This is a genomic window from Kitasatospora sp. NPDC058032 (genome assembly GCF_042885845.1).
Classification (GTDB): Bacteria; Actinomycetota; Actinomycetes; order Streptomycetales; family Streptomycetaceae; genus Kitasatospora.
Genome location: NZ_JBHVRK010000014.1, coordinates 81,868 through 129,069 on the forward strand (window position 1 = coordinate 81,868; position 47,202 = coordinate 129,069).

Annotated in this window: 44 protein-coding genes; 26 read left to right on the top strand and 18 right to left on the bottom strand. The window is 74.6% G+C overall.

Going from position 1 to position 47,202, the window contains the following annotated elements:
- Positions 1-232: 232 nt before the first annotated feature.
- A complete protein-coding gene (locus ACFVUH_RS22540) occupies positions 233-2,455 on the bottom strand; it encodes an NADP-dependent isocitrate dehydrogenase (RefSeq protein ID WP_355373973.1) in 2,223 nt (740 codons plus the stop codon).
- Between the two features lie 310 nt (positions 2,456-2,765).
- Here ACFVUH_RS22540 and ACFVUH_RS22545 point away from each other — a divergent pair, with 310 nt between their 5' ends.
- The 3 genes from ACFVUH_RS22545 to ACFVUH_RS22555 all read left to right on the top strand — a co-directional run bounded on the left by ACFVUH_RS22545 (position 2,766) and on the right by ACFVUH_RS22555 (position 5,387).
- Positions 2,766-3,095 (top strand): SAV_915 family protein, encoded by a 330-nt coding sequence (locus ACFVUH_RS22545; protein ID WP_355373976.1) that lies wholly within the window; start codon positions 2,766-2,768, stop codon positions 3,093-3,095.
- The gene (locus tag ACFVUH_RS22550; protein WP_355373979.1) at positions 3,092-3,403 is read left to right on the top strand and encodes a hypothetical protein; all 312 of its coding nucleotides are present in this window, start codon (positions 3,092-3,094) and stop codon (positions 3,401-3,403) included. Before ACFVUH_RS22545 ends, ACFVUH_RS22550 begins: the two co-directional genes overlap by 4 nt.
- Before the next feature lie 319 nt (positions 3,404-3,722).
- Entirely contained in the window at positions 3,723-5,387 is a 1,665-nt protein-coding gene (locus tag ACFVUH_RS22555) for an APC family permease (protein WP_387915082.1), read from the top strand.
- Between the two features lie 61 nt (positions 5,388-5,448).
- Here ACFVUH_RS22555 and ACFVUH_RS22560 read toward each other — a convergent pair whose 3' ends face one another.
- Positions 5,449-7,074, bottom strand: a complete 1,626-nt coding sequence (locus ACFVUH_RS22560) for an FAD-dependent oxidoreductase (RefSeq protein ID WP_387915083.1) — start codon at positions 7,072-7,074, stop codon at positions 5,449-5,451.
- A 304-nt stretch (positions 7,075-7,378) separates the two neighbouring features.
- Between ACFVUH_RS22560 and ACFVUH_RS22565 the strand changes: the two genes are divergently transcribed.
- From ACFVUH_RS22565 to ACFVUH_RS22595, 7 genes are all read left to right on the top strand, one after another.
- Positions 7,379-8,545 (top strand): SchA/CurD-like domain-containing protein, encoded by a 1,167-nt coding sequence (locus ACFVUH_RS22565; protein ID WP_355373988.1) that lies wholly within the window; start codon positions 7,379-7,381, stop codon positions 8,543-8,545.
- 62 nt (positions 8,546-8,607) lie between these two features.
- A complete protein-coding gene (locus tag ACFVUH_RS22570) occupies positions 8,608-9,042 on the top strand; it encodes a cupin domain-containing protein (RefSeq protein ID WP_355373990.1) in 435 nt (144 codons plus the stop codon).
- Complete coding sequence (locus tag ACFVUH_RS22575; protein WP_387915084.1) at positions 9,039-10,298, top strand: beta-ketoacyl-[acyl-carrier-protein] synthase family protein; 1,260 nt, start codon at positions 9,039-9,041, stop codon at positions 10,296-10,298. Before ACFVUH_RS22570 ends, ACFVUH_RS22575 begins: the two co-directional genes overlap by 4 nt.
- 5 nt (positions 10,299-10,303) lie before the next feature.
- Positions 10,304-11,545, top strand: a complete 1,242-nt coding sequence (locus ACFVUH_RS22580) for a beta-ketoacyl synthase N-terminal-like domain-containing protein (RefSeq protein WP_355373995.1) — start codon at positions 10,304-10,306, stop codon at positions 11,543-11,545.
- A 69-nt stretch (positions 11,546-11,614) separates the two neighbouring features.
- A complete protein-coding gene (locus tag ACFVUH_RS22585; RefSeq protein WP_355373998.1) occupies positions 11,615-11,878 on the top strand; it encodes an acyl carrier protein in 264 nt (87 codons plus the stop codon).
- Position 11,879: 1 nt separating this feature from the next.
- Positions 11,880-12,335, top strand: coding sequence for an SRPBCC family protein (locus ACFVUH_RS22590; protein WP_355374001.1), 456 nt, complete (start codon positions 11,880-11,882; stop codon positions 12,333-12,335).
- A 14-nt stretch (positions 12,336-12,349) separates the two neighbouring features.
- Positions 12,350-12,715 (top strand): TcmI family type II polyketide cyclase, encoded by a 366-nt coding sequence (locus ACFVUH_RS22595; protein WP_355374003.1) that lies wholly within the window; start codon positions 12,350-12,352, stop codon positions 12,713-12,715.
- 72 nt (positions 12,716-12,787) lie between these two features.
- On the opposite strand, the gene ACFVUH_RS22600 is transcribed toward ACFVUH_RS22595, so the two are convergent.
- From ACFVUH_RS22600 to ACFVUH_RS22610, 3 genes are all read right to left on the bottom strand, one after another.
- The gene (locus ACFVUH_RS22600; RefSeq protein ID WP_387915085.1) at positions 12,788-14,428 is read right to left on the bottom strand and encodes an amino acid adenylation domain-containing protein; all 1,641 of its coding nucleotides are present in this window, start codon (positions 14,426-14,428) and stop codon (positions 12,788-12,790) included.
- A 555-nt stretch (positions 14,429-14,983) separates the two neighbouring features.
- Entirely contained in the window at positions 14,984-15,934 is a 951-nt protein-coding gene (locus tag ACFVUH_RS22605) for a hypothetical protein (RefSeq protein WP_387915086.1), read from the bottom strand.
- A gap of 90 nt (positions 15,935-16,024) precedes the next feature.
- Entirely contained in the window at positions 16,025-16,477 is a 453-nt protein-coding gene (locus tag ACFVUH_RS22610; protein ID WP_355374014.1) for a PPOX class F420-dependent oxidoreductase, read from the bottom strand.
- A gap of 252 nt (positions 16,478-16,729) precedes the next feature.
- On the opposite strand from ACFVUH_RS22610, the gene ACFVUH_RS22615 reads away from it, so the two are divergent.
- Complete coding sequence (locus ACFVUH_RS22615; protein WP_387915087.1) at positions 16,730-17,167, top strand: hypothetical protein; 438 nt, start codon at positions 16,730-16,732, stop codon at positions 17,165-17,167.
- 138 nt (positions 17,168-17,305) lie between these two features.
- The gene (locus tag ACFVUH_RS22620; protein ID WP_387915088.1) at positions 17,306-17,992 is read left to right on the top strand and encodes a class F sortase; all 687 of its coding nucleotides are present in this window, start codon (positions 17,306-17,308) and stop codon (positions 17,990-17,992) included.
- Positions 17,993-18,076: 84 nt separating this feature from the next.
- On the opposite strand, the gene ACFVUH_RS22625 is transcribed toward ACFVUH_RS22620, so the two are convergent.
- Both ACFVUH_RS22625 and ACFVUH_RS22630 read right to left on the bottom strand, forming a co-directional pair.
- Positions 18,077-19,108 carry a methyltransferase gene (locus ACFVUH_RS22625; protein ID WP_380683620.1) on the bottom strand — a complete coding sequence of 344 codons (1,032 nt, stop codon included), beginning with the start codon at positions 19,106-19,108 and terminating at the stop codon, positions 18,077-18,079.
- 83 nt (positions 19,109-19,191) lie between these two features.
- Positions 19,192-20,358: a right-handed parallel beta-helix repeat-containing protein gene (locus ACFVUH_RS22630; protein WP_387915089.1), complete on the bottom strand. Its 1,167-nt coding sequence runs from the start codon at positions 20,356-20,358 to the stop codon at positions 19,192-19,194.
- A 291-nt stretch (positions 20,359-20,649) separates the two neighbouring features.
- Between ACFVUH_RS22630 and ACFVUH_RS22635 the strand changes: the two genes are divergently transcribed.
- From ACFVUH_RS22635 to sph, 3 genes are all read left to right on the top strand, one after another.
- Entirely contained in the window at positions 20,650-21,624 is a 975-nt protein-coding gene (locus ACFVUH_RS22635) for a deoxyribonuclease IV (protein ID WP_355374028.1), read from the top strand.
- A 136-nt stretch (positions 21,625-21,760) separates the two neighbouring features.
- Positions 21,761-23,857: an MMPL family transporter gene (locus tag ACFVUH_RS22640; protein ID WP_387915090.1), complete on the top strand. Its 2,097-nt coding sequence runs from the start codon at positions 21,761-21,763 to the stop codon at positions 23,855-23,857.
- Positions 23,858-23,929: 72 nt separating this feature from the next.
- Positions 23,930-24,913, top strand: coding sequence for a sphingomyelin phosphodiesterase (gene sph, locus ACFVUH_RS22645; RefSeq protein WP_387915091.1), 984 nt, complete (start codon positions 23,930-23,932; stop codon positions 24,911-24,913).
- Positions 24,914-24,970: 57 nt separating this feature from the next.
- Here the strand turns inward: sph and ACFVUH_RS22650 are convergent, their stop codons facing one another.
- From ACFVUH_RS22650 to ACFVUH_RS22660, 3 genes are all read right to left on the bottom strand, one after another.
- Positions 24,971-25,198, bottom strand: coding sequence for a hypothetical protein (locus tag ACFVUH_RS22650; protein WP_387915092.1), 228 nt, complete (start codon positions 25,196-25,198; stop codon positions 24,971-24,973).
- A 3-nt stretch (positions 25,199-25,201) separates the two neighbouring features.
- On the bottom strand, positions 25,202-28,342 hold the full coding sequence (locus tag ACFVUH_RS22655; protein ID WP_387915093.1) for a DEAD/DEAH box helicase: 3,141 nt from the start codon (positions 28,340-28,342) through the stop codon (positions 25,202-25,204).
- A 152-nt stretch (positions 28,343-28,494) separates the two neighbouring features.
- Positions 28,495-28,821 carry a putative quinol monooxygenase gene (locus ACFVUH_RS22660; protein WP_355374042.1) on the bottom strand — a complete coding sequence of 109 codons (327 nt, stop codon included), beginning with the start codon at positions 28,819-28,821 and terminating at the stop codon, positions 28,495-28,497.
- Between the two features lie 232 nt (positions 28,822-29,053).
- On the opposite strand from ACFVUH_RS22660, the gene ACFVUH_RS22665 reads away from it, so the two are divergent.
- The 6 genes from ACFVUH_RS22665 (at position 29,054) to ACFVUH_RS22690 (ending at position 35,123) form a co-directional block, all read left to right on the top strand.
- Positions 29,054-29,245, top strand: a complete 192-nt coding sequence (locus ACFVUH_RS22665; protein ID WP_355374045.1) for a DUF1508 domain-containing protein — start codon at positions 29,054-29,056, stop codon at positions 29,243-29,245.
- Between the two features lie 123 nt (positions 29,246-29,368).
- Positions 29,369-30,634, top strand: a complete 1,266-nt coding sequence (locus tag ACFVUH_RS22670; RefSeq protein WP_387915094.1) for a glycosyltransferase family 4 protein — start codon at positions 29,369-29,371, stop codon at positions 30,632-30,634.
- Positions 30,631-31,779 carry a glycosyltransferase gene (locus ACFVUH_RS22675; protein ID WP_387915095.1) on the top strand — a complete coding sequence of 383 codons (1,149 nt, stop codon included), beginning with the start codon at positions 30,631-30,633 and terminating at the stop codon, positions 31,777-31,779. The genes ACFVUH_RS22670 and ACFVUH_RS22675 overlap by 4 nt, the downstream gene beginning before the upstream one ends.
- A 69-nt stretch (positions 31,780-31,848) precedes the next feature.
- Complete coding sequence (locus tag ACFVUH_RS22680; RefSeq protein WP_387915096.1) at positions 31,849-32,778, top strand: SGNH/GDSL hydrolase family protein; 930 nt, start codon at positions 31,849-31,851, stop codon at positions 32,776-32,778.
- Positions 32,779-33,454: 676 nt separating this feature from the next.
- On the top strand, positions 33,455-34,564 hold the full coding sequence (locus ACFVUH_RS22685) for an NUDIX domain-containing protein (RefSeq protein WP_387915097.1): 1,110 nt from the start codon (positions 33,455-33,457) through the stop codon (positions 34,562-34,564).
- A gap of 91 nt (positions 34,565-34,655) precedes the next feature.
- Complete coding sequence (locus ACFVUH_RS22690) at positions 34,656-35,123, top strand: DUF6188 family protein (protein ID WP_355374057.1); 468 nt, start codon at positions 34,656-34,658, stop codon at positions 35,121-35,123.
- Here ACFVUH_RS22690 and ACFVUH_RS22695 read toward each other — a convergent pair.
- The 5 genes from ACFVUH_RS22695 to ACFVUH_RS22715 form a co-directional block, all read right to left on the bottom strand.
- On the bottom strand, positions 35,092-35,466 hold the full coding sequence (locus ACFVUH_RS22695; RefSeq protein WP_355374060.1) for a hypothetical protein: 375 nt from the start codon (positions 35,464-35,466) through the stop codon (positions 35,092-35,094). The genes ACFVUH_RS22690 and ACFVUH_RS22695 overlap by 32 nt on opposite strands.
- Positions 35,467-35,576: 110 nt before the next feature.
- Positions 35,577-35,969 (bottom strand): roadblock/LC7 domain-containing protein, encoded by a 393-nt coding sequence (locus tag ACFVUH_RS22700; RefSeq protein WP_387915098.1) that lies wholly within the window; start codon positions 35,967-35,969, stop codon positions 35,577-35,579.
- A gap of 82 nt (positions 35,970-36,051) precedes the next feature.
- Complete coding sequence (locus ACFVUH_RS22705) at positions 36,052-37,143, bottom strand: hypothetical protein (RefSeq protein WP_387915099.1); 1,092 nt, start codon at positions 37,141-37,143, stop codon at positions 36,052-36,054.
- Complete coding sequence (locus ACFVUH_RS22710; RefSeq protein ID WP_355374066.1) at positions 37,140-37,523, bottom strand: hypothetical protein; 384 nt, start codon at positions 37,521-37,523, stop codon at positions 37,140-37,142. The genes ACFVUH_RS22705 and ACFVUH_RS22710 overlap by 4 nt, the downstream gene beginning before the upstream one ends.
- A 565-nt stretch (positions 37,524-38,088) precedes the next feature.
- Complete coding sequence (locus tag ACFVUH_RS22715; protein WP_387915100.1) at positions 38,089-38,748, bottom strand: TetR/AcrR family transcriptional regulator; 660 nt, start codon at positions 38,746-38,748, stop codon at positions 38,089-38,091.
- Positions 38,749-38,985: 237 nt separating this feature from the next.
- On the opposite strand from ACFVUH_RS22715, the gene ACFVUH_RS22720 reads away from it, so the two are divergent.
- The 5 genes from ACFVUH_RS22720 to ACFVUH_RS22740 all read left to right on the top strand — a co-directional run bounded on the left by ACFVUH_RS22720 (position 38,986) and on the right by ACFVUH_RS22740 (position 44,800).
- The gene (locus tag ACFVUH_RS22720) at positions 38,986-40,605 is read left to right on the top strand and encodes an amidohydrolase (RefSeq protein ID WP_387915101.1); all 1,620 of its coding nucleotides are present in this window, start codon (positions 38,986-38,988) and stop codon (positions 40,603-40,605) included.
- Positions 40,606-40,745: 140 nt separating this feature from the next.
- Complete coding sequence (locus ACFVUH_RS22725) at positions 40,746-42,266, top strand: APC family permease (RefSeq protein ID WP_387915102.1); 1,521 nt, start codon at positions 40,746-40,748, stop codon at positions 42,264-42,266.
- A gap of 244 nt (positions 42,267-42,510) precedes the next feature.
- A complete protein-coding gene (locus ACFVUH_RS22730) occupies positions 42,511-43,332 on the top strand; it encodes a YncE family protein (RefSeq protein ID WP_387915103.1) in 822 nt (273 codons plus the stop codon).
- A gap of 43 nt (positions 43,333-43,375) precedes the next feature.
- Positions 43,376-44,020: an alpha-ketoglutarate-dependent dioxygenase AlkB gene (locus tag ACFVUH_RS22735; protein WP_387915104.1), complete on the top strand. Its 645-nt coding sequence runs from the start codon at positions 43,376-43,378 to the stop codon at positions 44,018-44,020.
- Positions 44,021-44,053: 33 nt separating this feature from the next.
- Positions 44,054-44,800, top strand: coding sequence for a VOC family protein (locus ACFVUH_RS22740; RefSeq protein WP_355374079.1), 747 nt, complete (start codon positions 44,054-44,056; stop codon positions 44,798-44,800).
- Here the strand turns inward: ACFVUH_RS22740 and ACFVUH_RS22745 are convergent.
- The 3 genes from ACFVUH_RS22745 to ACFVUH_RS22755 all read right to left on the bottom strand — a co-directional run.
- Entirely contained in the window at positions 44,754-45,314 is a 561-nt protein-coding gene (locus tag ACFVUH_RS22745; RefSeq protein WP_387915105.1) for a nucleotidyltransferase domain-containing protein, read from the bottom strand. The two genes, ACFVUH_RS22740 and ACFVUH_RS22745, sit on opposite strands and share 47 nt — an antisense overlap.
- A gap of 76 nt (positions 45,315-45,390) precedes the next feature.
- Positions 45,391-46,239 (bottom strand): carbohydrate ABC transporter permease, encoded by an 849-nt coding sequence (locus tag ACFVUH_RS22750; protein WP_355374084.1) that lies wholly within the window; start codon positions 46,237-46,239, stop codon positions 45,391-45,393.
- The coding region (locus ACFVUH_RS22755; RefSeq protein WP_387915106.1) for a carbohydrate ABC transporter permease at positions 46,236-47,202 on the bottom strand (967 nt) is incomplete at its 5' end. The genes ACFVUH_RS22755 and ACFVUH_RS22750, both read right to left, overlap by 4 nt.

The following is a 47,202-nucleotide window of genomic DNA, read 5'->3' on the forward strand; positions in this document are numbered from 1 at the left end:
ACAACGGCGCGGGCGCCAAACACCCCCGCCGCCACAAACCCCCCCCCCCCCGCCGTGGGCGCCCCCCGGTGCGGCCCCCCCGGGCCCCGCGCCCCCCCGCGGGGGGGGGCGGGGCGCGCCGCCCCCGCAGGGGGCGGGGGCCCGCGGCCCCCGCTTGTAACGGGGGGGGGCCCGCGTCGGGCGCCGGTCGCACCGCCGGGGCCTCCCGGGTTCAACCCCTGTGCCCCCGGGCTCAGCCGAGGTTGGCGAGCGCCTCGTTGAGGGTCTTCGACGGGCGCATCACGGCCGCGGCCTTGGCCGGGTCCGGCTGGTAGTAACCGCCCAGGTCGACCGGGGAGCCCTGCACCGCGATGAGCTCCTCGACGATCGCCTGCTCCTGCTCGGTGAGCGTCTTGGCCAGGCCTTCGAAGGCCTGGGCGAGCGCGGCGTCCTCGGTCTGGCCGGCCAGCTCCTGGGCCCAGTACATGGCCAGGTAGAAGTGGCTGCCGCGGTTGTCGATGCCGCCGAGGCGGCGGCTCGGCGACTTGTCCTCGTTGAGGAAGGTGCCGGTGGCGCGGTCCAGCGTGTCGGCCAGCACCTGGGCGCGGGCGTTCTCGGTGGTGCGGGCCAGGTGCTCGAAGCTGGCGGCCAGCGCGAAGAACTCGCCCAGGCTGTCCCAGCGCAGGTAGTTCTCCTTGACCAGCTGCTGGACGTGCTTCGGGGCGGAGCCGCCGGCGCCGGTCTCGAACAGGCCGCCGCCGTTGATCAGCGGGACGACCGACAGCATCTTGGCGCTGGTGCCCAGCTCCAGGATCGGGAACAGGTCGGTCAGGTAGTCGCGCAGCACGTTGCCGGTGACCGAGATGGTGTCCTCGCCGCGGCGGATGCGCTCCAGCGAGAACGTGGTGGCCTCGACCGGGGACTTGATCTCGATCTGCAGGCCGTCGGTGTCGTGCTCCGCGAGGTAGGTCTTCACCTTCTCGATCAGCACGGCGTCGTGGGCGCGGGTCTCGTCCAGCCAGAAGACGGCCGGGGTGCCGGAGACGCGGGCGCGGGTGACGGCCAGCTTCACCCAGTCGCGGATCGGCAGGTCCTTGGTCTGGCAGGAGCGGAAGATGTCGCCCGGCTGCACGGCCTGCTCCAGGACGACGTTGCCCTCGGTGTCGACCAGGCGGACGGTGCCGGCCGCGGCGATCTCGAAGGTCTTGTCGTGGCTGCCGTACTCCTCGGCGGCCTGGGCCATCAGGCCGACGTTCGGGACCGAGCCGATGGTGGCCGGGTCCAGGGCGCCGTGGGCGCGGCAGTCGTCGATGACGGCCTGGTAGACGCCCGCGTAGCTGCTGTCCGGCAGCACGGCGAGGGTGTCGGCCTCCTGGCCGTCCGGGCCCCACATGTGGCCGGAGGTGCGGATCATGGCCGGCATCGAGGCGTCGACGATGACGTCGCTCGGCACGTGCAGGTTGGTGATGCCCTTGTCGGAGTCGACCATGGCCAGGGCCGGGCCCTCGGCCAGCTCGGCCTCGAACGAGGCCTTGATCTCGGCGCCCAGGTGCGGGACGTTCTCCAGGCCGGCCAGGATGCCGCCGAGGCCGTTGTTCGGGTTCAGGCCCGCGGCGACGAGCACCTCGCCGTACTTGGCGAAGGTCTGCGGGAAGAAGGCGCGGACCACGTGGCCGAAGATGATCGGGTCGGAGACCTTCATCATGGTGGCCTTCAGGTGGACCGAGAACAGCACGCCCTCGGCCTTGGCCCGGGCGACCTGCGCGGCCAGGAACTCGTTCAGCTCGGCGGCGCGCATGACCGAGGCGTCCACGACCTCGCCGGCCAGCACCGGGACGGACTCGCGCAGCACGGTGGTGGCGCCGTCCGCGGCGACCAGCTCGATGCGCAGCGCGCCGTCCGCGGCGATGACGGCCGACTTCTCGGTGGAGCGGAAGTCGTTCTCGCCCATGGTGGCGACATTGGTCCTGGAGTCGGCCGACCAGGCACCCATGCGGTGCGGGTGGGTCTTGGCGTAGTTCTTGACCGACGCGGGGGCGCGGCGGTCCGAGTTGCCCTCGCGCAGGACCGGGTTGACGGCGCTGCCCTTGACCTTGTCGTAACGGGCGCGGACGTCCTTGTCCTCGTCGGTCTGCGGGTCGTCCGGGTAGTCCGGCAGCGCGTAGCCCTGCGCCTGCAGCTCGGCGATGGCCGCCTTGAGCTGGGGGATCGAGGCCGAGATGTTCGGCAGCTTGATGATGTTGGCACCCGGGGTCTTGGCGAGCGCACCCAGCTCGGCGAGGGCGTCGCCGATCCGCTGCTCCTCGGTCAGACGCTCCGGGAAGCTCGCGATGATCCGCCCGGCGAGGGAGATGTCGCGAGTCTCCACCTTCACGCCGGCCGTCGAGGCATACGCCTGGACGACGGGCAGGAACGAGTAGGTGGCCAGGGCCGGCGCCTCGTCGGTGTGCGTATAGATGATGGTCGAGTCAGTCATCGGTACTCCGCTTCACGTCTCCAACGTCTTGACGTCAAGATATCTCGTGACCGCCCCTTCGCTCCACCTCCCCCCGGACACGGATCAGCTCCACCGTCGTCCCGGCGCGGACGCGGGGCAACCGGAGCGGGCCGCCGGGCGCCGTCCGGTGAGCGGTGCACCCCACCGTCAGGACTCCGTCAACACCGTGCGGCATTCGGTCAACGCTGCGTCAGGACGGTTCTCCGTGCGCCCGGGCCCGCCCTAGCGTCGTGTGGAGCAGTACCGAGCAGTCCCGGCAGGCCCCACTCCACCACTCGGGAGCACCCGCATGGCCCGCGTCGTCGTCTGGCACGTCCCGGTCACCGTCACCGGACGCACCACCTCCCTCCGCCTCTTCCGTCTGCGCGACGGCCGCCGCTGCGCCGTCGGCTTCGGCTCGGCGGAGGCGCTCGCCGAACTGCTCGGCCCGGAGCAGGCCGCCGTCGAACTCGGCGAACCCGCGCTGCGCGCGCTCACCGCGCCGCTCGGCATCGACGAACTGGTGCTGGATCCGCGCCTGGTCGCCCCACCGGTGAACGGCCCGGCCGGCCCCGACGCCGCCCGCCCGGCCACCGGGCACCCCGCCGCCCGCTCCGGCGCCCGCCTCCAGCGCCGGTGAGCGCACTCCACCTGGTCCCGGACGCGCCGCAGCCCGAGCCGGCCCGCCCGCTGCAGGCGCTGGCCCGGGTGAGCTACGGCCCGGTGCCGCTCGACTTCGAGCGGCTGGCCGCCGAGATCCCGGCGGTGCAGAGCGGGCTGGCCCTGGCCGGCGGCGCCGACCTCGAGCTGCGGCTCGCCTGCACCGGCCCGGAGGAGTTACGGGCCGTCTCCGCCGCCCTGCTCCGCGCCGGCGCCGCCCACGTCCACGTCGACCTGGTCCTGCGCGCCCTGGTCCCCGCCCGGCCGGCCCTGCGCCCGGTGCCCTGACACCGGGGGGCGGGCCGGCGCGCGGAAGCATCCCGAGGACGACTGCATCTCTATACGAACAGTCCCATTTCCATGCCCGGATCCCCCGTCCATCCTGCACAAGTGCAAACCCATGCTCAAATCGGGCTCAAATACCGGAACTACTCATGAGTCACGTAACGGGCACATGGCCAGATGGCCGCCTACCTGCGGAAATATCCTGCGAAGTAGGTAAACATTCAGTAATGAAATCTGTGCAGATGTCCCTGCATACGCCTACCGTGTGGCAACTCTCCGCGCTCCGTACGACCGGAGCCCCCACAGCACAGAGAGATTGCGCATGGCCTCCCTCAACCAGCTCACCCCGCCCGGCACGGGCACCGGTTCCGGCACCGGAACCACCACCCACCGGTCGCTCCGCCGCGAAGTCGGCCTCATCGGCCTCATGTGGGCCTCGGTCGGTTCGATCATCGGCTCGGGCTGGCTCTACGGCGCCAAGAACGCCGTCGTCGTCGCCGGACCGGCGGCGCTCGTCTCCTGGGGCATCGGCGCGGTCGCCATCGTCCTGCTCGCCTTCGTGCACGCCGAGCTCGGCGGCATGTTCCCGGTCGCCGGCGGCACCGCCCGCTACCCGCACTACGCCTTCGGCGGGCTGGCCGGCATGTCCTTCGGCTGGTTCTCCTGGCTGCAGGCCGCCACCGTCGCGCCCATCGAGGTCGAGGCGATGATCGGCTACGCCGGGCACTGGGAGTTCGCGCAGGGCTTCCTCAACGCCAACGGCACCCTCACCCCGAGCGGCATGGTGGTCGCCGTCCTGCTGATGGGCCTGTTCGTCGCGGTCAACTTCCTCGGCGTCCGGGTGCTCGCCCGCACCAACAGCGCCGCCACCTGGCTGAAGATCTTCGTCCCGCTGTTCGCGATCTTCGTGCTGTCCGTGACCAACTTCCACGGCTCCAACTTCAGCTCGCACGGCTTCGCCCCGTTCGGCATCAAGGGCGTGCTGACCGCGGTCAGCGCCAGCGGCATCATCTTCGCCCTGCTCGGCTTCGAGCAGGCGATCCAGCTGGCCGGCGAGAGCCGGAACCCCAAGCGTGACATCCCCCGCGCCGTGCTCGGCTCGGTCGCCATCGGCACCGCGATCTACGTGCTGCTGCAGGTCGTCTTCATCGCCGCGCTGCCCGCCGCCTCCTTCGCCAACGGCTGGGACAAGCTCGACTTCCCCGGCATCGACGGCCCGTTCGCCGGCCTCGCCACCGTGGTCGGCCTGGGCTGGCTGGCCTGGGTGCTGTACTTCGACGCCATCGTCTCCCCCGGCGGCACCGGCCTCATCTACACCACCTCCACCTCGCGCATCGCGTACGGCCTCAGCAAGAACGGCTACGCGCCGCAGCTCTTCGAGCGGGTCGACAAGCGCGGCGCGCCGTGGTTCGGCCTCATCATGTCCTTCGTCACCGGCGTCATCTGCTTCATGCCCTTCCCGAGCTGGCAGGAGCTGGTCGGCTTCATCACCTCGGCCAGCGTGCTGATGTACGCCGGCGCCCCGCTCGCCTTCGGCGCCCTGCGCCGCCGGCTGCCGGAGCGCGAGCGCTCCTACCGCCTGCCCGGTGGCGCGGCCATCGCCCCGGCCTCCTTCATCGTCTCCAGCCTCATCATCTACTGGTCCGGCTGGCACACCCTGTCCCGCCTGGGCATCGCCATCGTCATCGGCTACCTGCTGCTCGGCAGCTACGCCACCTACGCCATCCGCAAGGGCCTGCCGAACGCCCCGCACATGGACTGGCGGGCCGCCCAGTGGCTTCCGGCCTACCTGCTGGGCCTCGGCCTGATCTCCTGGCAGGGCGGATTCGGCGACGGCACCGGCCGGATCCCGATGTGGTGGGACATTGCGGCGGTCGCCGTCTTCTCCCTGGTCATCTACTACTGGGCGATCCGGGTCGCGCTGCCGGCCGACATCATCGAGCGGAACATCGAGGACGTCGAGGTGGTCGACGAGGGCGGCCACTGACCCCGCGACAGGCATGAGGAAGGGCCCGCCGTGCACCGGCGGGCCCTTCCTCATGCCTCCACTACAGCGACAGCACCGTGCGCAGCGCGTGCTCGACGGCGGCCTCCGGGTCGTCGGTCGGGTGCTCGGAGCGCCAGGCGACGAAGCCGTCGGGGCGCACCAGCAGGGCGCCGTCGGGGCGGATGCCGTGCAGGGCGGCGAAGTCGGCGCCCGGCTCGGGGGCCAGGTCGTCGTCCGCGCCGCCGCCGATCCGGTAGGCGTCCAGCGGGACGGCCAACCGGTCCGCCGCCCGGCGGGCGGCGTCCTGCCAGGCGGTGCCCGCCGAGCCGGTCAGCAGCACCATCGCCTGCTCGTACAGGTCGAGGGTGGACAGCCGCACGCCCGCCCGCAGCAGCCACTGGTGCGGCGCCCGGCTGCCCGGCTCGCCCGCGGACTCGAAGGACTCCGGGACCACCGGGCCGGAAGGGTCGGCGCCGAGCACCGCGCCCTCCCGGTAGCGGTAGCCGAGCGCCACCGCCAGCACCCCGGCCTGCCGGCCGACGCCCGGGACGACGGCGTACCCGGGGTGGCTGTGCTCGGCGGAGCGGGCCGAGGCGCGCTCGCTCGTCACCTGCGCCACCGGCCGGCGCTCGCGGCCGTAGGTCTCCAGCAGGCCCGGACCGGCCCAGCCGCAGAGCACCGCGGCGAGCTTCCAGGCCAGGTTGTGCGCGTCCTGGATGCCGGTGTTGGAGCCGAACGCGCCGGTCGGCGACATCTCGTGCGCGGAGTCCCCGGCCAGGAACACCCGCCCGCCCGAGTAGCGCTCGGCGACGCGCTCGGCGGCGTGCCACGGGGCCTTGCCGGTCACCTCGACGTCGAGCTCGGGCATCCCGACGGCGGCCCGGATGTGCCGGGCGCAGCGCTCGTCGGTGAACGCCTCCAGCGGCTCGCCCTGCTCCGGGTGCCAGGGCGCGTGGAAGACCCACTCCTCCCGGTTGTCGACCGGCAGCAGGGCGCCGTCGGCCTCCGGGTTGGTCAGGTAGCAGGCGATGAAGTGGCGGTCGCCGACGGCCTCGGCCAGCCGCTTGGCCCGGAAGGTGATGCTGACGTTGTGGAACAGCTCGCCCTTGCCGCTCCGGCCGATGCCCAGCCGGTCGCGGGCCGGGCTGCGCGGGCCGTCCGCCGCGACCAGGTACTGCGCCCGGACGACCCGCTCCTCGCCGGTCTCCCGGCTGCGCAGCAACGCGGTGACGCCGTCGGTGTCCTGCTCGAAGGAGACCAGCTCGGTGCCGAAGCGGATCTCCGCGCCCAGCTCGCGGGCGGTCCGGCGCAGCACCGGTTCCAGGTCGTTCTGGCTGCACAGGCACCACGAGCTGGGGCTGAAGCGGGCCAGCCGCCCGCCCGGGTCGATCTCCCGGAACAGCCACTCCTGTTCCTCGCCGGTCAGCGAGGGGGCCTGCAGGATGCCGTGGTTCGGGGCCAGGACGGACGCCGCCTCGCGGATCGCCGCCTCGATCCCGGCCACCCGGTACAGCTCCATCGTCCGCACGTTGTTGCCTCGGCCACGCGGGTGATGCGAGGTGTCGGCGTGCTTCTCGACGAGCAGGTGCCTGACACCCAGTCGGCCCAGGAAGAGCGAGGCCGACAGCCCGACCAGCGAGCCGCCGACGATCAGGACCGGCACCCGGTCGTCCACCTTCGGATTCATCAATTGCTCCAGCCTGTACGGGAGTTCGGGGCCTGGTGCGAGGCTCGGCGGGGCCCTCTCGGGGGCCCGCGGACGCGGTGGCCCGCTCCTACCGTCCCCCGCGCCGGGCGCGTTGTGCCGTCTCTTCGCCCGGATGGCCCGCATATCTCGCGCCGCCCGGAAGCGCCGCGCACGATCGACCTCAGGCCTGGTGGCCGACGGCCACCGCCGCACCCCTCCCGCCGGGGGCCGCCCGGCCTCCTCCGGCACCGGCGCCGCCGCACGCGGCCCCCGACGCGCGCGGCCCAGAAGCAGAAAGTGGATCATGACGACTCTGTCCGAACCGCCCGCCCGGCAGCACTCCCCCTCCGAGACGCGCCTGCGGGTGGTGCTGATGCTGGAGATCCAGGACGGCGCCCAGCAGCGCTTCATGGACGTGTACGAGCAGCTGCGCCACCAGGTCGCGACCGTGCCCGGCCACGTCAGCGACCAGCTCTGCCAGTCGATCAACGACCCCCGCCAGTGGCTCATCACCAGTGAGTGGGAGGACCAGGAGACCTTCCTGCAGTGGGTGGACAGCCCCGCCCACCGGGAGATGGTCAAGCCGATGCACGGCTGCGTCAGCGACACCTTCCGCTCCCTGCGCTACGCGATCCTCCGGGAGACCTCCGCCGCCGGCGCCACCGGCAGCCGGCCCCCGCGGGAGGTGCCGGCCGACCTGCCGCGTTCCGCCCCCGCCGGGCAGGCCGGGCCGCCCAAGGCCGACCCGGGCCCGGACGGCGTCGTGCGCCACGCGCTCACCTTCACCGTCAAGCCCGGCAGCGAGCCGGAGGTGGCCCGGATCCTGTCCGGCTACGCCTCCCCGCGCGCGGAGGTGGACGAGACCACCCGGCTGCGCCGCACCTCGCTGTTCATGCACGGCAACCGGGTGGTCCGCGCGGTCGAGGTGATCGGCAGCCTGGGCGAGGCGCTGCGGCACGTCGCCATGCAGCCGGAGGTGCGGGCCGTCGAGGAGGCGATCAATCCGCACCTGGAGGAGGCCCGTCAGCTGGGCGACCCGCAGGCGGCGCGCGCCTTCTTCGCCCGGGCCGCGCTGCCGGCCGCCAACCAGGCCGTCGCCGGCTCCCCCGCCTCCGGGCGGCTGCACCGGCACGCCGTGCTGTACCCGGTGAAGCCCGGCAAGGGGAAGGCGGTCACCGACGTGCTGGCCGAGTACGACGACCTCGCCACCGCCGACCCGACCGGCCCGGTCGCCGCGAGCACCGTCTTCCACCGCGGGGACGTCGTGGTGCGGCTGGTGGACCTGCGGCTGCCGCCGGAGGCGGACCCGGCGGCGGCGCTCGGCGTGGCCGGCGAGCGCGAGGCCACCGTGCTGGGCCGGCTGCTCGACCTCGGCCCGGAGGGGGACCTGCGGACCGAGGCGGGACTGCGCGCCTTCCTCGCCGCCCGCAGCATGAACCCGGTCACCGACCGGACGTCCCAGGACTCCTGACCACCACCGTCCCCGGCAAGTTCCGGCAAGCCCCGGCAAGACTCGGCAAGAAGGAAGAAACCATGTCCACGCAGTACCCACGGATCGTGAACGTCTCCGAGGCGCCGGAGAACCGCCGGCGCGGCGGCGACCTGCGCGCCATGCTCACCCCGACCACCTGCGGCGCCACCAGCGGGTTCATGGGCCTGGCCATCGTGCAGCCCGGCGAGCGGATCGGCGAGCACTACCACCCGTACTCCGAGGAGTTCGTGTTCGTCGTCACCGGCGACCTGGAGGTGGACCTGGACGGCGAGACCCGCGTGCTCAAGCCCGAGCAGGGCCTGATGATCCCGATCGACATGCGCCACCGGTTCCGCAACGTCGGCGACACCGTGGCCAAGATGGTCTTCCACCTCGGCCCGCTGGCGCCGCGCCCCGAACTCGGCCACGTCGACACCGAGGAGACCGGGCCGGTGGTCAACTCCGGCCCGCCGGAACACGCCAAGGTGAGCTCGTGAGCCGCCGTCGGGTCGCCGTCACCGGAATCGGCGTGGTCGCGCCCGGAGGGGTCGGGGTCCCGGCGTTCTGGGACCTCCTCACCGCCGGGCGGACGGCGACCCGGGGCATCACGCTCTTCGACCCCGCCGGATTCCGCTCCCGGATCGCCGCCGAGTGCGACTTCGACCCCGCGGCCCACGGGCTCGGCCCGGACGACGTCCGACGGGCCGACCGCTACGTGCAGTTCGCGATGGTCGCGGCCGACGAGGCGATCGCCGACGCCGGACTCGACCTGGCCGCCGAGGACCCGTGGCGGATCGCCGTCTCGCTGGGCACCGCCGTCGGCGGCACCACCCGGCTGGAGCACGACTACGCCCTGGTCAGCGCCGGCGGCGCCCGCTGGGACGTCGACCACCGGCTCGCCGAGCCGCAGCTGCACCGGGCGTTCGCGCCCAGCACGCTCGCCTCGGCGGTCGCCGAACGGACCGGCGCGCACGGCCCGGTGCAGACCGTCTCCACCGGCTGCACCTCCGGCCTGGACGCCATCGGGTACGGCTTCCAGGCGGTCGAGGACGGACGCGCCGACATCTGCGTCGCCGGAGCCTCCGACTCGCCGATCTCGCCGATCACCGTCGCCTGCTTCGACGCCATCAAGGCGACCAGCGAACGCAACGACGACCCGGCGCACGCCTCCCGCCCGTTCGACGCCCACCGGGACGGCTTCGTGCTCGGCGAGGGCGGCGCCGTCCTGGTCCTGGAGGAGCTGGAGCACGCCCGCCGGCGCGGCGCGCGGATCTACGGCGAGATCGGCGGGTTCGCGACCTTCGGCAACGCCTACCACATGACCGGCCTCACCCAGGAGGGGCTGGAGATGTCGCGGGCGATCGACCACGCGCTCGACCACGCCCGGACCGACCGCACCGACGTCGACTACGTCAACGCGCACGGCTCGGGCACCAAGCAGAACGACCGGCACGAGACGGCGGCCGTCAAGCGCTCGCTCGGCGAGCACGCCTACCGGACGCCGATGAGCTCGATCAAGTCGATGGTCGGGCACTCGCTCGGCGCGATCGGCGCCATCGAGGTGGTCGCCTGCACCCTCGCGCTGGACCGCGGTGTGGTGCCGCCGACCGCCAACTACGAGACGCCCGACCCGGAGTGCGACCTCGACTACGTGCCGCGCGCCGCCCGGGAGCTGCCGCTGCGCAACATCCTGTCGGTCGGCAGCGGATTCGGCGGATTCCAGTCCGCCGTCGTGCTCACGAGAACGGGGTGAGATCCATGACGTCACGTCAACAGGAGCGCCGGGCGGTGATCACCGGCCTGGGCGTGGTGGCGCCCAACGGGGTCGGGGCCGACGCCTTCTGGAAGGCCACCCGGCAGGGCGTGAGCGTCCTGGACCGGATATCCCGCGAGGGCTGCGCCGACCTCCCGCTGCGCATCGCGGGCCAGGTGCGGGACTTCGACCCGCGGGCCGTCGTCGACAACCGCTACCTGGTGCAGACCGACCGGTTCACGCACTACGCGATGGCCGCCGCCGACCAGGCGGTGGCGGACGCCGGATTCACCGCCGACCCCGAACAGCCCTACGCGGTCGGCGTGGTGACCGCGGCCGGCTCCGGCGGCGGCGAGTTCGGCCAGGGCGAGCTCCAGCAACTGTGGGGCAAGGGCCCGCAGTTCGTCGGCCCCTACCAGTCCATCGCGTGGTTCTACGCCGCCAGCACCGGCCAGATCTCCATCCGCGGCGGCTACAAGGGCCCGTGCGCGGTGGTGGCCAGCGACGAGGCCGGCGGCCTGGACGCCGTCGCGCACGCCGCCCGGGCCGTCGAGCAGGGCACCGACGCGGTGGTGGTCGGCGCCGCCGAGGCCCCGCTCGCGCCCTACTCGATGGTCTGCCAGCTCGGCTACCCCGAGCTGAGCCTCGCCGACCGGCCGGACCGGGCCTACCTGCCGTTCTCCCCCGACGCGGCCGGCTTCGCCCCCGCCGAGGGCGGCGCGATGCTGCTGCTGGAGGACGAGGCGACCGCCCGCCGGCGCGGGGCCGCCGTCCGGGCGCACATCGCCGGCCACGGTGCGACCTTCACCGGCGCCTCCCGCTGGGCGGAGTCCCGGGAGGGCCTGGCCGCGGCGATCCGGATCGCCCTGGACCGGGCCAGGATCGCGGCGGAGGAGATCGACGTGGTCTTCGCCGACGCCCTCGGCGTCCCGGCCGCCGACCGCGCCGAGGCGCTCGCGCTGGCCGACGCGCTCGGCCCCTACGCCGAGCGGGTCCCGGTCACCGCCCCCAAGTCCGGTACCGGGCGGGCCTACTGCGGCGCGCCCGCGCTGGACACCGCCGCCGCCGTGCTCGCCATGGAGGACGGCGTGCTGCCGCCCACCCCCAACGTCACCGAGGTCGCCCACGACCTCGCCCTGGTGACCGGCCGTGCCCGCCCGGCCGAACTGCGCACCGCGCTGGTGCTCAGCCGCGGGCTGATGGGCTCCAACGCGGCGCTGGTGCTCCGGCGCGGCGAGCCGTCCTGAGCTCTCCGCACCGCCCTGCTCCACCCCTCACCACTCGCTCACCACTCGCTCGTTACGAAGGGAAACCCCGTGAGCAACACCCTCAGTTATCCCGAACTCGCGGCGCTCATCCAGGCCCGGGCCGGCGTCGTCATCGACCCGGCCGCGCTGGAGCGCCCCGGCGCCGCCTTCGACGAGTTCGGCGTGGACTCCCTCGGCCTGCTCGGCGTGGTCGGCGAGCTGGAGAACCGGCACGGCGTGAAGGTCACCAACGGCGCGGAGGCGGCCAAGACCCCGGCCGAGTTCCTGGAGCTGGTCAACTCCGCGGTCGCCACCGCGAAGGCGGGTGCCTGAGATGCCCGGACACACCGACAACGAGATCGTCATCGCGGCCCCGCTCGACCTGGTCTGGGAGATCACCAACGACCTGGAGAACTGGCCGCAGCTGTTCAGCGAGTACGCCTCCGTCGAGGTCCTGGAGCGCGAGGGCGACCGGGTGCGGTTCCGGCTGACCATGCACCCCGACGAGGACGGCAAGGTGTGGAGCTGGGTCTCCGAGCGCACCACCGACCGCTCCGAGCTGGCGGTCAGCGCCCGGCGGGTCGAGCCCGGCCCGTTCGAGTTCATGGACATCCGCTGGGAGTACGCCGAGGTGCCGGCCGGCACCCGGATGCGCTGGGTGCAGGACTTCGCGATGAAGCCCACCGCGCCGGTCGACGACGACGGCATGGTCAACCACATCAACCGCAACTCCCGGATCCAGCTGCAGCTGATCCGCGAGAAGGTCGAGAAGAAGGCGGCGGAGGTCTGACCATGGTGTCCCCCGTGACCACCCCCGGGAGCGTGCCCGGGACCGCGCACACCCACCGCGCCCTGATCGTCGCCCGGATGAAGCCCGACGCGGCCGCCGGCATCGCCGAGGTCTTCGCCGAGTCCGACAATCGGGGCGAACTCCCGCACCTGATCGGGGTGACGGGGCGCAGCCTGTTCCAGTTCGGCGACGTCTACCTGCACCTGATCGAGGCGGACCGCCCGCCCGGCCCGGCCGTCGCCCAGGTGACCGGCCACCCCGAGTTCCGGGCGATCAGCGACGCGCTCACCGCGTACGTCCAGGCGTACGACCCGGCCACCTGGCGGGGACCGAAGGACGCGATGGCGCGCGAGTTCTACCGCTGGGAGCGGCAGGGCTGAGCGCGCGCCGCCGACACGGCGGACACCCCGGGACCGGAAGGCCCACGGGGTGTCCGCCGTGTCGGCACGCGCTCAGCCGGCGGCGCCCGGGCGGCGCCCGTCGCCCCGGCCGTCCTGCGGGGTGGCGGCCTCCTCGGCCTTGAGCAGCGCGGCCCGGTCGATCTTGCCGTTGGCGTCCAAGGGGAAGGCCTCGACCGGCCGCAGGACGCTCGGCACGGCCTGCTCGGGCAGCCAGGGCCGCACGGCGGCCAGCAGCACGGCACCGTCCACCGGCTCGTCGGAGGCGGCCGTCGGCTGGACGAAGGCGAGCAGCTGGGCGCCGCCCCCGGCCTGGGCCGGGCGGGCGACGACGACGGCGCGCCGCACCCGGGGGTCGCGCTCGAGGGCGGCCTCGACCTCGGCCGGCTCGATCCGCACACCGCCGACCTTGACCTGGTCGTCCAGCCGCCCGAGGAACTCCAGCACCCCGTCCGGGCGCATCAGCACCCGGTCGCCGGTGCGGTAGACCCGGTCGGTGCCGTCGACCTCGTCGGGCGCGGAGACGAAGCGCTCGGCGGTCGCCTCGGCGTCGAGGTAGCCGATGGCCAGGCCCTGGCCGCCGATCCGCAGTTCGCCGGCCTCGCCGTGCGGCAGCGGGCGGCCGTTCTCGTCGGTGACCAGGACGATCGCGCCCGGGATCGGACGCCCGATCGGCGGCGCGCCGGCGCCGTGGTCGACGCCCGGGGCCATGGTGTGCACGGTGGTGACGACGGTGGCCTCGGCCGGGCCGTAGGCGTTGTGCACGGTCGCGGTGACGTCCGCTGCGGGGCCCCGGCGCAGCCGGTCGCCGCCGATCATCAGATGGCGCAGCGGCAGGTCGCCGGGCCAGGGGCGGTCGAGGACGGGTTCGGCGAGCGGGGTGGGCAGCACGCCGACGGTGACGCCGGCGGTGCGCCACCAGCCGGTGAGCGCGGCCGGGTCCCGGCGGACGGCCCCGGGGGCGACGCAGAGCGCCGCGCCGGAGCCGAGGGCGGCCCACAGCTCCATCGGGTGCGGGTCGAAGGCGACGCCGACGAGCAGGCTGTGCCGGTCGCCGGGGCCGAGGCCGGTCAGCTCGCGGTACCAGGTGAGCAGGGCGCCGAACGCGGTCTGGCCGACGGCGACGGCCTTGGGCAGGCCGGTGGAGCCGGAGGTGAGCACGGTGTACTGGGCGCCCTTGGGGGCGCGGACGGCGGGCGCTCCGCCGGTCGCGGGGGCGGCGAAGGCGGCCACGGTTCCGGGCGGGCCGGGGGCGGCGAGCGGGCGGTGCCGGCCGTCCCGGTGGGCGGGCGGCAGCAGCGCCGGGTCGCCGATCAGGCAGGCGGGGCGCAGCCGCTCGGCGACGGCCCGCAGCCGGCGCTCGCCGGGGCGCGGGCCGAGCGGCAGGTGGACGGCGCCGATCCTGGCGACGGCCAGGGTGGCGGCGACCAGGGCGGCGGAGTGGTCCAGGCAGAGGCCGACCAGGTCGCCGGGCCGCACCCGCTCGGCCAGCTGCTCGGCGACCTCGTCGGCGAGGCGGTCGAGTTCGGCGTAGCCGAGGGTCAACTCGCCGTCGATCAGCGCGGGGGCGTGCGGGGTGCGGCGGGCCCAGCTGGTGAACAGGTCGAGGACGGCGCCGTCGCGGTGCGGGCGGCCGTGGGCGAGGGAGAGGCCGGGCAGGAGTCCGGGCACGGGGCGGGCCGGGGTGCTGGTCATGGTCGGTCCTCCGGACGTCGGTCGAGGGTCGTCGGTACGGGGCCGGCCCGGACCCGTGGCCCGGGCCACGATCACCTTCCGGGCCTCGGAGGTCCCCTTGATGATGGTTGTCATCCGGACGCGGCGGTAGGGGCACTCCGGCGGGTGACCGCGCACCCGGCCGCCGGCACCGTGCGCCCGCCCTCCGCCGGCGCCCGGTCCCGCGAGGTCCCGACACGGGACGGGAGAGGTGTGCCGTTCATCGAACGACTCTCGGTCACCGCTTCACCGCCGGGCAACCGGCTGGCCGGATTCCGGCCCCCGCCCGGATCGGCCGGATGCCGCCGGCTCCGCGGCCCTGACGCACCGGCGGCCCGCGTCGCCGGCTGCGGCCCGGTGCCCGGGCGGGCGGGCACGACCAGCGGTGACGCGGGGACCGTCCCCCGGGCGCCGCCCGCCGACGCCGCGCCCGCCGTCCGGACGGCGGTGGCCACGGCGGCGGACGGTCTCCTTCAACTTGGCCGGAACGCCGGCGCTCTTGACGTTCCGTCACCGTCGGCCGCCCGGGGCGGCGGGTCAGGCCGGGTCGAGCCCGGCGTCCGGGGTGCGGCCCGCCTGGGCCTGCTCGATGCGCTTGACCAGCATCGCGGCGAGCCGACGGGTGCCGGCCAGGTCCACCGGGCCGCCCTCGGTGGTGACGGTCGCGACCAGCGTGCCGGAGCGCAGCACGATCGCCACGCCGTCCCGGCCCGCCAACTGGCCCTGGAACGCCCGGCTCTCCGTGCCCAGCGGGCCGATGTCCGCCGGGCCGTACTTGCCGGTGTCGCCGTAGGAGGCGTACGCCTCCTTGAGGCGGTCCTGGGCCTGGGCGCGGTCGGGCAGGGTGTCGACGCCGAAGCGCACGGTCGTGTCGCCGGCGCTGAACCGGGCCTGCCCGCTCAGCGGCCTGCCGGTGCACGGCGCGGCGATGGAGCAGGTGGTGGCGTGGTCGGCGGTGTCGACCCGCCGCTTCTCCTCCTCCCAGCCGGTCATCGCCGTCCGGTCGGGCAGGAGCTGGGCGACGAGCGCGGAGTCGAGCAGCGGGGTGTCGGAGTCGGGTCCGGTGGCCGGCTGCCCGCCACCGGTCGTCGTGCCGCCCGCCGTCGTGCCCGCCGTGGCACCTGTTGTGGCACCGCCGCCCCCGGACGTTCCCCCGGGCGTTCCCCCGGCCGCTCCCCCGGACGGGCCGCCCGTTGCCGTTCCGGCGCCGGCCGACGGGCCCGGAGCCGTCGCACCGGCCGTCGCACCGCCCACCGTCGCGGCCGCCGGCGTGCCCGCCGGGGCCGCGGTCCCGTCGCCGGGCGCCGGGGTCGCGGCGGCGCTCCCGGTGGCCGCCTCCGCCGTCGCGCCCGGGCTCGCCGACACCGCCGGGGCGCCCTTGGCCGCCTCCCCGGAGTGCCCCGAGCTCCCCGAGCCGCAGGCCGCCACCGCCGCCAGCAGCGCACCCGTGGCCGCCGCGGCGGCCACCTTCCGACCGGCCCTGCCCATGTCCCGCCCCTCTCGTGTCCGTGGCCCCTCAAGATAGACGCGCCCCGGAGCCACCGGTTCCCCGGGGCGCGGGCTCACGGACCCTCCGGCTCACGGACCGTCCGACGGGACGGCTCCGGGGGCGCCCGGGGGCAGCGGCTCGACACCGGTCACCCGGCTCACCCTGGTCGGCTCGATCAGCACCACCACGCGCCGTTCCCCCGGGACCCCCCAGCCGAAGCGTTCGACGCCGAGGTAGGTGCGGGCCAGCCGGTCCATGTTCCGCTCGGCCTCCTCGCCCTCGACGAAGCGCACCACCCGCCCCCGGATCTGCACCCGGTCGTACGGGTCGGCGGGATCGGCGAGCGCCAGGCAGACCCGCGGGTCCCGCCGCAGGTTCCGCTCCTTGACCCGCCCGACGGAGGTGTTGAAGAGCAGCAGGTCCCCTTCCATCCCCACCCACATCGGGCTCACGTGCGGCGACCCGTCGGCGTTGACCGTGCCGACGTACCAGATGTGCCCCGCCTCGATCCGTTCCCGGACGTCCTTCGAGATCTCGACCATGCGCCGAGTCTGCCCGCCCCCGTCCGGGCGCACTCCGCTCCCCGCGCCCGGCGGTCACCCGGACCGCCCAGGGCGATCGGGTGAACACGCCCGGGACTTCCACCCGAAGGGCGCACCGACCGCGCTGCCGTTGCCACCTTCCGGTGGCACCTGCCGCCACCGTGGTTGACGTTGGATCAGGCGCCCGCCCGTGAATCCCCTGGCCGACGACGTGTCGGCGATCACGGATACCGCGCCGGAAGGATCATCATCATGCGTTCTGCACGCACGCTGCTCGCCGGGGCCGCCGTGGCCGCGGCCCTGACCGTCGGCACCCCGCTCGCCTTCGCCGACGGCGCCTCCGACCAGGGCAAGAACCTGACCTGGCAGGAGAAGCAGGAGAAGGCGGCCAGCCCCGAGGGCCAGAAGACCTGGGAGGAGAAGCAGCAGGGCTCCTCCGGCACCGAGGAGCACAAGGCCGAGGGCAAGGGCTCGGAGAGCAAGGGGTCCGAGGGCAAGGGCTCGGAAGGCAAGGGCCACGAGGGCAAGGGCGAGGAGAAGGCCCCGCACGGCGGCGTGCACACCGGCGGCGGCGGGCTCGCGCTCTCCGGCGGCGGCCTCGCCTCCGGCGCGGTCCTGCTGCTCGGCGGTCTCGGGGCCGGCGCCCTCGCGCTGCGTCGCGGTCTCCGTACCGCCGGCGCCGCCGTCTGACCCCGCGCCGTTCCCGCCGCCTCCCCTCGTGGCCCGCGTCCGGTCCGCCGGACGCGGCGGAGGCGCGCGGGGCGGCGCTTCGCCGTGTCGGGCCCGCGGCCTCGGCGGCGCGGACCACGGAGAGGAGTACCAGCGACCATGGCCGGTCCGATCCCCGGTACGTCCCGGCTGCTGCGCACCGGCATGGGTGCCGCGGCGCTCGGCCTGCTGCTGATCTACAACTCGGTGGACACCCTCCCGGCGGACGGGTCCGTCCCGGGCCCGGCCGCGCCCCCGGCCGCCACCGCCGCCACCGCGCCGGGCGACGCCGACCCGGCGGCGCCCGCCCCCGCCGCACCGGTCAAGGCGGCGCCGCCGCTCAAGCGGTCCAGGCCGGTCCGGCTGCGCATCCCGCAGATCAACGTGGACGCGCCCGTCGGCGAGCTGACCCTGAACCCCTCCGGGCAGCTCAACGCCCCGCCGCCGGACGACAAGAACCTGGTCGGCTGGTACCGCGACGGCGTGACGCCGGGCGAGCGCGGCGCCGCGGTGGTCGCCGGGCACGTCGACACCACCAAGGGGCCCGCGGTGTTCCTGCTGCTCAGCCTGATGCTGCCGGGCAGCAAGGTGGAGGTCCAGCGGGCCGACGGCACCGTCGCCGTGTTCACCGTCGACGCCGTCGAGACCTTCGCCAAGGACGCCTTCCCCGACCAGCGGGTCTACGGGAGGACGCCCGACGCGCAGCTGCGGCTGATCACCTGCGGCGGCGCCTACGACAAGAAGCGCAAGGACTACCTCGACAACGTGGTGGTCTTCGCGCACCTGGAGTCCTCGCGCCCGGCGTGAGCGCCTCCGGCGGCAACGCGGCCGCCGGTCCCCCCTCGGGAGGGGACCGGCGGCCGTGGCGCGTCGGCGGGCGGCGCGGGCGGGTCAGCCCCGGACGACCGCCTCGAAGGCGTGCAGGTACGGGTTGACCGGGCGGACCTCGCGGACCTCCAGGCCGGCCGCGGTCATCAGCCGGACCATGCTCGACTCGGAGTGCTTGGCACCGCCGACGTTGAGCATCAGCATGAGGTCCATGGCGGTGGTGAACCGCATCGAGGGGCTGTCGTCGACGAGGTTCTCGACCACCACGACCCGGGCGCCCGGACGGGCCACCGCGACCACGTTCGCCAGGGTGCGGCGGGTGCTCTCGTCGTCCCACTCCAGGATGTTCTTGATGATGTAGAGGTCGGCGAGCACCGGGATCTCCACCCGGCAGTCGCCGGGGACCAGCCGGGCCCGGTCGGCGAACGCGCCGCCCGCGCGCAGCCGGGGGTCGGCGCCGGCGACCACCTTGGGCAGGTCGAGCAGGGTGCCGTGCAGCGCCGGGTGCTTCTCCAGCAGGCTGGCCAGGACATGGCCCTGGCCGCCGCCGATGTCGACCACCGAGTCGATGCCGGTGAGGTCGAGGTAGGCGGCGAAGTCGGCGGCGGACTGCCGGCTGGAGGTGGTCATCGCCTTGTCGAAGACCTTGGCGGACTCTCCCCCGTCGCTGTGCAGGTAGTCGAAGAACTCCTTGCCGAACAGCTCGGGGAAGACGTTGCGGCCCGAACGCACCGCCTCGTCCAGCCTCGGCCAGGCCTCCCAGGTCCACGGCTCGGTGCACCACAGGGAGATGTAGCGCAGGCTGTTCGGGGCGTCCTCGCGCAGCAACCGGGACATCTCGGTGTGGGCGAAGCGGTCGCCGTCGAGCTCCTCGAAGATGCCGTAGCAGGTGAGGGCGCGCAGCAGGCGGCGCAGCTGCCGGGGCTCGGTGCCGAGGTCGGCGGCGAGGTCGGTGACGGTGGCGGGGGTGTCGCCGAGCGCGTCGGCGGCGCCGAGCCGGGCCGCCGCACGGACGGCGGCGGCGCAGGCTGCGCCGAAGACGAGCTCCCGCAGGCGCATGGCGGCCTGTGGGGTGGTGGCGGGTGCGGTGGTCATGGACCGTTTCTCTGCTTTCTGCGGGAGCGGGATGGCGCGGGGGGCCTCGGTCGGCTTCGGGTGCGGTGGGGCGGGCGGACCGGTCAGCAGCGGCCGGCCGGCTCGGAGACCGCACACTGGTTGCGGGTGAAGGCGTTGTCGGTGCCGGTGTCGCGGTCGGCGAGGTCGGCCGGGCCGTTGCCGAGCACGAGGTTGTCGGCGACGGTGTTGCGGGCGTTGGGCACGCCGACCACGCTGTGGACGAGCACGATGCCGCCGGAGAACGGCGAGGCGCCGACGTTGTCGCGGACCTCGTTCTCCGTCACCGCGGTCTCCTCCGCGCCGGTGAGCACGATGCCGGCGCCCTGGATGTGGTCCAGCCGGGGGTTGGGCGGGCAGTAGCGGTTGTTGGCGACGACCTGGTTGCGGTGGACGGTGAGCGCGCCGGCCCGGGGCACGCCCTCGTCGCCGACGATGAAGACGCCGCCGCAGTTGCCGTGGATCCGGTTGCGCTCGATGCTCAGGTCGCGCAGCCGACGGACGGTGACGCCGATCCGGTTGTCGGTGAGCAGGTTGCCGGTGACCATGGTGCCGTCGGTGGAGAGGGCGCCGCCCTCGCTGTCCACCGTGTTGGCGAGGAAGACGCCGGACTGGCCGTTGCGGGCGGACTCGTTGGCGGTGATCACGCCCCGGGTGGACTTCTCCTGGCTGATGCCCTGCTGTCCGTTGTCGTGAACGTAGGTGGCGCGGACGGTCAGGCCGGTGGTGCCGGTGGCGTTGATGCCGTTCTTGCGGAAGCCGGTGACGGCGAGCGCCTCGACGGTGACGCCGTCGAGCGGCCGGTCGTCGGTGCCGACCACGCAGAGGCCGTGGCCGGCGGCGGAGCAGGCCGCGGCGGCGTCGGCGGCGGACGTGGCGGCCTTGGCGGCGGGCGCGGTGGGCGCGGTGGGCGCCGTCGCGGGCGCGGCGGAGGTGGCGAGCGCCGTCGCGCTGTCGGCGGGGAGGATCACGCTGTCCGGGCCGGCCCCGCGCAGGGTGAGGCCGGGTGTGGTGATCCGGACGCTGCCCCGGTACTCGCCGGGGAGCAGCTGCACGGTGTCGCCGGGGTGGGCGGCGTCGAGGGCCTGCTGGATCGACCCCCCGGGCTGGACCAGGTGCAGTTCGCCGGCGGCGTGCGCGGGCGCGGCGCCGACGGCGGTGAGGACGGTGGTCAGGGCGGTCGTGGCGGCGGCGGTGGCCGCGGCGAGGTGGTGAACCCGTCGCGTGGGCATGGGTGATGACCTGCTTTCTGGCACGCCGCCGCGTGGGAGCCCCGACGCGCTCGTTCGTGGGGGCCATCGGCACGGTGACGCAAGGTGAGCGGGAGATGACGGCCGGTGGGTGTCGGCCGAACCGACGCTAGGTGCGCTCCGGTGCCCGCGCCACCAGGGTTGGGCTGCCGGGCTGACGGGGCGTCGGACGCGGCGGCGGCACCCGCGCCGTCCGGGGGCGGCCGGCCCGCCCGACCGGGTGGGAACGACCGCTGTCGGGAGTCCCGCCGCCCGCGTGCCATGCTCGGAGCCATGAGCACCGCCACCACCACCGCAGCCCCCGTCGCGCCGACCGCCCCCGAGGGGCCCGCACCGGCCGGCCGCAACCCGGTCGGCGCCCACGTGCCGGTGGCGGCCCGGGGCCTGGCCGGCACCGGTCTGGCGTACGCCCGGCGGGTGGGCGCCGAGACGGTGCAGGTGTTCGTGGCGAACCCGCGCGGCTGGGCGACGCCGCCCGGCAACCCGGCGCAGGACGAGGAGTTCCGCGCGGCCTGCGCCGAGCAGCGCATCCCCGCCTACGTGCACGCGCCGTACCTGATCAACTTCGGCTCGGACAACCCGGCCACCCGCGAACGCTCGGCCGTCTCGCTGCGCCACTCGCTGCTGCGCGGACATGCGATCGGCGCGCTGGGCGTGGTGTTGCACACCGGATCGGCGGTCGGCGCGGCGGCGGACGGCGGCTCGCGCCGGGCCGAGGCGATGGCGCAGGTCCGGGCGGACGTGCGCCCGCTGCTGGAGGAGCTGGACGCGCTCGGCGACGACGCGCCGTGGCTGCTGCTGGAGCCGACCGCCGGCCAGGGCCGTTCGCTCTGCTCGCGGATGGAGGACCTCGCCGAGTACGTCGACGCGCTGGACGGCCACCCCAGGGTCGGGGTCTGCCTGGACACCTGCCACGCCTTCGCGGCCGGCCACGACCTGGCGGAGCCGGGCGGCGTGCGCCGGACGCTGGACGCGCTGGTCGCGGCCGCCGGTCCGGGCCGGCTGCGGCTGATCCACGCCAACGACTCCGAGGACGCCGTCGGCGCGCGCAAGGACCGGCACGCCAACATCGGCGACGGCCTGATCGGCGCCGAGCCGTTCCGCGAGCTGTTCGAGCACCCGGCGACGGCCGGTGTCCCGCTGCTCGTGGAGACCCCGGACCGCAAGCACGGCGGCGACGGCACCGGCCACGCCCGGGACATCACCGCGCTCAAGGCGCTGCGGGCCCGCGCCGGACGGCCGGCGTGAACGACCCGGCCCGCGTCGGCAGCCCGGCCCGCGCCGCGCGGTCCCTGTAGGCCACCCGGCCCGCACCGGGCTGCCGGGGCGCGCCCCCGGTGGCACGCTGGAGCGAATCATGCGCCCCAGGACGGGGGATCTCCCGATGAGCCCGACCCGGAAGTTGGCCGAGCTGCCGTGCGGCCGCCGCGGCAAGTGGGTGGTACTGGCCCTGTGGCTGGTGCTGCTGGTGGTGGCGGGCCCGCTGGCGGGAAAGCTCGCCGGCGCCGAGGACAACCAGGCCTCCAGCTGGCTGCCGAGCAACGCCGAGTCCACCCGGGTGCTGGACGAGCAGCGGGCCTTCCAGCCGGTGGACACCGCCCAGGCGGTGGTGGTCTACGTGCGGGAGAGCGGCATCACCCTCGCCGACCGGGCCGAGGCGGCCCGGGACGCCGAGGCCTTCGCCTCCGCCCCGCACGTGCTCGGCCCGGTGCAGGGGCCGGTCGAGTCGGCGGACGGCCAGGCGCTGCAGACCATCGTGCCGATCGACATCGGCACCGGCGGCTGGCAGGACCTGCGCCCGGCCGTGGACAGTCTGCGGGCCACCGCCGCCGCGAACAGCCAGGGCATGACCACCCATGTCACCGGCCCGGCCGGGGTCGGCGCCGACCAGGCGGAGGCCTTCGCGGGGATCGACTCCACGCTGCTCGCGGCCACCGTCACCGTGGTGATCGTCCTCCTGCTGCTCACCTACCGCAGCCCGGTGCTGTGGATGCTGCCGCTGTTCTCGGCGGCCGGGGCGCTGGTGGTCGCACAGGCGGTGATCTACCTGCTGGCCAAGCACGCCGGACTGACCGTCAACGCGCAGAGCGCCGGCATCCTCATCGTGCTGGTGCTCGGCGCGGGGACGGACTACGCGCTGCTGCTCACCGCCCGCTACCGGGAGGAGCTGCGCCGGCACGAGGACCGGCACGAGGCGATGGCCTTCGCGCTGCACCGGGCCGGGCCCGCGATCCTGGCCTCCTCGGCGACCGTGATCGTCTCGATGCTCTGTCTGCTGGTCGCCGAGATGAACTCCACCAGCGGCCTCGGTCCGGTCTGCGCGATCGGCGTGCTGGTGGCGCTGCTGGCGATGCTGACCCTGCTGCCGGCCCTGCTGGTGATCGTCGGCCGCTGGGTGTTCTGGCCGGTGCGGCCCGCGTTCGGGACGCCCGAGCCGACGCGGACCGGCCGCTGGGCGCACGTCGGCGCATGGATCGCGCGCCGTCCGCGCAAGGTCTGGACCGGCACCACGCTGGCCCTGGCGGCCTGCTGCATCGGGCTGGTCTCGCTGAACGCGACCGGTCTGAGCACGGCGGGCACCTTCACCGGCAAACCGGACTCGGTGGTCGGCCAGGAGGTGTTGGCGGCGCACTTCCCGGCCGGCACCGGCGCGCCGCTGACGGTCATCTCCGCGGCCGGCGAGGCGGAGGCGGTGCGCACGGTGACGCAGCAGACGGCCGGGGTGTCGGGCACCACGCAACCGGTGACGCACGAGGGACGGGCGATGTTCCAGGCGACGCTCACCGACCCGCCGGACAGCCAGGCCGCCAAGGACACCGTGGACCGCCTGCGGACCTCCGTGCACGCCGTACCGAACGCCGACGCCCAGGTGGGCGGCTCGACGGCGGTGATCCTGGACGCGGGCCGGGCCGCGACCTCCGACAACCGGACGATCATCCCGCTGGTGCTGGGCGTCGTCCTGGTGATCCTGGCGCTGCTGCTGCGTGCGGTGACGGCGCCGCTGGTGCTGATCGCCACCGTCGTGCTCTCCTACGCGGCGGCGCTCGGCATCAGCGCGTTCTTCTTCGCGCACGTCTTCCACTTCGAGGGCCAGGACAACGCCTTCCCGCTGTTCGTCTTCGTGTTCCTGGTGGCGCTGGGCATCGACTACAACATCTTCCTGATGACCCGGGTCCACGAGGAGTCCGTCCAGCACGGCACCCGGCCGGGCGCGCTGGCCGGGCTGGCCGCCACCGGCGGTGTGATCACCTCGGCCGGTCTGATCCTGGCGAGCACCTTCGCCGTGCTGGGCACCCTTCCGATCGTCGGCTTCGCCGAGATCGGCTTCGCGGTGGCGCTCGGCGTCCTGCTGGACACCCTCGTGGTGCGCTCCGTGCTGGTCACCGCGGTGACCCTGGACCTGGACCGCCACATGTGGTGGCCGAGCGAGTTGTCCAGGCAAGTTCCTCCACCCAAGGAGGAGTTGGCCAGACAGCTTTAAGTTACCGATGCGTTCATATGGTTATCGTTCACCGTCTGGACGAACGTGGCCCTGCGTCGCTTCACTGCGGGCATGCCAACTCCCTCCGCGCGCCTCGCCGCCGTCTGCACGGCCGCCGCAGCCCTGCTCGCCCCCGTCGCCGCCGCGCCGGGCGCCCACGCCGCCACCACCGGGAACGCGTCCGTCCCCGCGCTCAAGGTGCTGACGTACAACGTCTTCCTGATGAGCACGAACCTCTACCCCAACTGGGGCCAGGACTACCGGGCCAAGGCCATCCCCGCCGCCGACGTCTTCCAGGGCCAGGACGTCGTGGTGCTCCAGGAGGCCTTCGACAACGCCGCCTCCGACGCGCTGGTCGCCCAGGCCTCGGCCGCGTACCCGTACCACACCCCGGTGGTCGGCCGCTCGACCAGCGGCTGGGACGCCACCTCCGGCAGCTACAGCTCCGCCACCCCCGAGGACGGCGGCGTCACCCTGCTCAGCAAGTGGCCCATCCTGCGCAAGGAGCAGTACGTGTTCAAGGACGCGTGCGGCTCGGACTGGTGGTCGAACAAGGGCTTCGTCTACGCCGTGCTGAACGTCAACGGCCTGCGCACGCACGTGATCGGCACCCACCTGCAGTCCACCGACACCGGCTGCTCCGCCGGCCGGCCGGCGGCGATCCGGGCCGCCCAGCTCAAGGCGATGAAGGCCTTCGTCGACGCCAAGAACATCCCGGCCGCCGAGCCGATCCTGCTCGCCGGGGACCTCAACATCGACTCGCACGGCACCGAGTACCCGGCGCTGCTGGCCAACGCGGGCGTGGCGCCGGCCACCACCCGCGACGGCTGGGCCGACTCCTTCGACACCGCGGACAACTCGATCGCCGCCTACCGCTACCCGGGCGAGCCGAAGGAGGACCTCGACTACGTCCTCTACCGGGCCGACCACGCGCGCCCGGCGAACTACACCAACACGGTGGTCCGTTTCCACAGCGCGCCGTGGACGGTCAGCAGTTGGGGCACCGGTTACACCTACAACGACCTCTCCGACCACTACCCGGTCACCGCCGGCTGACCGGCCGGCCAGCTCGCCGGTCGCGGCGGTTGCGGCGGCTGCGGCGGTTCACCCGGGTCAGCCGGCCCCGGTGAACCGCCGGTAGGCGGCGGCCAGCGCGGCGTCCGGCGGGCGTCCGCGCGAGGTCAGGCCGGTGGGGCCCAACTCGTCGAGAGCGGTGGCGACCTCACCCTCCGGATCGTCGGCCGGGGCGGGGACGGAGCCCTGCCAGAAGACGTCGATCAGCTCGGCCAGGGGCCGGTCCGGTCGGTCCGGTCGGTCCGGCCGTTGCTCGAAGTCGGCCACGGGTCACTCCCCGATCGTGTCGGCGGACAGGGCCAGCAGTTCGCGCAGCCGCTCGGCGGGCAGCTCGGCGAGCCACTGCTCGCCGTCGCCGACCGCCGCCTCGGCCAGGGTTCGCTTGGCGTCGAGGAGTTCACCGATCCGCTCCTCCACGGTACCGGCGCAGACCAGCCGGCGGACCTGCACGGCCCGGCGCTGGCCGATCCGGTGCGCGCGGTCGGTGGCCTGGTCCTCCACCGCCGGGTTCCACCAACGGTCCAGGTGCACCACCTGGTTGGCGGCGGTCAGGTTGAGCCCGGTGCCGCCCGCCTTCAACGAGAGCAGGAACACCCGCGGCCCGTCCGGCGACTGGAAGCGCGCGACCAGTTCCTCGCGCCGTCCGCGCGGCACCCCGCCGTGCAGATGGAGCACCTCCTCGCCCAACTTCCGCCGCAGGTAGGGCCGGAGCATGGTGCCGAACTCCGCGTACTGGGTGAAGACCAGCACCCGGTCGCCCTCGGCCAGCGCCTCCGTCAGCAGCTCGACCAGCCGCTCCACCTTGCCCGAGCGGCCGGCCACCGCCGTACCGTCGTGCAGGAGTTGGGCCGGGTGGTTGCAGACCTGCTTGAGCCGGCCGATCGCCGCCAGCACCGCGCCCTTGCGCTCGACGCCGCGCAGCCCGCCCAGCCGCTCCAGCAGGTCCGTCACCACCGCCCGGTAGAGCCCGGCCTGTTCCGCCGTGAGCGCGCAGCTGACGGTGAACTCCTGCTTGGCGGGCAGGTCCTGGACGATCAGCGGGTCGGTCTTGCGCCGGCGCAGCAGGAACGGGCCGGTGACCCGGCGCAGTCGGGCCGCCGCGTCCACGCTGCCGGTCTGCTCGACCGGGATCGCGAACCGCTCGCGGAACGCCTCCGGGCCGCCGAAGAGCCCGGGGTTGGCGAAGTCCAGCACGGCGTGCAGATCGGCCAGTCGGTTCTCCACCGGGGTGCCGGTGAGCGCGATCCGCGGGCCGGAACGCAGCGAGCGCAGGGCGCGGGACTGCCGGGCCGACCGGTTCTTGACCTGCTGGGCCTCGTCGGCGACGATCCGCCGCCAGTGGACGCGGCGCAGTTCGGCGGCGTCCCGCTGGACCAGGCCGTAGGTGGTGATCACCAGGTCGGCGGTGGCGTCCGGCGCGGTGCGGTCGGGGCCGTGGTGGACGTGCACCCGCAGGCCGGGGGCGAACCGGGCGGCCTCCCGCTGCCAGGTGCCGACCATCGACATCGGGCAGACCAGCAGGACCGGCCCGCGGGCCCCGCGCTCCTGTTCCAGGGCGAGCAGCGCGAGGGTCTGCACCGTCTTGCCGAGGCCCATGTCGTCGGCCAGCACGGCGCCGAGGCCCAGCCGTCCCAGCGCGTCCAGCCAGGCCAACCCGCGCCGCTGGTAGGGGCGCAGGGTGCCGGTGAAGCCGGCGGGCAGCCGCGGGGCGCGCTCGGCGGGGCCGGGCCGGCCGGCCAGCAGATCGCCGAGCGGGCCGGTGGCGTGCACGGCGGTGACCGGCAGTCCGTCCACCACGGCGGTGTCGTCCACGGCCAGCCGCAGCACTTCGACCGGCTCCATGGTGCCGCTGCCGTGCTCGGCCAGGAACCGTACGGCGGCGGCGAGTTGGGACTGGTCGACCTCGATCCACCGGCCGCGCAGCCGGACCAGCCCCTGCTGGGCGGCGGCGAGGTCGGCGAGTTCCCGCTCGGTGAGCGTGGACTCGCCCAGGGCGAGGCGCCATTCGAAGGCCAGCACGGCGTCCCGGTCGACCTGTGCAGTGCGCGCCACGGCGGACGGGTCGCCGGGCGGGGTGCCGGCCGTCAGGACCAGGCCGAGCCGGGGGCGGCGCTGCCACCAGGCGGGCAGCAGTACGCCGAATCCGGCGCGGGCCAGCGCGGGCGCGCCCTCGCGCAGGAAGCGCAGGGCGCCCGCCCGGTCGAGCCGTGCCTCGGTGGCGAAGACCCCCGGGAGCAGCGCGCGCAGCCCGGGGTCCACCCGCAGGGCCCGGGCCAGCTCGGCCCGGTAGGCCTCGGCCGGGTCGCCCGCCTCGGCGGGCACGGCGTCGGCCAGCGCCTGGTACGCGGGGTCGGCGGTGCCCGGCCACAGGGCGGCGGCGGGGACCACCAGGGAGGGGCGCTCGGTGGCGCGGACCAGCAGGTCGAGCCGCCAGGTCTCGGCACGCACCCCGCCGTCGGGGTCGTCCTGGTCGGGGCCGAGCGGTTCGGTGAGGCGGAAGTCGAGCCGTAGCGGCGCGTCGGCCGGGCGGGCGCCCTGCCAGGCGGCCAGCCGGTCGGGCAGTCCGGCGGGCGGGGCCTGGTCGAGCCGGCCGTCGGGGCCGTGCAGGGCGGCGAGGAAGGGGTCGGCGGGCGGGTCGAGGTCGGCGAGGGCGACCCGGGCCTCCTGGTCGACCAGGGCGTCGAGCACCCCGGCGAGCAGCGCGGTGGCGGAGGGCGCGTCCGCCGAGGGCCCGTCTGTCGAGGTCCCGCCCGCCCCGGGCCCGCCCGCCGGGTGCGCGCCCGCCAGGTGCTCCGCGCGGCAGACCGGCGGGCAGCCGGCGGCCAGCGCCGCCGCCTCCCGTCCGGCGAACGCGTCCGGGGCCGGCCGCCAGCGCGCGTACCACCGCCCCGCCTCCTCGACCAGCACCGGCAGCAGCCGCCCCCGCCCGACCAGCCGCCAGGCGAGGTCGTGCACGGCGGCCAGCCAGCGCACCGAGGCGCCGTACGCCAGCTCGGCCGGGGTGCCGTCGGGCAGCTGGACGGTTGCGCCCGGCCAGTGCGGATCGTGCAGCGCGCCGAGCAGCTGGGCGGCCTGCGAGCGGTCGAAGAGCAGCGCGGGCACCCGCCACGGGCTCAGCGCCACGCCCCGCGTCACGGCGCCCACCGGAAGGTCCGGGGACGGCACGGGCCGGGTGCCGAGGGTCGGCAGCAGCAGCCCGGTCCACCGCTCGGCGGCCTGCTCGGCCAGCCAGCCGAGGCCCGGCCCGACCGCTGCCAGCAGCCGCGCCACCTCGGCGGCGGGGCAGGCGAACGGGTGCGCCGTCCCGCCGCGCTCACCGCGGGCGGGCGCGTCGCCCCGGTACACCGACGCGTCCTCCGCCCAGACGGCGAGCCGGCCGTCGGCCCGCCAGAGCGCGTGCAGGGCGTACATCGGCGGGCGGCACCTCTCCGGGGCGGGGACGGGCAGGGCGGGGACGGGCAGAACGGGCTTCCCAGCCTAATCCGCACCACTGACAGAGCCCCGAACACCGCAACGGCCGGACGGTCCGAGGACCGACCGGCCGTTGCCGGAGGGCGCGGAGGTCACCGCGGGGTGATCTCGCCCATCTCGCCCCAGCCGTCCATGCCGGGGATCTCGATCGAGACGATCTGCGGCTTGGCGGCCACCGCGTAGGACATGTCCTCCATCGCCTTCACGAAGTGCGCGGACTCCACGTGCTCCTTACCGGCGTCGCCGTCGCGGAACGCCTCGACCAGGACGAACTCGTGGGGGTTGTCGACGCTGCGCGACCACTCGAAGAAGAGGTTGCCGGGCTCGTTGCGGGTGGCCCGGGTGAAGTCGTCGACGAGGCTGAGCCATTCGTCGGCACGCTCGGGGCGGACCGCGAACTTGACGGTGATGAAGATCATGGGACTTCCTTTCGTTCCACGCCCGTCCGCGACCACCTTGGGAACGGCGGCCTCTCAACGAGCGCAGTGGTCATTGTCCCAGGTCGGACGGGGTACCGGGGAGCGCAGTGGTCCACCGGGCGGGCACACCCGGCGACCCCGCACCCGGATGGTCCATCTGGCGCGCGTGGCAAGGGATTTGCCCCTACGGTGCGGTTGCGGGGGGCTTCCTGAACGAGAGGTGTCAACTGCCATGGCGGGAAAGTTCGAGCTGTACACCGATGATCACGGCATGCACCGGTTCCGGCTCAAGGCGAGCAACGGATCGATCGTGGTGACGGGCGACCCGGAGGAGAGCCGGGACGACTGCCTCAAGAGCATCGAGTCGATCCGCAAGCTCGCGCCCTACGCGGAGCTGAAGGAGGCGGCCGCCGGGCCGGCCTGAGCACTTCGGCGGCGCCCCTCACCGGGCGGGACGCGGGTCGGCGGGACAATTCGCCGACCCGCGTTCGTTTGTACGACAGATCCCTTTGGCCGCGTGCACGCCGGGGGTGGAGAGAACACGGACATGCGTGTCGTCATCGTCACCGAATCCTTTCCCCCCGAGGTCAACGGCGTCGCCCACAGCGTGCTGCGCACCGCCGAGCACCTGCTGCGCCGGGGACACCAGCCGCTCGTCGTCACGCCGGCGCCCGCGCGCGGCGCGCAGAGTCCCTCGCACACCTTCGGCGCCGGCGGCGTGCCGGACGAGCTGCCGGTGGTGCGCGTCCCCTCCGTCCCGCTGCCCGGCTACCCGCAGGTCCGGATCGCGCTGCCCAGCCGGCAACTGGCCGCCGCGATCCGCGGCCACCGGCCCGACCTCGTCCACCTGGCCAGCCCGTTCGTGCTGGGCGCGCGCGGGGGGCAGGTCGCCGCCCGGCTCGGCGTGCCCGTCGTCGCCGTCTACCAGACCGACCTCGCCGGGTACGCGCACGCCTACCGGGCCGGGCGCGGGCTCGGCGAGGCGGCTGCCTGGCACCGGATCCGCGCCGTCCACGGCCTCGCCGCCCGCACGCTCGCGCCGTCCACCCCCGCCGCCCAGGACCTCACCGCGCACGGGGTCGCCCGGGTCCAGCTGTGGCCGCGCGGCGTGGACTCGGTGCGCTTCCACCCGCGCCACCGCGACGAGGCGCTGCACCGGGCGCTCGCCCCCGGCGGCGAGGTCCTGGTCGGCTACGTCGGGCGGCTCGCGCCGGAGAAGCGGGTCGACCTGCTCGCCGAGACCGCCACGCTGCCCGGCGTGCGGGTGGTGATCATCGGCGACGGGCCGTCCGCGCCCGGGCTGAAGGCCGCCATGCCCGGCGCCGTCTTCCTCGGCCGGCGCACCGGCGAGGAGCTGGCCCGATGTTTCGCGACCCTGGACGTCTTCGTGCACACCGGGCCGCTGGAGACGTTCTGCCAGACCATCCAGGAGGCGATGGCCAGCGGGGTCGCGGTGATCGGCCCGGCGGCCGGCGGCCCGCTCGACCTGGTCGCCCACCACCGCACCGGTCTGCTCGTCCCGCCGCGCGACGGCGCGGCGGTGGCCCGGGCGGTGACCGCCCTGGCCGGGGACGCGGAGCTGCGCGCCGGGTACGGGCGCGCCGGGCGGGCGGAGGTGACGGCCCGCACCTGGGAGGCCGTCGGGGACCTGCTGCTGCGCCACTACGCCGAGGTGCTCGCGGAGCACCACGGGGTGGCGGCCTCCCCGGCTTCCCCCGCCTCGGGCGGCTCCCCCGCCGGGTCGCAGGCTCCGGCTCCCGCGTCCGGGCCCGGCCGGCCGGCCGCCCCGCTGACGGAGGAACTGCCCGCATGACCGCCGCACCGCTGCGGATCGTCCGGGTGGCGAACTTCGTCACCCCCGTCTCCGGCGGACTGCGCACCGCGCTGCGCCACCTCGGCGCGGGCTACCGGGCCGCCGGGCACACCCCGGTGCTCGTCGTGCCCGGGGAGCGCCGCACCGTCGAGGAGGACGACCAGGGGCTGGTCGTCACGCTGCCCGGCCCCGTGCTCCCCGGCAGCGGCGGGTACCGGCTGCTCACCGACCGCCGGGCGGTGGCCGCCGAACTCGAACGGCTGGCCCCCGACCGGCTGGAGGTCTCCGACCGCACCACCCTGCGCTGGACCGGCGCCTGGGCCCGGCGGCACGGGGTGCGCTCGGCGATGGTGTCGCACGAGAGCGCCGTCGGCGTGCTCCGCACCTGGGGCGCGCCCGGCCCGGTCGCCGACGCGGCGGCCGACCGGCTCAACGGCCGCACCGCCCGGTCGTACGACACGGTGATCTGCACGACCGACTGGGCCGCCGCCGAGTTCCGCCGCCTGGGCGTGCGGAACCTCGCGCGCGCCCCGCTCGGCGTGGACCTCGCCGCGCTGTGCCCGCCGTCCCGCGACGACCGGGCGGCGGAGCGGGCCCGGTACGCGGCCCCCGGGCAGGTGCTGCTGGTGCTCTGCTCCCGGCTCTCCACCGAGAAGCGCCCCGCACTCGCCCTCGACGCCCTGACCGCGCTGCGGTCCGCCGGGGTCGACGCGGTGCTGGCGGTGGCCGGCACCGGCCCGCTGCGGTCACGGCTGGCCGCCCGGGCCGCGCGGGAGCGGCTGCCGGTGCACCTCCTCGGCCACCTGGCGGGACGCCCGGCCGTCGCCCGCCTGCTCGGCTGCGCCGACGTGGTGCTGGCGCCGGGGCCGGTCGAGACCTTCGGGCTCGCCGCGCTGGAGGCGCTCGCGTGCGGCACGCCGGTCGCCGTCCACCGCGGCTCCGCCCTGCCCGAGCTGGTCGGCACGGCCGGCGTCGCCGCCGAACCGACCGGCGCGGGGTTCGCGGAGGCGGTGCGCGAACTCCTCGCGCGCCCCGAACCGGCCCGGCGCGCCGCCGCGCGCGCCCAGGCCGAACGGTACAGCTGGCCGGTGGCCGTGGCGGCCTTCCTCGCCGCCCACGGCGCGGCACCCGTCACCGCCCGCTGAGCGCGGGTCCGCGCGCACGGCCGGACGGCACGGGAGGAACGGAACAGCAGGGAGCGGGTGGGAGGTCCGATGAACACCATCACCACAGTGGACGGAGGAGGCGGCACCGTACCGGGGGCCGCACACGGCGAGACCCGCGGGGGCGGAAGGCGGACCGGCGAACCGGTCCGCTTCGTGGCCCTCGGCGACTCGCTCACCGAGGGCGTCGGCGACCCGATCGCCGACGGCTGGCGCGGCTGGGCGGCCCTGCTCGCCCGGTCCCTGGCCCCGCCGCAGCCCGGCGTCGAGTTCACCAACCTCGCGCGCAGCGGCGCGCTCACCACCGACCTGACGGCGGAGCAGCTGCCCGCGGCGCTCACCCTGCGCCCCCGGTTCGCCGCCGTGGTGGCCGGCGGCAACGACACCCTGCGGTCCGGCTTCGACGTCGGCCGCACCACCCTGGCCCTGGACACCGTCCTCGGCCGGCTCACACACAGCGGCGCCGTGGTGCTGACCGCCTGCCTGCCCGACCCGGGCGCCCTGCTGCGCCTGCCGCGTCCGCTCGCCCGGCCGCTGGCCCGGCGGATGCGCGCGGTGAACACCGTGGTGCACGCGCTCGCCGTCCGCCACGGGGCCGTCCACCTGCACATCGCCGAACTGCCCTGGACGGCGGAGCGCCGGCTGCTGAGCGTCGACCGCCTCCACCCGAGCGCCGAGGGCCACCACCTGATCGCCCGCGGGTTCCACGACCTGCTCACCGCCGCCGGCCGCCCGCTCGGCCCGGCCCCCGCCCCGGAACCGGCCGAGCCGCCGCCCGGCCCCCTGGCCGACGTCTGGTGGATGGCCACCAAGGGCACCCGCTGGGTCGCCGACCGCAGCACCGACCTGCTGCCGGGCCTGGTCGCCCTCGCCGCCGTGGAGGGCTACGCCCGCCTCCGCGGCACCACCGACCACCACGACCGCCGAATGGCCCACGCCACCACCACCGCCCTCGCCGCCCTCCCAACCCCCCGCCGCTGACCCCGCCAACTCCTCCCAACACCCTCACCGGCCGCCCGCGGAACAGAAAGTCGGGCCCGCCGACTTCCCACTCCGCGCACCCACCACCCGAAAGCTCCGGCCCACCAACTCCCCACTCCGCATGGCGCTGACCCACCAACCGCAGGAGCAGGAAGTCGGACCCTCCGACTTCCCACTCCGCGCGGCGCCAACCAGCGACTTCCGGAACAGGAAGTCGAAGCCGCCGACTTCCACGCTCGGCCGCACAAGGAACCGGTGAGGTGGGGTCAGGTCCCTCCCAGATCCGGACGTCGCAGCGGAAGCACAGTCAGCAGAGCGGAAACTGCCGGCGGCAGCAATGGCGCTACCCCCGAACAAGCTGCACAGGAAGTCGGACCCGCCGACTTCCCACTCACGCAGTACTCAGCGGGGCCGAGGAACCAATGCGGAGAATCGAATCTTCTCCACACCCGGATCTCACGGCGGAAGTCGCCGACGCAGGAAGTCGGACCCTCCGACTTCCCACTCCGCGTAGTGCTCGGCGGGGCGGGGAACCAATGGGGAGAATCGCTTCTCCGCATCCGGATCTCACGGCGGGAGTTGCCAGAGCGGGAAGTCGGCCCGCCGGGTGTGGGGAACCGGTGAGGTGGGGTGGGGTGTCTTCCAGGGTCCGGATGGCGTGGCGGAGGGAGTGCGGGTGACGGGGCGGGAGTTGTTGGCGGCGGCGGGGGTGCTGTTTCCGGACGAGCGGGGGCGGGTGCTGGTGGTGCGGTTGCCGTACGACCGCAGGCATCCGGTGGCCGTGCCGGGCGGTGGGTGGGATCCGCAGGACCTCTCGCCGCGTCGCACGGCGGTGCGGGAGGTCGAGGAGGAGCTGGGCTTCACGCCGCGGCTCGGACCGTTGGCCTGCCTGGACTGGACCCTGGACCACCACCGCCCTCCGATCGCCGCCCACCTGTACTGGTCCGAGCCGCTGACACCGGAGCAGGCGGCGGCGTTCACGCCGGACCGCGCCGAGGTGGGCGGCTGGGCGTGGCTGACGCCCGAGCAGGCGGGCCGTGCACTGCCGCCGCGGCTCTCCCGGCGGGTGACGGCCTGCCTGCGGGCGCCCCGCGCGGCCGGGCCGGTGGAACTGGAGGACGGTCTGCCGGTCGGGCACACGCTCGACCACCTGTCGCCGGGACCGGCCCCCGCGTACACGGGCGCGGCGGGGCTGTCCGAACTGTCCGAGCACTGGCCGCCCCAGGGAACGGCGCCCGAGCCGCCCGCCGACGCCCCGCCGTTGCTGGACCGGGAGGCGTACATCGCGAGCCGGCCGCGGATCCGGGCCAAGGCCCGCACGGTGTTCACGGACCGGGCGGGCCGTGTGCTGCTGGTGCGGCAGCGGCCGTGGGACCTGCCGGGCGGCGAGGTGCCGTACTGGACGCTTCCGGGCGGCGGGGTCGAGGCGGACCGGGAACTGCCCCGGGCGGCGGCCCGCCGCGAGATCCGTGAGGAGCTGGGCTGGTCCGGCGATCCGGGGCGGCTGCTGGCGCTGGACTGGATGCCCGGCCGGGCCGCGGACCCGGCGGCGGTCCGCGACACCGCCGTGCTGGTGTACCTGTTCGACGGCGGCACGGTGGCGGACGAGCGGTTCGCGTCGATCACCCTGGCCGAGGACGAGCTGGCCGAGTGGCGACTCTGCGACCCGGTGGAGGCGCGGGCGCTGCTGACGCCGGCGTCCTGGGCCCGGACGGCGGCCGCGCTGGCGGCGCGGGACCGGCCGGGCGGCCCGGCCGAACTGGTCGGCGGCCACCCGGCCGACTGACCCGCGCCGGGCACGCGGCCGGGCACCCGGCGGGACAGGCGGCGGGACAGGCGGCAGGACAGGCGGCGTCCCGCCGGTCCACACTGGCCGCATGCAGAACACGCAACACGCTCCGCGCGCCGGGGACGGCCTCGACGCCGTCCTGACCGGTCGCCGGGTGACGGCGGTCCGCGGCGGCGACCGGCTCGACCTCGTGCTCGACGGGCCGGTCGTCGTCCGGGTGGCACAGGAGTTCCGGCTCACCGGACCCGCCGGGGTCGCGATCTTCTATCCCGCGCTGACCTTCCGGCCCACCGGACCACTGCTCGCTCTGGTCGGCCGGACGGTCGGCACCGCCCTGGTCACCCCGGCCGGAGGGCTGGAGCTGACCTTCGCGGGCGGCGACGAGGGCAAGGACGAGGACAGCGGGACGCTGTCCGTCCCGCCGCACGCGCTGCTCGCGCCGTGGCGGGTGGTCACGCCCGACGGCACGGTCTGGGCGGGGCTCCCCGGCGGCGAGGTGGCCGGGTCCGGGGAGCCGGCCCCGGTCAGACCTCCAGGTCCGCCTCGATCCTGGTGAGCTGGTGGCGGGCCATCGCCAGGTTGGCCCGGCTCTTGTCCAGCGCCAGGTAGAGGAACAGGCCCTTGCCGCTGCGGCTGGTGAGCGGGCGGATCAGGTGGTACTGGCTGCTGAGGGTGATGAGGATGTCCTCGATCCCGTCGGTGAGGCCCAGCATGTCCATGGTGCGCATCTTGGCCCGGACCACGTCGGTGTTCCCGGCGGCGGCCACGTTGAGGTCGAGACCGCCGGGGCCGTCGAGGGTGGCCAGCGCCATGCCGCTGTTGTAGTCGACCAGGGCCGCGCCGATCGCGCCCTCGATCACGGTCATGGCCTGCTTCAGCGCGCCTGCGGCGTCGGTCATGGTGGTATCTCCCGTTCGTCGGTGAGTCGGTGAGTCGGTGAGTCAGTGGATCGGTCGTTCGGTCGTTCGGTGGACAGGCCGTGCGGTCACAGGTGGGACGAGCCGGCCCGTCAGAGCTCCCGGGTCTCCTTGGGCTGCAGCGCGTCGTTGAGGAGTGCGGCGATGCGCTGGGCGGAGCGGCGGGCCTCCAGGTGCAGGCGGCCGATGTTCGCGTCCGGGTGAGCGAGCAGGGTGAGCACGCAGCTGCCGCCGGCCGCGTAGGTGGCGACGTAGCCGTGTTCGCCGCGGACCAGCGACTCCCGGAACTCGCCCTGGCCGGTGCTGTCGGCGAGCCGCTGCGCCAGGCCGAGCGAGGTGGCGGTCATCGCCGCCAGGCCCGAGGGTTCGGTCCCGTGGGTGTCGTGGGCGATCAGCAGGCCGTCCACACTGGCCACCAGGCCGCCCGCGAGGTGCGGCATCCGGTGCTTGATGGCGCGGAGTTCGGCGAGCAGATCGGTCTCCAAGGCGATCAGTTGTCTCCTTCCGACACGCTGCTTGAGCGCCCGCCTCATGACCGTGAGGCCGGGGTCGCGGGCGGAGCGTGGTTCAAAGTCGGGCCTCCAGAAGGGTTCGGACCCGGATCAGCAGGGCGATGTCCGGGTCGGTGTCAGTGGGCGGGACGGCGGGGTCCGGCGGGACGGCGGGGTCCGGCCCGCGCGGCTCGCCGGTGAGGGCGGCGAGCGCCGCGCCGGGCACCCGCCGGTGCAGCCCGCCGGGGGCCTGCGGCACCGGTCCCCCGTCAGCTGTACCGTGCGCCGTACCGGCCGTCGCACGCCCGGTGTCGAGGCCGGCCAGCAGACCGGCGGCGGCGAGCCGCCGCACGTCCGCCGTGGTCGCGAACGCGGAGCGGCCGAGCAGTCGGGCCAGCTCCGCCGGGGTTCTCCGGCCGTCCGCATGGTCGAGCAGCTCGCGCTGACAGCGGGTCGGCGGGCGCAGCCGGCGGGCGTGGCGCGCGGGGGCCGGGGCGGCCGTCGGGGCGGCCCGGCACAGCGGCGCGGTGTCGAACTGCGCCGAGGGCCAGATCCGGTCCAGCAGGTGCTGCCGCCGGGCGGCCTCCCGGCGCAGCCGGTGGGCGCCGACCGAGGTCACCGGGCCGAGCCAGTGCCGCACGCCGGGCGTGAAGGTCCAACAGGCCGGAACGGGACGCCCGTTGGGAACGCCGAGCACGCCGGACGCGTCAGGCGCGTCGAACAGGAAGCAGGCGGCGTCGTAGAGCGCGCCGAGGTGGCAGAGTTCGAGCTCGCCCCGGGTCAGCCGGCCCTGTTCGACCAGGCCCTCGCCGACCCGGGCGTGCGGGCCGAACCGGTGGACCGCCTCCTGCCAGGTCTCCCGGGTGAGCCGCCCGCAGGCGGTGAGCAGGGTGGCGAGGTCGGGGGCCCGGTCGGATTCGGCGTGGGCGACCAGGCCGTCGACGAGGTAGACGGTGCCGGCGGGGCCGCGCAGGGCGCCGGTGGCGCGTTCCCCGGCGAGCCGTTCGACGGCCGCCCCGGGCGTCCAGCCGGGGCCGGCACCGGTGACGGGGCGGACGAGGGCCCCGTCCGGTGGCCGGAACCCGACGGCACCCCGGACTCCCGGAGCTCCCTCGGCTCCCGGATCCCCCTGGCCCTCCGCGACGGGATTCGCACCGGAGTCCGTCATCCGAGCACCAGTTCCTCGGCGATCGACTGCAGCCGGAACCGGGCGACGGCGAGGTTTCCCTCGGCACGGTCGAGCCAGAGGTGCAGCACGAGCCGGCTGTCGAAGACGGTGTCGATGAAGCAGAGCAGGTGGTAACTGCGGCCGGCGGTCAGGATGATGTCCTGCATCGGCGCCGCGCGCTCCTCCCCCGCGGTGAAGGTCGCGGCCTCAACGGCCGCCCGTACCAGGTCGGTTGCCTCCGCGGCCGTGGTGTCGTGGTCGCCGGTCGGACTGACTCCGACACTGCCCAGGGCGAGCCCGCTGCTCCAGTCGATCAGACTGGCGGCGCGGGCCCCGGCGATCGCCATCGCCCGGGACAGGCACTCGTCGATACCCGGCACTCGGGCTCCTTCGGAGGGGGGTTCGGGGAGGAAACGGCGCGGCGGGGCATGACCGCCGGACGCCGGCCGGGCTGCCACGACCCGTGGCGGGCTCGACACGGAAGGCTACTGATGGAATCCATGCAGGGAACGTTCCAATGGCATAGTCACATCACAGCAGCGCGTTTTCGGCCATCCTTTGACGCTCCGTCAGCTTGGCCCGGGCGGAATCACCGCTGACCGCACACCCGCGCGTGACACGAACGAATGATCCACCTGGGGCGCCACCTTGGCCGATTGTCGGCCGCTCCCGTGGGTTTCGGGGCCGGGTTTGCGATAGAACCGGTGCGCCCCGAACCGGCACGTCCCGAACCGGCACGTCCCGGAGAAGCGACAAAACGACGAAGCGGCCGTCCCCCACAGGGGAACGACCGCTTCCGATGGAGCGCCAGGCCCGGGTTGCACGGACTCTCCCTACTGAAAGTAGGACGTGCTCTGGTAGCACCACTGACGCCTGGTCGATCCGGTCCCGATCCCCGCTCCGCGAAGATCGTTCCCTTCCGACGAGAAGAACAGTAGCAGGCCATCACGCCTGGTCAGAAATCGGATCCCCGGCGCCCCCGCCCCGCCCGCGGTCGGCGGCCAGCAGCGTCCGGTAGCCGGCGATCAGCGCCGCGAGCCCGACCTCGAAGGCCTGGTCGGCACGGCGGCGCCCGGCCGGGACGGCGGCCAGCGCGTCGGCCAGCCGCGGGGTGGCGACCCGGTCGACGGCATCGACCATGACGGCGGGCGCGACGAGGTCCAGCGCCGAGCCGAGGATGAAGCTCTCCAGCGCGGTGATCATGCCCATCACGTCCTCCGGCGCGAAGCCGGCGGCCTCCAGGGTGCCCACGGCCCGCTCGTACAGCTCGTGCATGAACGGTTCGGCGAGCGGAGCGGTGGCCAGCAACCGGATGATGCCGGGATGCTCGGCGAAGGCCTCGCGGTAGGCGCGGGCCCAGCCGCCCAGCGCCTCGTCCCACGGCCGGTCCCAGAGCGACCGCTCGCCGATGGACCGGACGAGCTCGGCGCGCATCAGGGCGACGATCTCGGCACGCCCGGTGACGTGGTGGTAGAGCGCCGAGGGGCTGACCTTGAGCACACCCGCGAGGGCGGGGATGGTGAGGTCGCCGGCCTCGTCGACCAGCCGCAGCGCGCTCCGCACGATGCGCTCACGGTCCAGCAGGGGTGTGCGCGGCCTGGCCATGGGGTTTCCGTCCTTGTCGGCTCGTCGGCTCGTCGGCGATGACGATGGCGGTGTCGCCGCGCGGCGCGGCTCGGCGGCACGGCCCTACGATCATCGCGCAAGATCATCGTGATGAAAACGTAATCGAATGACTTTCAATAAAAGTCTTCCGTGTTCCGGCCGACCGCACCTACGGTTACCGAATCCCATTCAGTTAACCAGGTCACACCAGACCGCACCGGGAGAGGACGCACCCGCATGCGCGCCGACACGATCTTCACCGGGGGCCGGATCCACACCGGCGACCCGGCCCACCCCGTCACCGACGCCCTCGCCGTCACCGCCGGGCGGATCACCGCCCTCGGCGCCGCGGCGCACGCCCTGCGCGACGCGCGAACCGAGACCGTCGACCTGGCCGGCGGCGCCCTGCTGCCGTCCTGGGGCGACGGCCACGTCCACCCGCTGCTCGGCGGGCTCGGCCTGCGCGGCGTCCCGGTCCGGGACTGCGCCGACCTGACGGAGGTCGTCGAGGCGGTCCGCGTCTGGGCCGAGCAGCACCCCGAGGCCGAATGGATCACCGGCGACGCCTTCGACCCGTGGCTCGCCGAGGGCGGACTGTTCGACGCGGCGCTGCTCGACGCGGTCGTGCCCGACCGGCCGGTGCTGCTGCGCACCATGGACCACCACACCGGCTGGGCCAACAGCGAGGCACTGCGCCGGGCCGGGTACACCGCCGACACGCCCGAGCCGGCCCACGGCGAGATCGTCCGCCGCGCCGACGGCAGCCCGCTCGGCACCCTGCGCGAGTTCGGCGCGCTCAACCCCGTGCTCGCCCTGGTGCCGCTGCCCGACCTCGCCGAGCAGGTCGACGCGCTGCGCGGGACGGCCCGCATGCTCGCCTCCGCCGGGATCACCTGGGTCCAGGACGCCTGGGTCGAACCGGCCCAGGTCGACACCTGGATCGCCGCCGTCGCCGGCCAGGACGACGAGGCCCTCGCCGTGCGGGCCGACCTCGCGCTGCTGCTGGAGCCGGACGGCTGGCGCGAGCGGCTGCCGAGGCTCGCCGCCGACCGCGAGCGGGTCGACGCCGCCGGGCGCGGCCGGCTCACCGCGCGGGCCGTCAAGTTCTTCGCCGACGGCGTCCTGGAGTCCGGCACCGCCGCGCTGCTGGAGCCCTACACCGACTGCCCGCACTCGCACGGCGCCGCCAACTGGACCGCCGAGGAGCTCGCCGACGCCGTCACCGCCGTCGACGCGCTCGGCTTCCAGCCGCACATCCACGCCATCGGCGACCGCGGCGTGCGGATCGCCCTGGACGCCATCGAGGCCGCCGCGCGCCGCAACGGGCCCCGCGACCGCCGCCCGGTGATCGCGCACGTCCAGCTGGTCGACCCGGCCGACCTGCCGCGCTTCGCCGAACTCGGTGTGATCGCCAACTTCGAGCCGCTCTGGGCGCAGCCCGACCCGCTGATGACCGAGCTGACGCTGCCCCGGATCGGCCCCGAGCGCGGCGCCCGGCAGTACCGGATCGCCGCCCTGCTGCGCGACGGCGCGCGGGTCTCGTTCGGCAGCGACTGGCCGGTCACCCGCTACGAGCCGCTGGCCGGGCTGGCCACTGCCGTCACCCGGCAGACGCCCGAGGGCCTGCCGGAGGGCGGCTGGCTGCCGCAGGAGCGGATCGGCCTGGCCGAGGCGCTCGCCGCCTACTCCGCCGGTGTGGCGCACCAGGCGTTCGAGGAGGACGCCTGGGGGGTGCTGCGGGTCGGCCTGCGGGCGGACCTGGTGCACCTGGCCGCCGACCCGTACGCCGTCCCGGCGGGCGAGCTGGCCGGGGTCGCCGTCCTCGGCACCTGGCTGGGCGGCCGTCGCACCCACTGAGCGCCCGCGCCCCGACCCGATCGACGGCGCGCGCACCGGGCGCGTCAAAGGCGCATGCCGGGCGTACGCCGAAGCCGTCCGCGCCCCCCACCGGACGGTCTGCCCTACCCTCGACCGCACGACCCCAGGAGAGCTCCCCCATGCACCTGCCCTCCGAGACGGCCGCACCCGCGGCCGCACCCCCGGCCCCGTCCTCGACCCCGGCCCCTGCCCCGGCCCCGGCGCCCGGGCTGGAACGCGGTGTCCTCGGCACCGGCGACATCGTCTTCTTCGTCGTGGCCGCCGCCGCCCCGCTCACCGTGATGGCCGGGGTCGCACCCTTCGCCATCGCCTTCGGCGGCATCGGCGCCCCGGCCGCCTACCTGGCCACCGGCCTCGTCCTCGCCCTGTTCGCCGTCGGTTTCACCACCATGGCGGCGCACGTGCGCAACGGCGGCGCCTTCTACGCCTACATCACCCGCGGCCTCGGCCGCCCCGCCGGGCTCGGCGCCGCGCTGCTCGCGGTGCTGTCGTACAACGCGATCCAGATCGGCATGTTCGGTGCGTTCGGCTACTTCGCCAAGGAGACCGCGGGGGACCTGCTCGGCCTGGACCTGCCCTGGCCGCTCTGGTCGCTGCTCGGGGTCGCGGCGGTCTGGTTCCTCGGCTACCGCTCGATAAACCTCGGCGCCAAGGTGCTCGGCGCGCTGCTGATCGCCGAGACCGGCATCCTGCTGGTGCTCGCCGTCGCGATCCTGGCCAGGGGCGGGGCGCACGGCCTCTCGCTCGCCTCGTTCTCCCCCGGGAACGTGACCACCGGCGGCATGGGCGGCGTGCTCGGCCTGTCCTTCGCCGCGTTCGTGGGCTTCGAGGCCACCGCGATCTACCGCGAGGAGGCCCGCACCCCGCACCGCACCGTGCCCCGGGCCACCTACGCCGCGATCGCCTTCCTCGGGCTGTTCTACACCTTCATCACCTGGACGATCGTGCAGGCCTTCGGCGACGCCGGGGCGGTGGCCGCCGCGACCGACGACCCGGCCGGGATGTTCTTCACCGCGATGACCGAGTACGTCGGCGGCTGGGCGACGGACCTGCAGCGCGTCCTCATCGTCACCAGCCTGCTGGCCGCGCTGCTCGCCTTCCACAACACCATCACCCGCTACGGCCACGCGCTGGCCTCCGAGGGCGCCGCACCGGCCGTGCTCGGGCGGATCCACCCCCGGCACCGCTCGCCGTGGATCGGCGGGATCGCCCAGAGCCTGCTCGCGGCGGGCGCCGTCGTGGTGGCCGCGCTGATCGGCGCCGACCCGTACAACCAGTTCTTCCTCTGGGTGAACTCCCCCGGCGTGGTGGGCATCCTGCTGCTCCAGGCGCTGGCCGGGCTGGCCGTGTACGCGTTCTTCCGGCGCGAACGGGCGGCCGCGGCGAGCGCGGGCCGGCTGCGCACGGCGGTCGCGCCGCTGCTCTCCACGGCGCTGCTGTGCGGTGCGACCGCGCTGGTGGTCTGGCGCCTCGACCTGTTCACGGCGGCCGGACCGGAGGTCAACTGGCCGCTGGTGTCGGTGGTTCCGGTGGTGTTCCTGGCCGGCGTGGCGCTCGCCCTGCGGCTGCGCTCGCGCCGCCCGGAGGTGTACGCCCGGCTCGGCACCGCGGACGTGGACGGCGAGCCGGATCCGCACTGAGAAACCCGCCGGGAAGCCCGCTTCGGCACCGCGCCGGAGCCGCTCCCGCACCGACCGGGTGCCCGGTGGACCGGGCACCCGGTCGGCGTACGATCGAAGTGCGGCGACCTCCCGCGCGCCCCTCGTCCAGGGGTGCGGACGCGATGGTCGGCGCCCCCGGACGCTTCCCGGCCGCCTGCGGCGGCACCCGGCGCCGCACCCGGTCGAAGGCCGGCGGAGGACCCGACACAGGGAAGAGCGGACCATGTCACTCTCCACCACTCCGACGACCGGCCCGGACCGGGCCGGCCCCCAGACCTTCGAGACGATTCCCGTGGGCACGGGCCCGCACAGCGTGGCCGCGAGCCGCGACGGCCGGCGGGTCTACGTCACCAACTTCCTCGACGGGACGGTCACCGCCGTCGACACCCCGGCGAACACCGTCGCCCTGACCTTCCCGGCCGCCGTCGGCCCGTACGGGGTGGCCGTGGACCCGGCCGGCGACCACGTGTACGTCGCCGAGAACTCCTCCACCTTCGTCAAGGTCTTCGACGCCGCCACCGGCAAGGAGACCATCAGCACCGGCATGGGTGCCCGGCCGTACGGTCTGGCCGTCACCGTCCACCCCGAGCAGTTACTGATCGCCAACGCCATCGACAACCAGGTGATGATCTCCGACCTGCTCACCAAGAGCCACGGCACCCTGACCGGCATCGACTTCCCGGTCGGCCTGGCGGCGAGCGCGGACGGCAACCGCTTCTACGCCAGCAACCACTTCGCGAACACGGTGTCGGTGTACGACGCGACCGAGGTCATCGAGGTCGACGGGCCCAAGCCGGCCGAGCCGCTCGCGGTGATCACGGTGGACCGGGGACCGTACGGGCTCGCCGGCGACGTGCACGACGAACGGCTGTACGTGGCCCACTTCCCGTTCGACACGGTCTCCGTGATCGACCTCGGCAGCAACACCGTCACCCGCACCATCGCCATGTCCGGCGGCCCGCGGGGCGTCGCCGTCAGCCCGGACGGCAGCCGCCTCTACGTCACCAACTTCTTCGAGCGGACGCTGACGGTCGTCCCCCTCTGACCACATTCGTATGTGTGTTCGATTCTCGGCGTAGGCTGGAGCCATGCGCACCACCGCCGCCGTCCACCTCCAGCCGTCCCTGTTCGACGACCCCGGCCCGGCCGGGCCCGTCCTGGGGCCGCTGACCGGTGTGCGCCGGGAGGTGCTGGGTTCGGGTGCCTGGGTGGACCTGTTGCCCGGCTGGCTGCACGGGGCCGACCGGCTGTTCGAACAGCTGGCCGCCGAGGTGCCCTGGCGGGCCGAACGGCGCGAGATGTACGAGCGCACCGTGGACGTCCCCCGGCTGCTCGCCTCCTACGGCGAACGGGACGCGCCGCCGCACCCGGTGCTCGGCGAGGCCCGCGCGGCGCTCGGCGCGCACTACGCGCGGGAGCTGGGCGAGCCGTTCCGCACCCTCGGCCTCTGCTACTACCGGGACGGCCGGGACAGCGTGGCCTGGCACGGCGACCGGATCGGGCGCGGCGCGCGCCAGGACACCATGGTGGCGATCCTGTCCGTCGGCGAGCCCCGGCCGCTGCTGCTGCGTCCCCGGGGCGGCGGCCCGGTGCGGCGGCACCGGCTCGGGCACGGGGACCTGCTGGTGATGGGCGGCTCCTGCCAGCGCACCTGGGAGCACGCGGTGCCCAAGACGGCCCGCCCGGCGGGCCCCCGGATCAGCATCCAGTTCCGGCCGCGCGGCGTCTTCTGAGGCCGTCGGCGCACCGACCCGGGAGGCCGCGGCATGCCGAAGGCCGGCAGGTACCACGAGGGCGTCCCCTGCTGGGTCGAGCTGGGCGCGGTGGACCTCGACCGGGCCCGGCGCTTCTACGGCGGGCTGTTCGGCTGGGAGTTCGTCGAGCTGCCCGGCTGGAGCGTCGCCACCCTGCGCGGCGCCCAGGTCGCCGGCCTCACCGCCCGGCCGCCGGGCACCGCGCAGTCCTGGACGACGTACCTGGCGGTGGCCGACGCCGCCCGGACGGCCGAGGCGGTCCGGGCGGCGGGCGGGCGCGTGCTGCGGGAGCCGTACGAGGTGCCGCCCGAACAGGGCTGGGCCGCGCTCGCGGCCGACCCTGCCGGAGCGGTGTTCGGCCTGCGGCAGGGACTGCTCTGGCAGGGCGCCGGCCTGGTCGACGAGCCCGCCGCGTTCAGCTGGAGCGAACAGCACTCCCCCGACCCGGACCGCGCCCGGGCCTTCTACCGGCGGGTCTTCGGCTACGAGTACGGCCGCGAGAGCGAGGGCGCCACCCTGTTCCGGGTCGACGGCCTGCCGGCCGGCGCGATCGCCCGGCGTCCCGACAGCGGCTGGTCGGTCCACTTCGGCACCGCCGACACCGACCTCGCGGTCGACCAGGTCCGCGACCTGGGCGGAACCGTCCTGACCGCCCCCGAACCCACCCCCTACGGCCGCCGCGCCGTGGTCCGCGACGACGCCGGCGCCGCCTTCACCCTGATCGGCCTCCCGTCGGCGGAGGAGTCCCTGGCCGCGTGAGCCCCTGCCGCAGCCGGGCGACGTCCTCGGCGTCCTTCGCCCGGCGCGGACGGCGCGGGTCCCAGACCGGCATCATCCGCTTGATCTCGATCTGCGCCGCCGGTGCGACGATCGGACAGACCAGAGCGCCGAGCCGCCCCGGCGGCCCGTCCAGCAGCCCGGCCGGCCAGGCCGTCCCCGCCCAGGGCCCGCCGGCCACCAGCACCCGGCCGTCCGGCGTGAGGTCGACCAGCGCGAAGCCGGACTCCAGGCCGTCCCTGACGACGTCGAACTGCTGCTCCGGCGGGCTGCCCGCCAGCGGGCGGTAGCCGAGGGCGTCCAGCCCGGCGGCGAGCGCGGCGGCGTCGGCGGCCGGGACGAACCAGTCGACGTCCTCGTGGTCGCGGGTCTGCTCGCCGAGGAAGAAGTCCATCGCCCAGCCGCCCCGCAGCCACACACGTGTGCCGAGACGGTGGGCGAGGCCCACCGTCTCGGCGATCTGCGCGAGTTGCCCGTCGGCTCGCTCCCGGTCCATGGACCCCACCTCCACGGCACCGGACGCTATACCCGTCGCAGCTTCTCGTCGCGGGGGTTTCGTCAAGGCCCGGGTCTCAGTCCTTGACGGCGCCCGCCAGCCCGGAGACCAGCTTGCGCTGCACCGCGATGAAGAAGATCAGGACCGGCACGGTCATCAGCGTGGAGGCCGCCATGATGCCGCCCCAGTCGTTCTCGTCCGGCTTGAAGAACACCAGCAGGGCCGAGGGGAGGGTCTGGTTCTCGGTCGCGCTGATGATGAAGGTCTTGGCGAAGACGAAGTCGTTCCACGCCGCGATGAAGGAGAACACACTGGTCGCGGCCAGCCCGGGGGCGACCAGCGGCAGCAGGATCGTCCACAGGATGCGGGTCCGGCTCGCGCCGTCGATCTGCGCGGCCTCCTCGATCGACACCGGTACGGCGGCGACGAAGCCCCGCATCATCCAGATCCCGAACGGCAGCGAGAACGCCAGCTGCACCAGGATCAGCGAGGCCAGGGTGTTGAGCCCGATGCCCGGCGCGTACTGGCCCGCGTCGCGGAACATGAAGAACAGCGGGATGGTCAGCGCCTCGACCGGGATCATCTGGGCGATCAGGAACATCACCATGATGGTGGTGCGGAAGCGGAACTTGAACCTGGTCACCGCGACCGCCGCGAGGAAGACCACCACGGCGGAGAGCGCCACCACCGACAGCGCGATCACCAGGCTGTTGACGAAGTACCGGCCGAATCCGGACACGCTGAGCACCTGGCGGAAGCTCTCCAGCGTCGGGTGCGCCGTCCACGGACGGGGGTTCAGCGACTGCACCTCGCCCTTCGGCTTGAAGGCCGAGAGCACCATCCAGAAGATCGGGAAGGCGGTGACGACGGCCACCAGGAGGGCGGTGGTGTTGGCGCCCAGGCGCCAGCGGCTACGGGCGTTCACAGTTCGTTCCCCGTCCTGCGCAGCGAGCGGATGTAGAGGACGGTGGGGATCACCAGGATCAGCAGCATGATCACGCCGATGGCCGCGCCGAGCCCGTACTGGGAGGAGGCGAAGGCCTTCTGGTAGGCGTAGACGTTGAGCACCAGGTTCTGGCCGGCGATGCCGCCGCCCTCGGTCATCACGTAGATCTGGGTGAAGACCTTGAAGTCCCAGATGACCGACTGGATCACCACGATGGTCAGGATCGGCCGGAGCATCGGGGCGGTGATCCGGCGGAAGGTGCTCCAGGAGCCGGCGCCGTCCAGCGCCGCCGCCTCCAGGACCTCGGTCGGGATCGCCTTGATGCCCGCGTACAGCGTCACCATGACGAACGGGAACGAGTGCCAGACGACGACGGCGCCGACGATCAGGAACGCCGTCCACTTGTCGTAGAACCAGTTGTACTCGTGGAAGCCGTTCAGTCCGATGCTCACCAGGGTCTTGTTGACCAGGCCGAGGTTGGTGTCGAACAGGAAGCTCCACACCGTCGAGCCGGTCATCGCCGGCGCCGCCCAGGCCGCCATCGCGGCGGTGGTCAGCACCAGCCGGGGCACCCGGCCCACCTTGGTCAGCAGCACCGCGAGGGTGGCGCCGACGGCCAGGGTGGCGACCACGCAGAACGCGGCGAAGCCGATCGTCTGGGTCAGCACCGACCAGAACTGCCCGTCGCTCAGGATCTTCTGGTAGTTGCCGAAGCCGACGAAGCTGGTCGGCACGCCGCCGGAGGCCTGCGCCTGCCCGAAGTCCAGCACGGACAGCAGGCCGAGCTGGTAGATCGGGTAGGCCACCAGCGGGATCATGATGACCGCGGCCGGCAGCAGGAGCAGCAGCGGGGGTCGGCGTGGGGGGCCCGCGGGGGGCGGGCCCCCCCCCCCCCCCCGCCCCCCCCCGCCCGGGCGGGGGGGCGCCCCCCGCCGGGCGGGG

What these genes read in the sequence shown, in the direction of transcription:
- ACFVUH_RS22735 (WP_387915104.1), top strand. Translation starts at nt 43,376, where the DNA reads ATGCGCACCACCGCCGCCGTCCACCTCCAGCCGTCCCTGTTCGACGAC.
- ACFVUH_RS22630 (WP_387915089.1), bottom strand. Translation starts at nt 20,358, where the DNA reads ATGCCCACGCGACGGGTTCACCACCTCGCCGCGGCCACCGCCGCCGCC.
- ACFVUH_RS22675 (WP_387915095.1), top strand. Translation starts at nt 30,631, where the DNA reads ATGACCGCCGCACCGCTGCGGATCGTCCGGGTGGCGAACTTCGTCACC.
- ACFVUH_RS22640 (WP_387915090.1), top strand. Translation starts at nt 21,761, where the DNA reads ATGAGCCCGACCCGGAAGTTGGCCGAGCTGCCGTGCGGCCGCCGCGGC.
- ACFVUH_RS22745 (WP_387915105.1), bottom strand. Translation starts at nt 45,314, where the DNA reads ATGGACCGGGAGCGAGCCGACGGGCAACTCGCGCAGATCGCCGAGACG.
- ACFVUH_RS22545 (WP_355373976.1), top strand. Translation starts at nt 2,766, where the DNA reads ATGGCCCGCGTCGTCGTCTGGCACGTCCCGGTCACCGTCACCGGACGC.
- ACFVUH_RS22570 (WP_355373990.1), top strand. Translation starts at nt 8,608, where the DNA reads ATGTCCACGCAGTACCCACGGATCGTGAACGTCTCCGAGGCGCCGGAG.
- ACFVUH_RS22565 (WP_355373988.1), top strand. Translation starts at nt 7,379, where the DNA reads ATGACGACTCTGTCCGAACCGCCCGCCCGGCAGCACTCCCCCTCCGAG.
- ACFVUH_RS22665 (WP_355374045.1), top strand. Translation starts at nt 29,054, where the DNA reads ATGGCGGGAAAGTTCGAGCTGTACACCGATGATCACGGCATGCACCGG.
- ACFVUH_RS22615 (WP_387915087.1), top strand. Translation starts at nt 16,730, where the DNA reads ATGCGTTCTGCACGCACGCTGCTCGCCGGGGCCGCCGTGGCCGCGGCC.
- ACFVUH_RS22740 (WP_355374079.1), top strand. Translation starts at nt 44,054, where the DNA reads ATGCCGAAGGCCGGCAGGTACCACGAGGGCGTCCCCTGCTGGGTCGAG.
- ACFVUH_RS22690 (WP_355374057.1), top strand. Translation starts at nt 34,656, where the DNA reads ATGCAGAACACGCAACACGCTCCGCGCGCCGGGGACGGCCTCGACGCC.
- ACFVUH_RS22555 (WP_387915082.1), top strand. Translation starts at nt 3,723, where the DNA reads ATGGCCTCCCTCAACCAGCTCACCCCGCCCGGCACGGGCACCGGTTCC.
- ACFVUH_RS22705 (WP_387915099.1), bottom strand. Translation starts at nt 37,143, where the DNA reads ATGACGGACTCCGGTGCGAATCCCGTCGCGGAGGGCCAGGGGGATCCG.
- ACFVUH_RS22600 (WP_387915085.1), bottom strand. Translation starts at nt 14,428, where the DNA reads ATGACCAGCACCCCGGCCCGCCCCGTGCCCGGACTCCTGCCCGGCCTC.
- ACFVUH_RS22610 (WP_355374014.1), bottom strand. Translation starts at nt 16,477, where the DNA reads ATGGTCGAGATCTCGAAGGACGTCCGGGAACGGATCGAGGCGGGGCAC.
- ACFVUH_RS22540 (WP_355373973.1), bottom strand. Translation starts at nt 2,455, where the DNA reads ATGACTGACTCGACCATCATCTATACGCACACCGACGAGGCGCCGGCC.
- sph (WP_387915091.1), top strand. Translation starts at nt 23,930, where the DNA reads ATGCCAACTCCCTCCGCGCGCCTCGCCGCCGTCTGCACGGCCGCCGCA.
- ACFVUH_RS22720 (WP_387915101.1), top strand. Translation starts at nt 38,986, where the DNA reads ATGCGCGCCGACACGATCTTCACCGGGGGCCGGATCCACACCGGCGAC.
- ACFVUH_RS22590 (WP_355374001.1), top strand. Translation starts at nt 11,880, where the DNA reads ATGCCCGGACACACCGACAACGAGATCGTCATCGCGGCCCCGCTCGAC.
- ACFVUH_RS22620 (WP_387915088.1), top strand. Translation starts at nt 17,306, where the DNA reads ATGGCCGGTCCGATCCCCGGTACGTCCCGGCTGCTGCGCACCGGCATG.
- ACFVUH_RS22655 (WP_387915093.1), bottom strand. Translation starts at nt 28,342, where the DNA reads ATGTACGCCCTGCACGCGCTCTGGCGGGCCGACGGCCGGCTCGCCGTC.
- ACFVUH_RS22635 (WP_355374028.1), top strand. Translation starts at nt 20,650, where the DNA reads ATGAGCACCGCCACCACCACCGCAGCCCCCGTCGCGCCGACCGCCCCC.
- ACFVUH_RS22715 (WP_387915100.1), bottom strand. Translation starts at nt 38,748, where the DNA reads ATGGCCAGGCCGCGCACACCCCTGCTGGACCGTGAGCGCATCGTGCGG.
- ACFVUH_RS22660 (WP_355374042.1), bottom strand. Translation starts at nt 28,821, where the DNA reads ATGATCTTCATCACCGTCAAGTTCGCGGTCCGCCCCGAGCGTGCCGAC.
- ACFVUH_RS22560 (WP_387915083.1), bottom strand. Translation starts at nt 7,074, where the DNA reads ATGAATCCGAAGGTGGACGACCGGGTGCCGGTCCTGATCGTCGGCGGC.
- ACFVUH_RS22670 (WP_387915094.1), top strand. Translation starts at nt 29,369, where the DNA reads ATGCGTGTCGTCATCGTCACCGAATCCTTTCCCCCCGAGGTCAACGGC.
- ACFVUH_RS22580 (WP_355373995.1), top strand. Translation starts at nt 10,304, where the DNA reads ATGACGTCACGTCAACAGGAGCGCCGGGCGGTGATCACCGGCCTGGGC.
- ACFVUH_RS22725 (WP_387915102.1), top strand. Translation starts at nt 40,746, where the DNA reads ATGCACCTGCCCTCCGAGACGGCCGCACCCGCGGCCGCACCCCCGGCC.
- ACFVUH_RS22680 (WP_387915096.1), top strand. Translation starts at nt 31,849, where the DNA reads ATGAACACCATCACCACAGTGGACGGAGGAGGCGGCACCGTACCGGGG.
- ACFVUH_RS22605 (WP_387915086.1), bottom strand. Translation starts at nt 15,934, where the DNA reads ATGGGCAGGGCCGGTCGGAAGGTGGCCGCCGCGGCGGCCACGGGTGCG.
- ACFVUH_RS22695 (WP_355374060.1), bottom strand. Translation starts at nt 35,466, where the DNA reads ATGACCGACGCCGCAGGCGCGCTGAAGCAGGCCATGACCGTGATCGAG.
- ACFVUH_RS22625 (WP_380683620.1), bottom strand. Translation starts at nt 19,108, where the DNA reads ATGACCACCGCACCCGCCACCACCCCACAGGCCGCCATGCGCCTGCGG.
- ACFVUH_RS22730 (WP_387915103.1), top strand. Translation starts at nt 42,511, where the DNA reads ATGTCACTCTCCACCACTCCGACGACCGGCCCGGACCGGGCCGGCCCC.